Genomic DNA, 57,181 nt, shown 5'->3' on the forward strand with positions numbered 1-57,181 from the left:
CGTCCTGGGCAGCGCTGCCGACGAACACCTGACGGCCACTGATGAAGGTCAGCAGCAGACGTGGGCGGCTGCGGTCTTCGACCAAGCGTCCAGCCTTTTCCAGCGCCTTGCGCAGCGGGCCTTCGAAGCGCTTGCAGAAGGTCGACAGTTCCTTGCCGTCGTTGCTGTCGAGCACTTCCAGCCACAGGCTGCCGAACACCGGCAGCGCGCGCAGGTGCTCGAGCAGCACACTGATGCGGTCGGTTTCCGGCAGGTCGAGGAACTGACCGCGCGCCCATTGGCGCGGGAAGATCAGCTGATCGAAGCGCAGGCCGTGCATCAGCCGTTCGCTGCCGCCCTCCTCGGTGCAGACGAATTCCGCGCAGGCGCTCTGCGGCTTGGCCTTGGCGTAACCGGGGACGCCCAGGCGCGCAGCGTGCTCGCTGATTTCGGCGCAGACCTCGCCCTCGAAGCCGGGCCGACAATGCATGAACAGGGTACTCATCTCTCACTCCACGACGGTGGCGCGCGACGCGCCAGCCTTGATCCGGCGCCAGGCGGGCGGCGGCAAGGCGGCGAATGATAAAGGAAGATCGAACCAGCGACACGCCTCGCCGGTCCAGAAGAAGGTCAGGCCGGCGATCACCGGCCATACATTCGAGCCAGGCCCGTGCCGTGCGGGCCGTCATATCGAGGTGACATCGGCAACCTTCGCGATTGCCGGGCACCGGCGCAGAAGGAGTTGGCAATGCCCTCGCTTGATAGCCTGAACACCCTCAAGACCCTCGACATCGCAGGCAGGGTCTATCACTACCACAGTCTGCCCGAAGCGGCCAAAACCCTGGGCGACCTGCAGACGCTGCCCATGTCGCTGAAAGTGCTGCTGGAAAACCTGCTGCGCTGGGAAGATGGCGAGACCGTCACCCGCGACGACCTCGGCGCCCTGGCGCAGTGGCTCGAAGCGCGCCACTCCGACCGCGAGATCCAATACCGCCCCGCCCGCGTGCTGATGCAGGACTTCACCGGCGTACCCGCCGTGGTCGACCTGGCCGCCATGCGCGCCGCCGTGGCCAAGGCCGGGGGCGATCCGCAGCGGATCAATCCACTGTCGCCGGTGGACCTGGTCATCGACCACTCGGTGATGGTCGACCACTACGCTACGGACGAGGCCTTCAAAGAAAACGTCGACATCGAGATGGAACGCAACGGCGAGCGCTATGCCTTCCTGCGCTGGGGCCAGGACGCCTTCGCCAATTTCAGTGTGGTGCCGCCGGGCACCGGCATCTGCCACCAGGTCAACCTGGAATACCTCGGTCGCACCGTCTGGACCCGCGAAGAAGACGGGCGCACCTATGCCTTCCCCGACACTTTGGTGGGCACCGACTCGCACACCACCATGATCAACGGCCTGGGCGTACTGGGCTGGGGCGTGGGCGGCATCGAAGCCGAGGCGGCCATGCTCGGCCAGCCGGTGTCGATGCTGATTCCCGAGGTGGTCGGCTTCAAGCTGACCGGCAAACTGCGCGAGGGCATCACCGCCACCGACCTGGTGCTGACCGTGACGCAGATGCTGCGCAAGCACGGTGTGGTGGGCAAGTTCGTCGAATTCTACGGCGACGGCCTGGCGCAACTGCCTTTGGCCGACCGCGCCACCCTGGCCAACATGGCCCCCGAATACGGCGCCACCTGCGGCTTCTTCCCGGTCGACGATGTCACCCTCGACTACCTGCGCCTGTCCGGCCGCCCCAGCGATACCGTGGCGCTGGTGGAGCACTACTGCAAAGCGCAAGGCCTGTGGCGCGAACCGGGTCAGGAACCGGTGTTCACCGACAGCCTGGCGCTGGACATGCACGATGTCGGTGCCAGCCTCGCCGGCCCCAAGCGCCCGCAAGACCGTGTGCCGCTGGAAGAGGTGAGCAAGACCTTCGACGGCTTCCTCGACCTGCAACCCAAGACGCCAAGCAAGGAAGTCGGCCGCCTGGAAAGCGAAGGTGGCGGCGGCGTGGCGGTCGGCAACGCCGACCAGGCGGGCACTTACGACGACGGCACGAACGCCCCACGCCCCCTGCGCGACGGCGCCGTGGTGATCGCCGCCATCACTTCCTGCACCAACACCTCCAACCCCAGCGTGATGATGGCCGCCGGCCTGGTGGCGAAAAAAGCCGTCGAACACGGCCTGACGCGCAAGCCTTGGGTCAAGAGTTCGCTGGCGCCAGGTTCGAAAGTGGTCACCGAGTACTTCCAGGCGGCGGGCCTCACGCCCTACTTGGACGAACTGGGCTTCGACCTGGTCGGCTACGGTTGCACCACCTGCATCGGCAACTCCGGCCCGCTCAACGAAGACATCGAAACCGCCATCAGCGACAACGACCTCACCGTCGCCTCGGTGCTGTCGGGCAACCGCAACTTCGAAGGCCGCGTTCACCCCTTGGTGAAGACCAACTGGCTGGCCTCCCCGCCCTTGGTGGTGGCCTATGCCCTGGCCGGCAGCGTGCGCGTGGACCTGTCGCGCGATGCGCTGGGCACCGGCAAGGACGGCAAGCCCGTGTACCTCAAGGACATCTGGCCCAGCCAGCAGGAAATCGCCGACGCGGTGGCCAAGGTCAGCACCGAGATGTTCCACAAGGAATATGCCGACGTGTTCAAGGGCGACGCGCAGTGGCAGGCCATCGAAGTGCCCAAGGCCGCGACCTACGTCTGGGATGATGCCTCGACCTACATCCAGCACCCGCCTTTCTTCGAAGGCATCGACGGCCCGCTGCCGAAGATCGAGGACATCCACGGCGCCAACATCCTTGCGCTGCTGGGCGATTCGGTGACCACCGACCACATCTCCCCGGCCGGCAACATCAAGGCCGACAGCCCGGCCGGGCGCTACCTGCGCGATAAAGGCGTGGAGCCACGCGACTTCAACTCCTACGGCTCGCGCCGCGGCAACCACGAAGTGATGATGCGCGGCACCTTCGCCAACATCCGCATCCGCAACGAGATGCTCGGTGGCGAGGAAGGGGGCAACACCGTGCACGTGCCGAGCGGTGAAAAGTTGTCGATCTACGACGCGGCCATGCGCTACCAACAGGCAGGCACGCCGCTGGTGGTGATCGCCGGCAAGGAATACGGCACCGGCTCCAGCCGCGACTGGGCGGCCAAGGGCACCAACCTGCTGGGTGTGAAAGCCGTGCTGGCGCAGAGCTTCGAGCGCATCCACCGTTCCAACCTGGTGGGCATGGGCGTGTTGCCATTGCAGTTCAAGGACGGCGACGACCGCAAGAGCCTGGGCCTGACCGGGCGCGAGCGTATCGATGTGGTCGGCTTGACCGACGCGAAGATCCGCCCGGCGATGCCGCTGACGCTGCGCATCACCCGCGAAGACGGGCAGACGCAGGAGTTGGAGGTGCTATGCCGGATCGATACGCTCAATGAAGTGGAGTACTTCAAGGCTGGGGGGATTCTGCACTACGTGCTGCGGCAGTTGATCGCTTCGTAAAGTCGATTGTGAAGGCATGGTCGAGGGCGCTGTTCTACACGCTTCGACTCTTGGAAACGCTCGGTGTTGAATCCGAGCGTTTTTACCTTCCCTTCACTCGCTGATGTTGCGCAAATCCCCGACTTTATTGCAGATGTCTCAAGCGCCTGCGAGCACACGAAGCGCGGCCGATGCCAGAAAACCAGATCGGCTTTTCTGTTCTGGATGATTGGCGACGTAAGCATCGATTCGCTGTAGCAAATGCTCAGGTAGCGTCGCATTGAAGCGGACCGATTTACCTAAATAAGGGGTGACATCGAAATCCACCACCGCCCACACACCGCCTTGATAGTCCGGGTCGCTCAGGTAGTTGTCGATTGGCTGACCCTGTGGCAATGGATCGCCATCGGCCATCGACGCTTCGCAATATAGGGCGAGGGCTTCGAGCACATTGTCCAAAGCTTGCTCGACCGTTTCCCCGCCACTGGAACAGCCAGGAGCATCTGGCACGATCACGCCGTAATCGGAGTCTGGATCCTTGTGGATGACGACAGGGAATTTCATGGATTTCTCCTGGTAGAGAGAGCACTGGGGATGCAAAGGCCAACCAACCCCATGACGCATGTGATCGGACTCATCGGAGGCCGGCCGTTTTAAGAATGTTATTGAGTGTACCCCTGGGCAGTTGCACTTTTGGATGCGGCACGACGACCTTCCCTGGTTTTGTAGGGTGCTTGAAATAGTGGTGACTACCCCGTACGCCTGTTTCGACCCACCCGTCCTCGATTAACAGTGATATGACGTCTACTTCGCATTGGAGCCCCACAGGCTTTTCGTGTGTATGATACACACGAAAAGGACAGCCTACTACTCAGGCAGTCTATCTCCCCCCTGCACTCCCGGGGACTCAGCCAACAAATCCAGCTCCTCCTGAGTAAACGCCAATCCATCGAGCGCCCCGAGGTTCTCGATCAGTTGTTCGGATCGGCTCACCCCCACCAGCACCGACGTCACGTGCGGATTGCGCAGCGTCCAGGCCAGCGCCAGTTGCGAGAGGGTCTGGCCGCGTTGCGCGGCCACGCGGCGGAAAGCGCGGATGCGCTCGTGAAGGCGTTCGTTCAAGGCGTGTTCGGGCAGGTAGCGGCTGCCCTTGCCGATGCGCGAATCTTCGGGGATGGCCTGTTCGTACTTGCCCGAAAGCAGTCCTTGCGCCAGCGGTGAGAAGCCGACCACGCCACTGCCGCGTGCATGCGCCCCTTGCATCACGCCGTTGCTTTCGATACTGCGGTCCAGCAGGTTGTACAGCGGCTGCTGCAACACCAGCGGCACCTGGCGTGCGTCGAGCAGCGTCGCGATCTGGTCGGCGTGCTGCGCCGAATAGCCCGAAATGCCCACGTACAGTGCCTTGCCCTGGCGCACGGTGCTGGCCAGCGCGTCCGCGGTTTCTTCCAGCGGCGTGTCCGGGTCGTAACGGTGGGAATAGAACACGTCCACATGATCCAGGCCCAAACGCGCCAAGCTCTGGTCGAGGCTGGCCAGCAGGTATTTGCGCGAACTGCCGCCTTGTCCATAAGGGCCGGGCCACATGTCCCAGCCGGCCTTGGTGGACAGGATCAGTTCGTCGCGATGGGCCGCGAAATCCTGGCGCAGCAGTTGCCCCAGGTTGCGCTCGGCACTGCCGTAGGGCACGCCGTAGTTGTTGGCCAGGTCGAAGTGGGTCACGCCGTGGTCAAACGCCGTGCGCAGGATGGCGCGCTGCCGCGCCAGCGGCGTGTCGTCGCCGAAGTTGTGCCACAGACCCAGGGAAAGCGGCGGCAGCAGCAGCCCGCTGCGCCCTGCACGGCGGTAGTGGCGGCCCTCGTAGCGTTGCGGGTTGGCAGTGTAGGGCGTCAAGGGTTGGCTCATTGCGCAGTCTCCTCGGTGCTGGCCCAGCGGTAACCGTTGGCCGGTTTCCAGGCGTCGCTCAGTTGGGTCCGTTGCAAGGCGCGCTGCAACAGGGCGGGCTCGACCCACTGGTCGACATCGAAGGGTTTGCGGATCAAACGGGTAGCGGCCGCCAGCTTCACGTCTTTGCGCAACACGCCCAGGTAATAGGAGTCGAGCAACGGCGAATAGACGAAGCTCAGGTCGCCGCCTTGCAGGGCCTGGCTGAGTACGGCAGGTGGATAGCTGGACTGCGCGGCGCTCAGATCGATCTGCGCCTGGCGGTTGGCTTCCTGGGACAACCAATGCTGCGCCTGCAGCACCACTTCGACCAGGCGCTGCGCGGCCTGCGGATGGGCGTCGAGGAAGGCTTGGGTGACGATCAGCCCACCCTGCCCCGCCCCGCGCCCGTCGAGCTGCTGGCTGCCCAGCGGAATCTCGATCAGGCCTTTGTTCTTGAGCGCGAACAACCGCGCCGGCGCCCAACTGGCGTCGATCTGCCGCGCCGCCAGGGCGCTGTTGACGGCATTGAAGTCGAGGTTGATGACCTTGACGTCGCGCTCGGCCAGCCCTGCGCTGCTCAGCACATCGATCAGCGCCAAGTGGTCGGCAGTGCCGCGCAGAATGCCCACGCGCTTGCCCTTGAGGTCTTCGATACGGGCGATGCCCGACCCCGGGACCACGCCCAGGTAGCCATTGCTGGCACGGCCGGTGGCCATGAGCAGACGAGTGTTCAGGCCGCTGGCGCGGCCGATGATCGAGGCCAGATCGCCGAGAAAGGCCACGTCCAGCTGGTCGTTGGACATCGCCTCATTGATCAGCGGCCCGGCACCTTTGAAGAAATGCCATTGCACCTCAATGTCGTCGGCGGCGAAGGCGTCTTCGAGCAGGTGCCGGGTGTGCAGCACATCGGCCAGCGGCCCGCCGCTGACCTTGTCCCCGGCGCTGAGGTCGGGGGCGGCGATGCGGATCGTCAGGTTTTGGTCCTGGGCGTGGGCCAGCGCCATCAGGGCAGCCAGCGGCAGGGCCAGCCAGTATTTCGCGCCGAACCGCTTCATACCGGTCTGACCTCTTCCAGCACGGCGGCACGGCGCACGCGACGGCGGGCCGGGAAGTAGTCGGCCACGGCCAGGTGCTGGGTGCTGCGGTTGTCCCAGATCGCCACGGTGTGCGGCTTCCAGGCCCAGCGCATCTGGAACTCCGGCACCTGCAGGTGCTGCAGCAGCAAGGCCAGCAGATGCTCGGACTCCACCCACGACAGCTCGGCGATGTGCGAGGTGAACGCGCGGTTGACGTAGATCGACTTGTTCCCCGACACCGGATGGGTACGGATCACCGGGTGCAGGACGGGCGGTGGCAGCACGCGATCGAGCTGGGCTTGCGCATCGACCTGCGGCTGTGCGGTGGGGCTGCGTGCGTGGCGGATGTCGTGCACGGCGTTCAGCCCGTCGAACAGCGCCTTCACAGGTTCTGCCAGCGCACGGTAGGCGGCCTCGGTGTCGACCCACAGGGTGTCGCCGCCCACCTTGGGAATTTCCTCGGCATAAAGAATGCCGAGTTTCGACGGACGCTCGGCGAACGTGACATCGGCATGCCAGGTGTCGTTGGCACCGCGCTTGTTCTCGCCGTAGGCGAACACCACCAACTCACGCACCGACGGGTCGGCCTCGTACACCGGGTGCACGTGCAGCTCGCCGAAGCGCTCGGCGAAGGCTTTCTGTTGTTCGGCGCTCCAATGCTGGTCTTCGAAGAACAGCACCTTGTGCGCCACCAGGGCCGCTTCGATCTGGGCCAGGGTGGCGTCGTCCACCTCGCGCAGATCGATGCCGCTGACGCGGGCGCCGAGCAGCGGGTTCACGCGTTGTACGTTCAAGCTCATGGTCTCGCTCCTGAAAGGGTCAGAAATCTTTGCGCAGTTGCACGCCGAAATAGCGCTCGTCGTCGCGGGGCACCACGCGGGTGCTGCTGGCGCCCGAGGTCAGCACCGTAGAGTAGGATTTGTCGGCCAGGTTCTTGCCGATGAACGCCACGCGCCAGCCGGCGTCGTAGTCGGCCAGCGCCACGCTGGCGCCCCACAGGCCGAAGGCGCCCTGCACGGTGTTGGGGTTCTGGTCGAGGCTGTACTGCACCTCGCTCTGCCAGCTGTAGTCGGCGCCCAGCTCCAAGTCCCAGCCGTTGTCGAGCGGGATGGTGTAGTCGGCGCGCAGGTAGCTTTTCCAGTCCGGAGTGAAGGGCAATGGCTGGCCGTTGATGTTGCAACTGGCGGCGGCGCCGGCCGGGCAGCCGAAGTCATCGATGCGCGCGTGGGTGTAGGCCAGCGCACCGGAGATCTTCAGCTGCTGGGTGGCTTGCAGCGCGTAGTCCAGTTCCACCCCTTCGCTGGTCACCGAGCCGGCATTGATCAGGCGTGTCACCACCGAGGTGCCGACTACGTCGTAGAAGTTGGCCTGATAGTTGTCGTAGGTGGAATGGAACAGCGCAAGGTTGGCGGTCAGGCGGTTGTTCCAGGCGCTGCTTTTCAGGCCGATTTCGTAGGTGTCGGAGGTTTCCGGGTCGAGCGGCTCCAGGTCCAGCGCCTGCATGTTGAAGTAGACGTTGTAGGCCGGCCCTTTATAGCCGCGCGAGTAGGTCGCATAGGTGGTGAGCTGGTCGTTGATGTCGTATTGCAGACCCACCCGGCCCGACCCGCCGTTGTCGCGGTGCGACCCGCTGCTGCCGAACGAGGGTCGAATGGAATTGACCTCCACGGGCGATGAGGACACGCGGCGGTGGTCGTATTCGATTTCGTCCAGGGTCCAGCGCAAGCCGAAGATCGCGCGCAGATCGTCCCGGAAGTTCAATGTCGTCTCGCCGAACAGCGCGTAGCTGTCGTTGCTGGCGCTGTACTCGGCGCGGCCGGTGTTGGGCACTGCGGCGTTGACCGACAGGCGTCGGTAGGTTTCTTCGGATTTACCATGGAACAGGTAGGTGCCGAGCACGTATTCGGCGAACTGGCCTTTGGGCGAAGTCAGGCGAAACTCCTGGCTGAACTGGTCGTAATCGACATCGCCCTCGTCATGCACGGCGGTACGCGGCAGGGCTGCGGTGAAGTCGTTGTCCTGGTATTGCGTGTTGTCCCAGCCGCGCCAGGCGCTGACCGAGGTCAGGGTGAAGTCGGCCAGGGTCCAGTCGGCCTGCAGCGACAGGCCACGATTGGTGTCTTCGACGTAGGTGCGGTAGTCGCTGCTGATCTTGCGGTTGCCGCTGCCTGCCACCAGCGGCGCGATGGTCGCGGCGACGGCGGCACTGGGCCGCACCAGCACCGAAGGCGTGTCGTTCTCGCCATCGCTGTAGTCGCCGATCAGGGTCAGCTTGAGATCGTCCTGGGGCTGAAACTGCAGCTTGCCGCGTACGCCCTTGCGTTCGTAGCCGTTGGTGTCGTGGCCGTTGACCAGGTTCTCGACATTGCCGTCGTAGTCGCCGAACGAGGTGGTCAGCGAGCCCTTGAGGGTGTCGCTCAGGCGTCCGCCCAGGCCGAAGCGCACGCGGTTCTCGTTGCCGCCGCCGAAATGCGAATAGTCGACGAAACCGTGGGTCGCCTCTTCCGGGTCGCGGGTAACGACGTTGAGCACGCCGGCCGACGCGTTCTTGCCAAACAGCGTGCCTTGGGGGCCGCGCAACACTTCGATGCGGTCCACGTCGAGCAGGTCCAGGGTCGACTGGCCTGGGCGGGCATACACCACACCGTCGATCACCGTGGCCACGCTGGGCTCCACGCCCGGCGAGGTGGAAATGGTGCCGATGCCGCGCACGAACAGCGAGCTGTCCTTGTTCGAGGCGCTGCCGCGGTAGTTGAGCGTCGGCACTTGCTGGACGATGGTGGCGACGCTGTTGCGGTTCTCGCGCTCGAGCTGCTCGCCATCGACCACCGTCACCGCAACCGGCACCTGCTGCAGCGACGCTTCGCGGCGGGTGGCGGTGACGGTCACGGACTTGAGCGTAGGCGCCGCCTGCACAGCGGCCTCGGCGGGCGGCTCGGCGCTCTGGGCATAGGCGCTCGGCAGGCACAGCAGCCCGAGCAACGCGCCCCGAGGGAGCGTGCGGGTGATTGGCTTCATGGTTCTGATCCCCTGGTTCTGGCTAATGGCTGCCGCTGAAGCACTCGCCGAGCGTTCGAGGCGTTCGGTCGGTGATGGGGCTTCCCAGGGTTGGGTCAGGTCTTCAACGGGCGGGTGGTGAGTGGCGCGCTAGGTGTGGTGGTGGGGCGCAGTTTTAGCAGCCGGGTCAGCGAGGTGTACAAGGCGAAAAGCGCATGCCCTCCATGCATGCGGCGTCTGGACGCGTTGCGCCGTAAAGACCATGGGTTTTGCCAAACCCGCTTGGACGGCGCAGCGGCTCTGCGGCGCAGCGTTGCTGGCGACTCGCGACCGAAGACGATGGAGAACGGGTGACGCCGATTCGAACGATCGAGATATGGTTATAAAAAATCGATATTTAAAATCGAAAAGTTATCGATGTACCGTTCATCGACCTTTCGCCCGCGGGTATAGCGGCTTAAATCCGCCTTGTGAAACGCATTCGGTGCATCACCTTCATTCTTTTCGAGACTGGCCATGGACCTTCACCAGCTACGCCATTTTCTGGCCCTTGCCGACCACGGCAATTTCACCCGTGCCGCGCAGGCGAGCTTCATCACCCAGTCGGCCTTCAGCCGTAGCATCCAGGGCCTGGAGCACAACCTGGGCTGTCAGTTGGTCGAGCGCGGCGGGGGCGGTCGTGGCGTATCGCTGACCGCCAAAGGGTTGGTATTGCGCGCCCGCGCCCGCGACCTGCTCGATGGGGTCAAGCATTTGCGCAACGAGATCCTTGGCGCCGAACAGCCGCCCGCGCCGGTGCTCAGCCTGGGCTGCGGCCCGGCCCCGGCCGCCCGCCTGGTGCCGGCTGCGCTGGCCGAATTCATCGACCGCCACAGCGACACCTGCATCGACTTGCGGGTGGATGCGCCTGATGTGCTCAAAGGTTTGCTGGACAGCGGCGAGATCGAATTCCTGATCGCCGACCTGCGCCACATCCAGGCCGACCAAGGCTACGTCACCCAGGCCCTGCGCCCGAGACGCTTCGAACTGTTCTGCCGCCCGCAACACCCTTTGCACACCGCGTTGGACCGCTCGTTCAGCGCTCTTGCCGACTACCCGCTGGCCTGCTCGTCATTGCCTACCGAACTCAAGGCGTTGCTGCGCGAACATGCCGGTCGTAGCGCACTGCCGATCAACCTGCAGTGCAAGCACACCGACGTACTGGTGCAGATGGTGACCGGCTCGGACCTGGTGGGGATTGCGGCGGAGGATGTGGTGGCGCACCTGGTGGCGCAGGGGTTGGTCGAGCGCTTGCGTTTCGCTGACGCGCCGCAAGGGTTGTTGATCGGTGGGACGTGCTTTGGGGTGGTGTACCGGGTGGATAGACGCTTGTCGGCGCAGGCAGTGGAGGCCATCGACCACATTTCCCGGATCGATGCCGGTTATGTTGCGACGGACTTGGAGCGTACGCAGCACTTCGATCTGGCGATTTGAGACGCCTGCGGTGGGGTCATATCTTTTCCAGTGCCCCCAGCTTCACGGCTCGATATCGGTTAGTCAGCAGTCGGGGCCGCTTCGCGCCCCATCGCGGCTGAAGCCACTCCTACAGGTTCAAACATGGTCCTGTAGGAGCGGCTTCAGCCGCGATGGGGCGCGAAGCGGCCCCAATAGCACTATTTCATCCAACAGACCGACCTTGACCCCAAGGCCGGTGTGTCTTTTTCACACAACGATCAGGACGGCACCACCACCGCCTGCCCACTCAACGCCAGATCGACCAGCTCACGGTTGGCAACCGCATACATGGCATAGTCATGCCCCGATGCGTTGCGCAGGTCGTCGAGCATGGCGCGCCAGCGCTCGGCCATCGCGCGGTGTTGGTCGATCCACAAGGCCACGCGGGCGTCCATGTCCTGCGGGGCGTCGGCCATTTGCAGCACGGAGATGGTGATCGCGCGCTGTTGCAGGTCGATGTCGTCGCGGAAGGCTTCGCGGGCCAGGGCCTGCCAGTTGTTCTCCACCGGCAGGTTGCTGATCTCCTGCAAGTACCAGGTCAGGTCCAGGGCGCTGCCCACGGCGAAGAAGGCCTTGGCCACCTGGGCCGGGTCGTGGCCGGTGACGTCCGAGGCTTCGATGATCGGCAGCAGGGTGTACAGGTGCGTGGTGCCGGCCACCATGCGTGCCAGCAGTTCCGGCACGCCCGCGTCGACGAAGCTCTGATAGCGCACCATCCAGCGTTCGCGGGTCGGCCCTTCCAGCAGTTCGTCGAGCTTGAGCCCCAACTGCGCGATCTTCGGCCCGAAGTGCGCGGTGTCGCGGCCGGCGTCCTGTTCGTTGCGGCGGCTGCGCAGGAACCAGCGGGTGGCGCGGCGGCCCAGACGCATCAGCTCGTCCATCAGGGTCAGCTGGATGTCGGCGGGCACCTGATAGTCCAGCGCTTCGATCTGACGGAACCAGTGCGGCAGGTGGAAGATGTCGCGCACGATCACATAGGCACCGGCGACGTTCGCCGCGCTCATGCCGGTGGACTCCTTCAGGCGCTGCACGAAGGTGATGCCCATGTTGTTGACCAGATCGTTGGCGATCTGCGTGCTGACGATCTCGCGCTTCAAGCGGTGGCGGCGCATGGCCTCGGCGAACTTGTTCACCAGCGACGGCGGGAAGGCGGTCTCCATGTCGCGGGTCAGGTACTCGTCGTCCGGCACTTCGGACTTGAGCAACTGCTCCTTGAGGTCGATCTTGCTGTAGGAGATCAGCACCGACAGCTCGGCACGGGTCAGGCCCTGGCCTGCGGCCAGGCGTTCGGCCAACTGCTCTTCGGACGGCAGGAACTCGATGGCGCGGTCCAGCTTGCCGCGCGCCTCCAGGTCGGCCATCAGCCGCTTGTATTCGGCGATGCGCTCGCGCACGCGGCGTGCGGCCAGCGACAGGGCCTGGGTCTGCTTGTAGTTGTTGCCGAGCACCAGGTGCCCGACTTCTTCGGTCATGCTGCCCAGCAGCTGGTTGCGCTGCTTCTCGGTCATGTCGCCACCCTGCACCACTTCGTTGAGCAGGATCTTGATGTTGACCTCGTGGTCGGAGCAGTCCACGCCACCGGCGTTGTCGATGAAGTCGGTGTTGGTGGCGCCGCCGTGCAAGCCGAACTCGACGCGGCCCAACTGGGTCATGCCGAGGTTGCCGCCCTCGCCCACCACCTTGCAGCGCAGCTCGTCACCGTTGACGCGCAGCGCATCGTTGGCCTTGTCGCCGACATCGGCGTGGCTTTCGCTGCTGGCCTTGACGTAGGTGCCGATGCCGCCGTTCCACAGCAGGTCGACCGGCGCCTTGAGCAAGGCGTTGAGCAGCTCGGTCGGGGTCAGGCGGTCGGCCGTGATGGCGAAGCGCTCTTTCATCTGCGGGCTGATGGCGATGCTCTTGGCACTGCGCGGGAAGATACCGCCGCCTTCGGACATCAAGCTGGTGTCGTAGTCGGTCCAGGCCGAACGCGGCAGCTCGAACAGGCGCTTGCGCTCGGCGAAGCTGCTGGCGGTGTCGGGATTGGGATCGATGAAGATGTGCAGGTGGTTGAAGGCAGCGACCAGTTGCAGCTTGTCGGACATCAGCAGGCCATTGCCGAACACGTCGCCGGCCATGTCGCCCACGCCGATCACGGTGATCGGATCTTCCTGCACGTTGATGCCGCGCTCGCGGAAGTGGCGTTGCACGCCGACCCAGGCGCCACGGGCGGTGATGCCCATCTTCTTGTGGTCGTAACCGGCCGACCCGCCCGAGGCGAAAGCGTCGCCCAGCCAGAAGTCGTAATCGATGGCGATGCCGTTGGCGATGTCGGAGAAGGTCGCGGTGCCTTTGTCGGCCGCCACCACCAAGTACGGATCGTCATCGTCGTGGCGCACCACGTTGGCCGGTGGCACCACGCCGCCGTCCTTGAGATTGTCGGTGATGTCGAGCAGGCCGCTGATGAAGATGCGGTAGCACGCCACGCCCTCGGCGGCGATCTCGTCGCGGCTGCCGCCCAGCGGCAGACGCCGCGGCAGGAAGCCGCCCTTGGCGCCGACCGGCACGATCACCGAGTTCTTCACCTGCTGTGCCTTGACCAGGCCCAGCACTTCGGTGCGGTAGTCTTCCTCGCGATCCGACCAGCGCAGGCCGCCACGGGCGACGTTGCCGAAGCGCAGGTGCACGCCCTCGACGCGCGGCGAATAGACGAAGATCTCGAACTTGGGAACGGGCTTGGGCAGCTCGGGGATCAGCCGCGGGTTGAACTTGAAGCTGAAGTACGACTTGTTCTGGCCGCTGGCATCGGTCTGGTAGAAGTTGGTGCGCAGGGTGGCCTTGATCAGGTCCAGGTAGCGGCGCAGGATGCGGTCCTCATTGAGCACCTGAACATCGTCCAGGGCGGCGAGGATGGCTTGTTCCAGGCGTTGCTGCTTGTCTTCCAGATCGTCCTGGGTGAGCTTGCGCGCCAGGTAGAAGCGGGTCTTGAACAGACGCGTCAGTTCGCGGGCGATGTCGGTGTGGTTGTTCAGCGTGCTGGCGATGTAGCCCAGGTCGAAGCCCAGACGAATCTGTTTGAGGTAGCGGGCATAGGCACGCAGCAGCGCCACGTCGCGCCATGGAAGGCCGGCGGTCAGCACCAGGCGGTTGAACGCGTCGTTCTCGGCGTCGCCGCCGACGATGTGGATGAAGGCGTCCTGCAGCACGTCGTTGAGCTGCTGGATGTCCAGGTTCAGGCCTTCGCTGTAGGTGAAGGCGAAGTCGTGGATCCAGTACTCGCGGCCTTTGGCATGGCGCAAGCGGTACGGGAATTCGCCCAGCACGCGCAGACCGAGGTTCTCCAGGATCGGCAGCACGTCAGACAGGGCCAGCGGCGTGTCGGCGTGGTACAGCTTGCAATGCAGGATGCGCTCGCCGACCTGGGTCAGCGGCTGGTAGAAGCTCATGGCCAGCGGGCGTTGCTCGCTCAGCGCCACCACGTGCTGCAGGTCGACCACCGCCGAGTGCGGCGCGAAACGCTCGCGGTAACCGGCCGGGAAGCCTTTGGGGAAGTCGGCGAGGATGTTGGTGCCCTGGGCCTCGCCGAAATTCTCCACCACCAGCGAGGAGTAGTCGTCCTGCCACGAACGGCAGGCCTGGATCACTTCCTTTTCCAGTTGCTGTGGGTCGATGTCGAGGCGGTTCTTCGGGTCGACACGCAGGATCAGTTGCACACGCGCCAGCACCGACTCGGAGAAGAAGGTCCAGAACTCGCAGTCGCTGGCCTTCAGCCGTTCCATCAGGACCTGCTGGATCTTCTGCCGCACCTCGGTGGAGTAGATTTCGCGCGGGATGTAGGCCAGGCAGTAGCAGAAGCGGCCGTACGGGTCCTTGCGCAGGAACACGCGGATCTTGTTGCGCTCCTGGATCTGCACGATCGACATGACGGTGTTGAACAACTCGTCGATCGGGGTCTGGAACAGGTCGTCGCGCGGCAGCACTTCCAGCACCTGGGTCAGCTCTTTGCCCAGGTGCGCCTTGGCGTCGAAGCCGGAGCGGCGCTCGATCTCGGCCACCTTGACCCGCAGGTAGGGAATGGCGTGCACGTTCTCGCCATACACCGACGAGGTGTACAGGCCCATGAAGCGGCATTCCTTGATGACCTTGCCGTCGGCGTCGAGCTGGCGGATCGAGACGTAGTCCGGGTAGGCCGGACGGTGCACGCGGCTGGGCAGCGCGGCCTTGGCGAACGACAGCAGCAGCGGCTCGTTGAGGTAACCCACGGCGTAGTCTTCGATGCGCAGTTCTTCTTCGCTCAGGCCCACGCGCAGACGGCTCGGCAGGCCGAGGAAGGACTGCTGGTCGTAGTTGATGCGCCCGCCCTGGCTGTCGGCCGAGACGGTGAACTCTTCGTAGCCCAGGAAGGTGAAGTGGTTGTCCAACAGCCACTCGAGGAACGCGGCGACTTCGCCCTTGTCGTGCTGCACCGGGGCGTAGGGGCTCTGCTCGACCAACTGGATGACTTCGCGCAGGCGCGCCTTCATCGGTTCGAAATCGGCCACCGCCACCCGCACTTCGGCCAGCACCTGCTCGATTTCGCGGCTGAGCATGGTCAGCTCGCCGGCGTTGGCGCAGCGGTCGATCTCCAGGTACATCAGCGACTCATGCTGCACGCCCTCGCCTTGCGAGCCTTTGGGCAGCAGTTCGAGCAGTTCGCCTTTGGGCCCGCGGCGCACGCTGAGCACGGTGGTTTGCAGGGTGTGGATGCTGTAGCCGTGGCGGTTGAGCTCGGTGCGTACCGAATCGACCAGGAACGGCAGGTCGTGGTGCAGCACCTCGACCACGGTGTGGGTCGACTGCCAGCCGTTGCGCTCGTAGTCGGGGTTGTACACCCGCACTTGCGGAGTCTGGGGGTCGAAGCGCTCGACGATGCGCCAGGCAGACAGGGTGCAGCCGACCAGGTCGGAGAGCCGACGCTGGGTGAGTTCATCCAGGGAAATGATGCCGAAGAACTGCTCGGCGAACAGTGCCACCTGGGGCAGGTTCTGTTCGCTGGTGTGCTGCGCCAGGGCCGATCGCAGTTGCTGCTGGAAATCGGCCTTGCTGGCTGCGGTGAAAAACGCCATCTGTGGTACTCCGCTTTTGGCTCTTGATCGTAGGGAAGCGTTGCGTGCGCGCCCGGGTCGCACCGGCCATGGCCGGCGAGACGCCCGAGGCGCGATGAACCAGGCGTTGAGCGTGCATGGCACGCTCAGCGTGCGATGGGTATCTGCAAAAGCGACTGTGGCTGACACTGTGCCTTTACGGGTAACCATCGGCTGGGCAGCTTAACGACTGGTCGGTCAGGCCGCTTCCGAGGCTGCGACATATTCGGTCAAGGTGGGGCAATATGTCGCAGCGTTAGGCCATTTCCCCCTGGCAAAATTCCCTTTCATCCAATTCCCGAGTTCGCCATGCACCTGAAGACAGCGCAATTTCTCGCTACCCCCTGCGACGATGAAGAAGACGACATGGCGACCCTGTGCTGCTTCGCCGGCAACGGGCAGATGTTCCTGATGACCCGCTACCCCGACGAAGACACCCTCGACCTGACCCTCGACGACGCGCCCTCGACCCTCGACGGCTTGAGCGTGACCTTCAGCCCCACCCGCCTGACGCTCGAAGTGGCGCCAGGCGACCGTGATGCGCTCAAGGGCGACGAACGGCTGGAGATCGAGCACGCCACGCCGGCGGCGGACCTGCCCGAAGTCATCCAGACCCTGCGCATCCTGCTCGAAGGTACCGGCGAGCTGATCGTCGAAGCCTGAGCCCTTCGAACGCCGCGCAGGCTCAGCCGACCGGATTGGCATGCACCTTGCGTACCCCCTCCGCTGCGGGGCGGTTGACGAAGACCGGGTCCAGTACGCTGTCGCGCCATTGGGCGACGGCATTCCAGTGCGCCGATGCATGGATATAACGGCGCTGCAGCAAGGCCTGTTGCTCGGCATCGAGCGCGAGGGAGGTGCGACGCCCCAGGGCGTAGTCGTGCAAGCACGCGCTGATCGGCACCAGCTCCCCGGGCAGTGCTGTCAGCCGTAGCGCGTCCAGCGCAGCGAATGGCACACCGGCGGCACAGGCCCGTTCGCGCATCACGCTCAGATACACCCGCGACAACGCCCCGCTGACCTCCCGCTCGCGGCAAGGCGCGGCATAGACCCATTTGCTCGGCGCTTCACGGCGCGCGTTGTGTTCGGTGCCAGGCACCTCCCAGGTGCGCAGCAGCGCGCCGGTTCGCTGCTCCATGGGCAGAGCGCTCAAGGCCTGCGCGGCGTTGCGGTACGCCGCCGTAGCCTCGACAGCGGTCGACAGGGCGACTTGGCAGGAGAACGGTTGGCTCATCAACACCGCCTCCTGTATCAGCGGCAGGTAACCGCCGCCGATGTCGGCATGCACCCCCGGCAGAGCCAGGTCATTGCCGCTGGCCACCAACGGGAAGTTGTGCCGGTGCTCGTGCGCGGCGACCAACTGCCAGACCTGGCGAGCGATGCCTTCGGCAAGCCCCAGGCGCAACTTGCCCATCCCGCCTGCGACCGGGTTGCGGGTCGTCGGGTCGAGAATCGCCGCCACCGTATCGAACAGACCGATGAAATTGAGGGCCACGCCGCGCTCGAGCGTGGCGGCCCAGGCAGCATCGCGATCGGCTGGGTCGACCACTCGGTTGGCGAAGTGCCGCGCCGCGGCCGCGCCACGGCTGAAACCGAACAGATCGAATTCGACGCCTGCCAGGGGCCGCTGCGATTGGCGCTGCGGCCAGGCGCGCACGCGCTCGGCCACCCACTGCAACGCCTGCTGCACGCGGGCCTCGACACCTGTGGGGCCGACACCGCTGGCCTGGTCGAGAACGAGGTCGGGCGCGCCGGCCTGGGTGCCGACGCCTTCGACGTACAGCGGCATGCAGTGCATGGCCCCCTGCGCATCTTCGCCCTCGGGGTAGAGCCGGTGCAGCAGCGCGACATTGCTCAGCGCATTGGCGTAGCTGCCCGCAGCACCCTGCGCCGGGTTGTCCGCGTCCGAGACGGCGTTGGCCTGGTTGTTGCCGGTGCCGTCGAAGAACACGCCAATACGCAGAATGATGGGGGCCTGTGGGAAAGTTTTCGTAGCTTCGAGTGACATCGCGATACACCTGCTGATGAATGGGACGTCAGCAGATGCCAATTGGCTTGAACTCGGCATAAGCAAAGTCGGCTCAATGTGCAGGGCATTTCCCCATTGAATGCCAGACCTCGCCGATAAATATGCGCGCTGCCATTGGTCGGCATGCCTGTGGATGGATTAAAGTAGCAGCCCCTGCCGGTACGGATGTCCCACATCCGCCCGGCGCCTGCCCAGGAAGCCTCTCCGATGGAACACCGCGACGCGTTGAATGCGCTACGCACTTTCCTCTCCTCCCAGATCCTGGGCCAGGAACGGCTGATCGATCGCCTGCTGATCGTGCTGCTGGCCGACGGCCACATGCTCGTCGAGGGCGCCCCCGGGCTGGCCAAGACCCGCGCCATCAAAGAGCTGGCCGAAGGCGTCGAAGCGCAATTCCACCGCATCCAGTTCACCCCCGACCTGCTGCCGGCCGACATCACCGGCACGGAAATCTATCGCCCGGAAACCGGCAGCTTCGTGTTCCAGCAGGGGCCGATCTTCCACAACCTGGTGCTGGCCGACGAGATCAACCGCGCCCCGGCCAAGGTGCAGTCGGCGCTGCTCGAAGCGATGGCCGAGCGCCAGGTCAGCGTGGGGCGCAGCACCTACGACCTGTCGCCGCTGTTTCTGGTGATGGCCACGCAGAACCCGATCGAGCAGGAAGGCACCTATCCGCTGCCCGAAGCGCAGCTCGACCGCTTCCTGATGCACGTGAAGATCGGCTTCCCCGACGCCGCCGTGGAACGGCGCATCCTCCAGCAGGCCCGTGGCGAGGCGCTGGGCGGGGAAACCAAGCCGCAGCGCCAGGTCAGCCAGCAGGCGATCTTCGCCGCGCGCAAGGACATCCTCGGTCTGTACATGGCCGACGCCGTGGAGGAATACCTGGTGCAACTGGTGATGGCCACGCGCACGCCCGGCAAGTTCGACGCCGAACTCGCCGACTGGATCGCCTATGGCGCCAGCCCGCGCGGTTCCATCGCACTGGACCGCTGCGCGCGTGCGCATGCCTGGTTGGCGGGGCGCGAATTCGTCAGCCCAGAGGACATCCAGGCGGTGCTGTTCGATGTGCTGCGCCACCGCATCATCCTGTCGTTCGAGGCCGAGGCTGCGGGGGTCGACCAGGACCGCGTGGTGCAGCGCATCCTCGACGTCGTCGCCGTCGCCTGACCCCATGCCCACTGCCCAGTCGGCCGAACCCGGCATCCGCATCGGCCTGAGCGAGCTGATCGACATGCGCCACCGGGTGCGCGAGATCCAACTGTTCTCCCGACCGGGCCAAGGCAGCCCGCTGGTGGGCCTGCACCACTCCAAGCTGCGGGGGCGCGGCGTGGATTTCGACCAGGTGCGGGTGTACCAGGCCGGCGACGACGTGCGCAACATCGACTGGCGCGTCACCGCACGCACCCAGGAACCGCACACCAAGCTGTTCCACGAGGAGCGCGAGCGGCCGATCTTCATCCTCATCGAGCAGAGCCAGCGCCTGTTCTTCGGCACCGGGCTGATGTTCAAGTCGGTGCTCGCCGCCCAGGCCGCGGCACTGTTCGGCTGGGCCGCGCTGGACCACAACGACCGCATCGGCGGCCTGGTGTTCGGCGCCAGCGAGCCCCACGAAATCAAGCCGCGGCGCAGCAAACAAAGCCTGTTGCAACTGCTCAACCGCCTGGCCCGGGTCAACCAGGCGCTGCACACCGATAGCGCCCCCAGCGACAGCCTGGGCCTGGCCCTGCGCCGTGCCCGCGAAGTGCTGCGCCCCGGCAGCCTGGCGATCGTCGTGTGCGACGAACGCGCCTTGAGCGAGCAGGCCGAACAGCACCTGGCGATGCTGTCGCGGCACTGCGACCTGCTGCTACTGCCGGTCTCCGACCCGCTCGACCATGCCTTGCCTGCGGCAGGCCTGCTACGTTTCGCCCAAGGCGATGGGCAACTGGAACTCGATACCCTCGACGCCAACCTGCGCCAGGCCTACCACCGCCAGGCGCAGGCGCGTATCGAGCGCTGGGAGGTGCTGGCGCAAAAGCTGCGCGTGGTGTTGATTCCGCTGACGACCCGCATGGCGCTGATCGAGCAGTTGCGCGAACACACGAGCGCGCAACGCGCCGGGAGCGGCCGGTGAACGCCCTGGACGACCTGCAACCGCTGATCGCCCCACCCGCCATCGGCTGGTGGCCGCCCGCCCCCGGCTGGTGGCTGCTGCTGGTCGCTGTGCTGGCGCTGGGCTGGGGCATCTGGCGCCTGCGCGGTTGGCGGCCACGGCGCCGACCGTCGCCGGTGCTCGCCGAGTCGGCCATGGACCCGGTGCGCAGCGCGGCCCTGGCCGAACTGGCACGCCTGCCGCGCCCCTATGACGGCGCCCCGGCCGGTGCCTGGCTGCAGCAGATCAACGCCCTGCTCAAACGCCTGTGCCGCAACCATTACCCAGGCGCCAACAGCCATACCCTCAACGGCCGCCAGTGGCTGGCGTTTCTCGACAACCGCTGTCCTGCCGCCGGGCTCACGCGCTGGATGGTGTTGGTCGAAGGTGCCTACAAGCCCGAGTGCAAGCTCGACGACAAAGCCATCGCCGGCCTCAGCCAGGCGGTCGACACCTGGATTCGCAAACATGTTTGAACTGGCCTGGCCGTGGATGCTGCTGCTCGCGCCGCTGCCGTGGCTGCTGCGCCTGTTGTTGCCCGCCGCCGACAGCGGTGAGCCGGTGCTCAAGGTGGGCTTTCTGCCGGAGCTGGAAGCCCTGGCCGGCCGCCGCGCGCGCCTGAACCTGCCGACCTGGCGCCAGCAGGCGCCCTACGTGCTGATCTGGCTGCTGTTGCTGATCGCCGCCGCACGCCCGCAGTGGCTGGGCGAGCCGGTACCGGTGGCCGCCAGCGGCCGCGACCTGCTGGTGGCGGTGGATGTGTCCGGCTCGATGGACTACCCCGACATGCAATGGCACGGCGAAGACGTCAGCCGCCTGGACTTGGTCAAGGCACTGATGGGCGATTTCCTCAAGGACCGTAAAGGCGACCGCGTGGGGCTGATCCTGTTCGGCAGCGAGGCTTACCTGCAAGCCCCGCTGACCTTCGACCGGCGTACCGTGCGCAGCTTTCTCGACGACGCCTTGATCGGCATCGCCGGCAAGAACACCGCCATCGGCGACGCCATCGGCCTGGCCGTGAAGCGTCTGCGCGAGCGGCCGGCCAACAGCCGGGTATTGATCCTGATCACCGACGGCGCCAACAACGGCGGCCAGATCCATCCGCTGACCGCCGCACGCCTGGCGGCCCAGGAAGGCGTGCGCATCTACACCATCGGCATCGGCGCCGACCCCTCGGCCACCGGCACGCCAGGGTTGATCGGGCTCAATCCCAGCCTGGACCTGGACGAAGCCTCGCTGCGGGAGATCGCCGGCATCACCCAAGGCAGTTACTTCCGTGCCCATAGCGGCGCGGAACTGATGAACATCGGCGACACCCTCGACGAGCTGGAGCCGGTCACCCAGCAGCCGACCCAGGCCCGCGCCGCCACGGCCCTGTACGCCTGGCCGCTGGCCCTGGCCCTGCTGCTCAGCGTGCTGCTGGTGTGTGCGGCGCTGTGGCCCGACAACCGCCTGCAACGCCAATGGCGCAAGCCGCGTTTCCTGCAATCCCCGCCGCAGTGGCGCCAGCAGCTCAAGCGGCTGCGCTTGGGGAGCCGGCGATGAGCGAGGTCTGGCCGCACTGGCTGCGCCCGCTATGGCTCTTGGCCCTGCCGTTGCTGGCCTGGTTGTTGTTCAAACTGTGGCATCGCCGCCAGCGCGCCGGGCGCTGGCAGTTGATCGTGCCCGCCCAGTTCCACGCCACACTGTTGGGCGGCGGCAGTGGCGGCAAGCGCAAACTGGCCTGGATCGCCCTAGGCCTGGCCTGGCTGTTGATCGTCCTGGCCTTGCTCGGGCCGAGCTGGCAACGGATCGAGCAAAGCCATCAGCGGCCTGCCGACCCGTTGGTGATCCTGCTGGAAATGACCCCGGCGATGATGGCCGAGGATGCCGCGCCCAACCGTCTGGAGCAGGCCCGGCGCAAGATCCTCGACCTGCTCGAGCAACGCCGCGACAGCCAGACCGCGCTGATCGTCTATGCCGGCAGTGCCCATACCCTGGTGCCACTGTCGGACGACTTGGCCACTACGCGCAACCTGCTCGAAGCCCTCGACCCATCGATCATGCCCCAGCCCGGGCAACGCGCGGACCTGGCCGTACGCAAAGCGCTCGCGCTGCTGGCGCAGAGCGACCTGGGCCAGGGCCGCCTGCTGCTGCTCGGCTCGTCCTTGAGCGAGCATGAGCGCAGCGGCATCCGCCGCGCCTTGGGCAGCCACGGGCCGAGCCTGCTGATGCTGGGCATCGGCAGCGCCGAGGGCGCGCCCATCCGTCAGGCCAACGGCGAATACCTCAAGGACGAACAAGGCGGCATCCTCGTGCCGCGCCTGGACGGCGCCAGCCTCAAGCGCTTCGTCAACGACACCGGCGGGCGCTATCGCCACGTGCGCGTGGACGACCTCGACCTGCGCGGCCTGGGGCTGTTCGACGCCCCGCGCGACGTGCGCAGCGACGGCCAGACCGTACAGCTCGACAGCTGGTTCGACCAGGGCTATTGGCTGCTGCTGCCGCTGCTGCTGTTGGCCGCCTGCGCCGGTCGCCGCGGCTGGCTGTTCTGCCTGCCGCTGCTGCTGGCCCTGCCGCAACCGGGCCAAGCGTTCGAGCTGCGCGACCTGTGGCTGCGCCCCGACCAACAAGGCATGCGTCTGCTGGAGCGTCAGCAACCGGCGCAGGCGGCGCAGCGTTTCGACGATGCGCAGTGGCGTGGCATGGCGCTGTACCAGGCCGGCGACTTCGCCGGCGCCGCCCAGGCCTTCGCCGAAAGCGACAGCGCCCAAGCCCATTACAACCGTGGCAACGCCCTGGCCCGCAGTGGCGAGTTGGAGGCGGCGCTGGACGCTTATGACCAGGCGCTGGACCGGCAGAGCGACCTGCAACCGGCCCTGGCCAACCAGGCGCTGGTCCAGCAAGTGCTCGACCAACGCACCGCCAGCGCACAGGCGCAGCCCAACGCTGGCGCCGACGCCCAGGGCATGCCCGGTAGCGACAGCGATAGCGACAGCCGCTCGGCCGGCACCCCACTGCCCGACAATCCCGGCGACGAACCGCGCGCCGGCGAGGTCCAGCAAGGTGAAGCCAACCGCGCCAGCCAGGCCCCCGGCAGCGAAGCCGGGGGGCAGGACGACGACCGCGTGAGCGCTCCCGCCCGCCCCACCGCCGGCAGCCTCGACGTCGAACAGCGCCAGGCCCTGGAGCAGTGGCTGCGCGAAATCCCCGACCACCCCGCGCAGTTGCTACGGCGCAAATTCTGGTATGAACAGCAATTGCATCAGGAAGAGTCTCAATGAGCCGCTTTGGCGCCTTCGTACTGGGCCTGTGCTGGACGCTCCTGGCCCAGGCCGAGCCGACCCTGCAGGCCAGCGTCGACCGCACCCGCGTGCAGGCCGGCGAAACCCTCGAGCTGATTCTCGAGAGCCAGGACGTCACCCAGTTCGGCAAACCCGACCTGTCGAGCCTGGAGGCCGATTTCGAGGTGCGCGGCACGCGCCAGCTCAACAGCCTGCACACCCTGGACGGGGAAACCCGCGCCAGCACGCGCTGGATCGTCTCGCTGCTGCCGCGGCGCAGTGGCACCTTGACGATTCCGGCGCTGCAACTCGGCCAGTCGCACAGCCAGCCCATCGAGCTGCAAGTCATGCAGGCCGACGCCTCGCGCGCCGGCGCCACCGCGCAGGTGTTCATCGAAACCAGCCTGGATGCGCCCGAGGTGTACGTGCAGGCGCAAGCGGTGCTGACGGTGCGCATCTACCATTCGGTGGCGCTGTACGACGACAGCAGCTTGAGCCCGGTGCAAGGCGAAGGCCTCAAGGTCGAGACCCTGGGCGAATCGCGCACCTACGAAAAAGACATCGAAGGCGTACGCCATGGCGTGATCGAAACCCGTTACGCGCTCTACCCGCAACAAAGCGGTCCGTTGCAGATACCGGGCCTGACCTTCACCGCCACGGCCGCCGCCGACGGCGGCAATGGCGCAGGGAGCGCTGGCGGGCGGCAGGTGCAGGCCACTTCCAACGCTCTGACCTTGACGGCCAAGGCGATTCCCGCCAGCTACCCGAAGAACCTGCCCTGGCTGCCCGCGCGCAGCTTGAGCCTGGAAGAAGGCTGGAGCCCCGACCCGACGCAGCAACCCACCCGCATCGGCGACTCGCTGACGCGCAGCATCACCTTGCGCGCTCAGGGCCTGTCCAGCACCCAACTGCCCCCCCTGCCGGCCACCGAACTCGACGGCCTGCGCCGCTATCCCGACCAGGCGCTGCTGCGCAACGACACCGACGAGCGCGGCATGATCGGCAACCGTGAAGAGCGCGAGGCCCTGGTGCCGGTGCACAGCGGCCTGCTGATGCTGCCCAGTGTGGAGGTGACCTGGTGGAACACCCGCGAGGACCACCTGGAGCACAGCAGCCTGCCGGCGCGCAGCGTGCTGGTGCAAGACAACCCCGCATTGGCCGGTGAGACCCAAGGCGGCGATCCGCGTACCGGCATCGGCTTGCTCTGGCCCTGGCAACTGGCGTCCGCGCTGCTGGCCGCCACCAGTGTCCTGGGCCTCACCCTGTGGTGGCGCGCCCGCTCGCGGCCGGCGGTATTGCGCGTGGCGCCCAGCGGGCCGAGCCCACGTACGCTGCTGGACGACCTCAAGCGCGCCTGCCAGGCCAACGACCCGCACGCCACGCGCCAAGCCCTCGATGCCTGGGCGCGGCAGCAGCCGGAAACGCTGGCGGAAATGGCGGCACGTTTCGTGCCGCTGTCCGAGGCGTTGGATGGGTTGAACGGGGCGCTGTACAGCGAGAGTGGGCAGCATTGGCAGGGCGGCGATTTGTGGCGAGCGATCGGCGATATTCCGCAGGCTGAAGCAGGTGAAGTGCCCAAGGCCGAGGCGAGTGGGCTACCGCCCTTGTATCCCAAGTGAACGGGCCCGACAGCGTCGGACCCGTGGGCCATCAAAGAGCAGCTTCCCATGGATGCTCCATGAGCAGACTCAACGTCAGCCCCAGCGTCAGTTGACGCTCGGCGGCACTGCGTTCGTCGGTCAACGTGCCGACAGACTCGATGATCTGCTGCTCGCTTGCGCCTTCCTCGTTCTGCAGGAGCGTTTCGAGACGTTCGTGATAAGGCTGGTTCAACGCCTCGTACTCGCCTGCGTAGGTAGTGCGCAGGAAGTCGACCCAAAACGTGCGCTGCAACATCGAGTCCGCGATCCGGGCGCTGGTTTCGGCCAGCAGAATGCTGCGGGCGGCGTTGCGCAGGTGCGTATTGTTCACATCGGAAAACAAGCGGTGATACATGTGGCGCGCCTGGGCCGGCAGCCCCAGAGTCCGCACCAGTCCGGCTCGGTAGGTCAGGTGGATCTCCACCTCGTCGATCAGCCCATAAGGGTCGCTGGCCCTTTGCTGCGCGATGTGTTCGGCTGCGACCCGATCCACCTCGTCCAGGCGGTACAGCTCGCGCCCGAGCCGTACCAGCGCAGGCGCCAGGTCTTCGCTGCCCAGCCCTGCGGTGCGCGTGACGACCAGGGCGCGTACCTCGAACAGGCTAAGCATCAACAGCATCTGATCGGCACAGGTTCGAGGGCCGGCAGCCTGTTGGAAGATCGCCTCACGCACGTGCGCCTGTTCCACGCAGACTTCGATAAGCGTCCAGATGCGCCGGCGCAGGTCGATGCCCTGGAAGTCATAGTCGTTCGACCGACCCAGGTCGTCGAGGAAACGCATCAGGTCGGCACTGCCCGGCTCCTGGGTCAGGGCAGCCCACCATTCGGAACGCAGGACACGCTCTTGGGTGCTGGAGTCGGCCAACCATCGTTCGAGCGACTCCTGTCCGCCGGGGCCGTGCCGACGAGCCGGCAACGCCGCTGCGCCCGCATCGCCCAACGTGGTGCGCAACTCGGCCTGGGTCGGCTCGGGCAAGGGATTGTCGTGCAGGCTCAACCCGGCCAGATGCCGCTGGGATTGGGCCAGTGTCGGGCTCATGCCCTCGATGCGATTGTCGCGCAGGTCGATCTCCTCAAGCGTAGGGTGCATGTAGGCCTGGATCGGCACCTCGCGCAACCCAGTGTCGCGCATGAGCAAGCGCTGCAGGTCGAGCAGCCGACCCAGGGGTGGCAATTGCCCGATCGGGTTGTGCGACACGTCCAGCACACGCAGTTTGGTCAAGGCCGCAAGCCTGGCCAAGCCTGCGTCGTCGAGCACGATCTGGTTGCGCGTCAGGCGCAGTTCGGTGAGCTGCGTCAGTGCCTGCAGACCCTCGGGGATATGGCTCAACAGGTTGTCGCTCAAGTCCAGGGTGCGTACGTTGGCGAAGCGTTGGAGGAACCCCTCGGTGATGTTCGAGAGATGCGCGCGGCGTAGCACCAAGTGGGTCACGTGGTCGAAGCACGCCTGCTCGGGTAGCTGCGGAAGGCTGTCGATACGTTCGCTGTCGATGGTCAAGCGGTATTCGCCGTCGGCGTCGGGCCGTTTGCGCCTCCAGCATTGGCGTATGCGCCGGGCGATCTGCCGCCGACGCTCGGGTAAAGGCGCAACCGTTCTCTCCTGGCACCAAGCGGTCAGGCTTTCGCCCAAATCGACCAAGCACCGTTGCAAACCGTGCAAGTGGTCCCACGGTCGCTCCCCCCGCAGGCGCACACGTTCCAAATAGAGCTCGATCTCGATGTCGCTCAGGGTGGGGAAAATTTGTTGATACCCGTGCAGCATGGCGCGTCGCGACCCTTCGGGACGGCCGCTAAGCACGTAGCCGATACGCCCGTCCCCCAGGCGCGTGAGCGGCCGGAACTCGTTGATCGGGGCCATACCCAGCAGCCTGGCCGCCTGCGCTCGGTCTGCGAACGCACGGGCCGCAAGGTCGTTGGCCAACCCGGCAGGCGATGCCCACGCCTCACCCATCGCTGCGCGTTGCCCGGCGTCCAGCACATGCAACAGCGCGGCGAACAGACCGTCGCCCGCCACGGCGCCGGGCTGCGGACCGCCTGCGCTGTCGATAGCCAGATAGCCCTGTCGGGTACGCAGCAGGCAATAGGTCTGCGTCGGCTCGTGCGCACCAACACCGGCCAGCACATCGCCGCTGAGCTGGCCGTCGCGTATTTCCACCCTCACGGTCGATTTCCATGGGCAGACGCTGTGAAGCAAGTGCAGGGCCAGGCGCTCGGTGTCCTGGATCACCGCGCTGGGCTGTTCGAAACCGGCGCATGCGCGATCCAGGCGGGCGTCGTGCAAGGTCCAGCGAGCACGCTCGGCCAGCGCAAGCGGCACCTTGCGCCGTTCCAGCAACTGGGTGAGTTCGCTGTCGCGAGCAGTGGCGAGCAACTCACGGCCCGCACGCGTGGTCAGCGTTGGGAAGTCGCGGTGCAGGGGTTGTGCCGCTGGGCTAGGCACGCCCTGCGTTTCCCGCCAGTGAGCTTCGAATGCCTGCCCGCGAAGACGGGGAAACGTCTCATGCAGCTCATGGCGGTGCAGAGCGTCGCACAGCCGCGCAGGTGCGGGCGCATTTTCGAGGTGGAGACGCCGTAAGGCGGCTTCGTCCATACCGACACTGCGCAGCACCGCACTGGCCGACTCAGGCGTGACCGAGCCAAGGTTCGAACCCAGACGCGCCATCAACGCCTGAGCGCCGCGCCATTCCTGCGGGCGTTCCAATGCATGGTGTACGCCGCCGGCCTCGTTATCCTCCAACGCAATCACCGCCGCCTGGGCGCGACGTGGATGCTCCACGCTCGGCCGTCGTGCATCAGGCCCGAGACGGTAGGTCTTCTGCGCGATGGAAACCTGTGGACGTCCCTGGAGGACGACCCGCTGCCCCGACACCAAGCTCGTGTCCGTCGACCCGTACCCCGGTAGGTCGACACGTGCCAAGCGCGGTTCACCCGTTGCCATGAGCACGGGAGCCAGCTCATCGACCACCGCTGCGCGTACCAGAAACTCGCCCGTCGCCGCCCCTGCCGCACCTACCCCAATCATGGCAACGTTCTGCGCCACCGCTATCAGATGACCGAGGGCGGCCTCGCGATCGCCAAGCTCCCAGTCGTGGTAGCCATCGATTACCTCGTCGGTTATTTGCGCCGCCGCCAGCGCAAGCAAAGGCAAACCGAGCTCAGGTACGAAAAAACTGGCTAGCCCCAGCAGGTCCAGCCCCAAGCCTTGAAGAAAATGCGTGCGTCGGTCTCGGGCTTGCGCATCGACGACACTGTTAGGCACCGCCAAGTGTTTGGCATCCTCAAGCAGGGTATCGACCTGCACTCGACGCAGGTGCGCGACCAGCGCACCGCCGACGGCCTGATGGCGGCCGTCCAGCTCCATCGCATCCTCACTTCTCCTGCGGCCCAGCAGACGTTGAAACTGCTGGGCGAAGTGGACACGGTCGCGTTCTTTGACGAACCGCTGGAAAAACTGGCGATAGGCTGGATCACGCAGACGGATTCCCAGGGTTTGAAACAATTGCGGCCAGGATGGATGAGCGCTAATGGCGCCGTGTGGGTCGTCGGGTATCCATAGGATCAGGCCTTGCGCAGCGCTATCGGCCGAACCCGGGCGCGGTTCGAATACGATGACGCCTGTCACCACGCGGCCCAGCAGGCGAACCTCGCTGAACCTGCCCGGAGCCGTTTCGCCCGTACCCGCCATGGCGTCCACCAGCCGATCAAGCGATTGCGGGTCCACAGCGCCTTGCAGACGCGCCAGTTCGACAGCGGCCACCATGCTCGTGCGCCACCCTTGCTCGAGCACTGCCTCGACGTGGCGACGACGGCTGTCGTCTGCGAAAAGCACTTGTCTGAGGTGCTGCTGGTAGGACGCGCCCAGATCCAGTGAGCGACAGGCACCCGCAAAGGCACGAGGGGGCAAAGGGATCACGGTCCCGTCCGCCTCCACCAGGTTCGAGCGAGACAACCACGCCGCTTTGGTGGTTTCCCGAAGCTCGAAGTTGTGCAGGGCACAGGTCAGCAGGGCTTGCTCCAGTGTGGTAGAGACCACGTGATCGGGAATCGTGCTCAGCCCCGAAGGGTAACGCACGTGCACCACACGACGTAGCTTGGCCGTACGCACATCCACCGGGCGCGGCAACAGCGCTTGCAGCGCTGCGTCCAGCGAGGTGCTGGCGAACTGGTCCAAGGGCTCTATTTCAGCGAGCAGGCCCTGCACCTGCTCGCGCGCCCGTTGCTGGGCAACCAGTGCCTCGTGCAGGCCGGCGAGTTGTTTGACGGTGGCTTTGCCCAGCCAGGCGGGTAGACGCTCCGCGATGAATGTATCGACGGAGGTATCGGGAAAGGACGTGGTCTTCATGGTGCACCTGTGAGTACGAAACGCTTACTCAGCCAGCGTCGCCACTGGTCTTGGCGGTACTTATTCGTAACCCCGGCACGTGGGCCAATGCCGGTCCGTCGGTTCTCACTCCGCGCGTGGCCGCTACCCAAACCCGTGAGAAGGTTGGTCACACCACCCCACGGATGCACACAAAAACCAGCGCGCGCGCCAAGCATCCCTACCGTCAGACCGCCGAGCTTCCGCCGTCACCCGGGTCGAGAACGGCTTCCCCATGAGTTACCATAACGCCCATCAAATCAACCCCGCTTCCCCGCCGCGCCAAGCCCCCGGCCTGGCCTGACTCGACAGGTCCCACATGCGTCTGTTCCACACCTCCGACTGGCACCTGGGCCAAAGCCTGCACGGCCAGGAACGCGACTTCGAACACGCCTGCTTCCTCGACTGGCTGCTCGGCCAACTGCAACTGCGCCAACCCGACGCCCTGCTGATCGCCGGCGACCTGTTCGACACCGTCAACCCCCCGGTCAAAGCCCAGGAACGCCTGTACGACTTCATCGTCCACGCCCACGAACGGCTGCCCAAACTCGACATCGTGATGATCGCCGGCAACCACGACTCCGGTTCGCGCATCGAGCTGCCCGCCGCGCTCATGCGCCGCCTGCGCACCCACGCCCTGGGCCGGGTGCACTGGCTCGACGACGGCGAGCTGGACGCCGAACGCCTGCTGATCCCCCTGACCAACGCCCGCGGCAAGGTGTGCGCCTGGTGCCTGGCCCTGCCGTTCCTGCGTCCGGCCGAAGTCACCGGCCCGCAACTGGGCGATGACTACCTGCAAGGCATCGCCAACGTCCACGAACAACTGATCGCCGCCGCCCAGGCCAAGCGCAAGAAAGACCAGGCTCTGGTCGCCATCAGCCACGCGCACATGGCCGGCGGCTCGGTCTCGGAAGACTCCGAGCGCAGCCTGATCATCGGCAACGCCGAAGCCCTGCCGGCGCGACTGTTCGACCCATGCATCGCCTACGTCGCCCTGGGCCACCTGCACAAACCGCAGCAGGTCAACCGCGAGTCGCGCATCCGCTACAGCGGCTCGCCCTTGCCGCTGTCGTTCGCCGAGATCAACTACCCGCACCAGGTGCTGGAAATCGAACTCGAAGGCGACAAGCTGGTCAGCATCGAGCCGCGCCTGGTGCCGCGGGCGGTGGCCTTGCAGCGGGTCGGCCCGGCACCGCTGGCCGACGTGCTGACGCAACTGGCCGAACTGCCCGCGCCCGACCTGCTGCAAGACCCCAACCGCCAACCCTGGCTGGAAGTGCGCGTGCGTCTGGACGAGCCGCAGCCCGACCTGCGCCAGCAGATCGACACTGCCCTGACCGGCAAAGCGGTGCGCCTGGTGCGCATCGGCGCCGAATACGCCGGCAAGGCCGATGCCGGCGACGAGGGCCAAACCTTCGTCGAACTCAGCCAGCTCACCCCGCAAGACCTCTTCAGCCGCGCCTGGACCCAGGCCTATGGCAGCGAGGTGGACGAACAGACCCTGGCCGACTTCGCCCAATTGCTGCAAGACGTGCAACTGGAGGAGCAGCAGCCATGAAGATCCTTGCCATCCGCCTGAAGAACCTGGCCTCGCTGGCCGGCCCCATCGAAGTCGATTTCACCGCCGAACCCCTGGCCAGCGCCGGCCTGTTCGCCATCACCGGCCCTACCGGCGCCGGCAAGAGCACCCTGCTCGACGCCCTGTGCCTGGCGTTGTTCGGCACCGTGCCGCGGCTCAACGACCTGGGCCGCGAAGCCAAGCTGCCCGACGCCGAGGGCGACATCCTCACCAGTGACCCGCGCAACCTGTTGCGCCGTGGCACCGGCAGCGGTTTTGCCGAAGTCGATTTCGTCGGCGTCGACAACTACCGCTACCGCGCCCGCTGGGAAGCCAACCGTGCTCGCGACAAAGCCAACGGCAAATTGCAGAACAGCCGCCAGAGCCTGTACGACCTGGACGGCGAGCAGCTGCTGGGCAGCGGCAAGCAGGAGTTCAGGGATCTGGTCGAAACCCGCCTGGGCCTGAACTTCGAACAGTTCACCCGCGCCGTGATGCTGGCCCAGAGCGAATTCAGCGCCTTCCTCAAAGCCAACGACAAAGACCGCAGCGAGCTGCTGGAAAAGCTCACCAACACCTCGATCTACACGCGTCTGGGCCAGCGTGCGTTCAGCAAGAGCAAGGAGGCCGAGAAACAGCACCAGGTCCTGCTCGACCGCGCCGGCCATGTGCAGCCCATGGCCGACGAAGCCCGCGCCGAACTCGACCAGGCCCTGCACGATGCCCAGCAGCAGCTCAAGGCCGAGCAGGGCCAGCAGCGCCAACTGGAACGGCAGCAAGCCTGGGCGCAGGAACAGCAGCAGTTGCAGCAACAGCTGGACGCAGCCCAACAGGCGCTGGGGGCTGCCGAGCAGCAGGTTCGAGCCCTGGCGAGCCAACGTGCCGATCTCCATCACCTGGAGCAGCTCGCACCGCAGCGCCATCAGTTCCAGCGCCAGCAGCAGGTCACGGGCCAGTTGCAGCCGCTGGCCGCAGCGATCGCCGAGCGCCGGCAGCGGCAAGCCACCTTGCAGGCGCATCGCGAAACGCTGGAGCAGACCCTGGCCAGTGCCGCGCAGCGCTTGTCCGAGCGCCAGCAGCAGCACGATGACGCTGCCCCGCGCCTGCGCCAGGCTTTCGCCGCGCAGGATACCCTCACCCGCTTGCAGGCCGAGCGCACCAAGGCCAGCAGCGCGGTGGACCACGCCGAGCAGGCACACGTGGCGCTGGCGCAACAGCGCGAGCAGCTGGAGGCGGCGCAACTGCGCGACCAGCAACAACTGGCCCAACTCGACCAGGCGCTGACCCAGAGCGCGAGCCTGGACAAGCTGGGCGAGGCCTGGCAGGCCTATCGCGGGCAGTTGCAACAGCTCTTGCAGACGGCCAACCGGCTCAACCAGGGCCGCGACGAACTGCCGGCCTTGCAGGCGCAGATCAGCCAAGCCAATGCGCAGGTCCAGGAACAGCGGCAAAGCCTGGAGCTGCTCTACCACGAAGCCGGCGCCGAGCCGCAGGCGGTCGACGAACAGCTCGACCTGCTGGCCGCCATGCTGCAAGACAATCGCAAGCAGCAGCGCGGCATCGACGAAGCTGCGCGCCTGCACGCCCAGGTCGAGGACTTGCAGCAACGTTCACGCGCGCTCGACGAACGTCAGCACGCCGCGCTCCAGCAACGCCAGCAGTTGATCCAGGACGGCACCGCAGCCAAGACCGAACACGCCGCCGCCGAACAGGCCCTGGCCCTCACCCGCCAACTGCTGGAACGCCAGCGTCTGGCCCGCCACGACAGCGTCGAAGCCCTGCGTGGGCAACTGCGCGACGGCGAGCCGTGCACCGTGTGCGGCAGCCTCGAACACCCCTTCCACCGCCCCGAAGCGCTGCTCGAAAGCCTCGGGCAGCACGACCAGGCCGAGGAAGCCAGCGCTGTCGCTCGCGTCACCCAACTCGGCGAACGTCTCAATGCCCTGCGCAGCGAGCTGGGTGGCGTCAACGGCCAGCTCAAGGCCTACCAGCAGGATCAGGTGCAACTCGACGCGCAACTGCAGCCCGTGCAGCAACAGCTCAGCGCACTGACGCTCTGGCCCGCTCTGGAGGCGCAGGACGCGGCCAAGCGCGGCGCCTGGCTGGCCAGCCAGGCCAAGCGCCTGGAGCAGGAGATCGAGCGCGACGACCGCCGCCAGCAGGCCCTCACCCGCCTGCAACGCGACGCCGTGCGCCTGAACGAGCAGGTGCTGGCCGCGCAACAGGCCCAGCAGCAGGCCGAACAGCGCCTGGCCCAGCAGCGCAACGCACTCGCAACCGACGAGCAGCGCCTGGAGCAAGCCTACGCCGACTTCGCCGAGGTGTTGCCCAGCGAACGTATCCAGGCCTTGCGCGAACACCCCGCCGAAGCCTTCATGGCCTTGGACCGCGAGCTGAGCGAGCGCTTGCAGCAACTGGAGCGACGTCAGGAACAGCAGCAGGAGCACCAACAGCGCCAGCAGCAACTCGAACGCCTGCTCGACCAACAACGGGCCCGCCACGAGCAGCACGCCCAGTTGCGCGCACAGCTCGACGCCCTCACCACCGAGCACGCGGCGGCGCAGACTGCGCTGACCGAATTGATCGGCGAGCACGCCAGCGCCGAGGCTTGGCAAACTGACCTCCAGCAGCAGTTGCAGCAGGCCCGCGCCGCCCACGCCGACACCGAACGCCAACTGCAAGCCAGCCACACCGAAACCGTGCAGTTGGCCAGCGAACTCAAAGCCCAACAGGCGCGGCAACAAGAGCTGGAGCAGGAGCACCAGCAACTCGAGCAGGCCATCGTCCAGTGGCGCACTGCCCACGCCGAGCTCGACGATGCCGGCCTCGCGCGCCTGCTGGCCATCGACGATGCGCAGTACGGCGTCCTGCGCAAATCCATGCAGGAAGCGGATTCGGCCCTGGAGCACGCCCGTGTGCGCCTGCAAGAACGCGAACAGCGCTTGCAACAGCACCAGCAACTCGACACCCCGTCCCTGGCACCTGAGGCCTTGCAGCAGGCCCTGCTCGAGACCCAGGAACGCCTCGCCCAACACGACCAGCGTTGCGCCGAGTTGCGCGCGCAGCAGGCCGAAGACCAACGCCGTCAACTCGCCAGCGCCGAGCTGCGCGCCGACATCGACCACACCGGGCGCTCCTGGCAACGCTGGGCGCGGCTCAACGCGCTGATCGGCTCGGCCTCGGGCGATGTGTTCCGCAAGATCGCCCAGGGCTACAACCTCGACCTGCTGTTGCACCATGCCAACGCGCAACTGCGCCAACTGGCGCGGCGCTACCGCCTCAAACGCGGCGGCAGCGCGTTGGGCTTGTTGGTGATGGACACCGAGATGGGCGACGAACTGCGCTCGGTGCACTCGCTGTCGGGCGGCGAGACCTTCCTGGTGTCGCTGGCGTTGGCGCTGGGTTTGGCGTCGATGGCGTCCAGCACATTACGCATCGAGTCGCTGTTCATCGACGAAGGCTTCGGCAGCCTCGACCCCGAGTCGCTGCAGCTGGCCATGGACGCGTTGGACGGCCTGCAGGCACAAGGCCGCAAGGTGGCGGTGATCTCGCACGTGCAGGAAATGCATGAGCGGATCCCTGTGCAGATCCAGGTATGGCGCCAGGGCAATGGCTTGAGTGACGTGAAGGTGGTGGGCTGAGGCGTCACGGGCGCCCATCGGTTCGATGGGCAGCGTGTTTCGGTCAGCGGGCCGATGCTATGAAGGCTCCGCTCCCGGTCAGGCCTTACCGCGCTCCATCGTTGCGGAGCCATCGCGGCTGCTCGGAACACCCAGCCGCCCGCCTCCACTGTGGGAGCGGCGGGTTAGACGCTCCGATTAGCTGCGATGGCCGGCCCAGGGCCCCAAACCAAACCATTCAGGATCGATACAGAACCTGGTCGAGGCCGGGCTGCGGCCCCGATTACTTAATCGACTGGCATTGGAGGATCGGCACTTGGCAAGCTGGTCCGAACGACGATCCCCTTCTGCTTCAGTGGCATCAGGCTTTGACTGGCCTAGGCCACACCACCCGTACAGTGCCCATCGATTGCATCAGTTCTGCACGCTCTGCACCGAGCCGCCGTCCACGCGCAGGTTGCTGCCGTTGATGAACGACGCACGTTCGGACACCAGCAGGGCGATGGCCGACGCCACTTCTTCCGGTTGTCCGCGACGCTTCTGGACGATGCCGGGGCGTTCCTCTTCCAGAAAGCTCTCTACCGCCTCGTCGAAGCTGACGCCCAATTCCTTGGCGCGCTGCTCCATCATGCCGTTGGTCATGCCGGTCTCGATGAAAGCAGGCGCGACGGTGTTGCACAGTACCCCGTGGGCCGCCTCCTTGTACGACAGGTTCTTGATGAAGGCCGCCAACGCAGCTTTAGCCACGTTGTACACGGCCTCTTCCCAGTAAGGTTGCACGGCGTTTTCCGAGGTGATGCACACCAGGCGGCCCCAGCCACGCTTGCGCATGGCCGGCACGGTGGCGCGGGCGATGCGCACGGCGCTGAAGAAGTCGGTGGCCCAGGCCTCTTGGTAATCGTCGTCCGATACCTCCAGCGGGTCGCCCTTGGCACCGGTCACGCCGGCGGTGTGCACCACGATGTCGACCTGGCCGAAACGGGCTTCGGCCTGTTTCACCAGGTCGTCGACCGCAGCCTGGTCGGTCATGTCCGCTGCTACCAGCAAAGGCTCGCCGGCGACGCCTGCCGTGGCCTCTTTGAGCTTGTCTCGGTCCAGATCGGTCAACACCAGCTTCACGCCTTCTTCGGCCAGCAGGCGCGCGGTCGCCAGACCGATGCCTCCGCCCGCGCCACTGATCAATGCCACACGGTTCTTCAAGCCTAAGTCCATCAACGATCTCCTTCAGGGATACGAGCAGCGATACGGTGAGCGAATTCGAGCATTGGCCGGGCCAATGCGAGGGGCGTTTGCAGGGGCATCAGGTGGCCGGCGCCCGGGAGGGTCAGCGAGGTGCTGTCGGAGAAATGCGACAGTGTCGTGCGCTGCTGTTGCGCAGCGCCCGGCACTTGCCCGTCGTCGGCGCCGCAGACCAGCAGCGCCGGGTACGGCAGGCTGCCGATACGCGGCTGCCAGTCCTCGCGGCTGCCGTGGTCGACCCAGGCACGCCAGGCATCGAGGTTCACCGCTTGCGCGTCGGCGATGGCCACTTCGCGCAGCGGTTCCGGCAGGCGGTGGTAGCTGGAGTCGTCGACGAAGGCTTCGGCCTCCTGGCGCGACGCGGTATAGGCGCGCTGCTGGGCGCGGTCTTCGTCGCTCATCGGCTGCGGGCCGGGCGGCGACGGCGCCACCAGCACCAGGCCTTGCAGGTAGTCGGGGCGGCGCGCGGCCAGGACAACGGCCACTTTGCCGGTCATCGAGTGGCCGACGAGAATGCAGCGCTCAAGGCCCAGCTGGCGGATGGTGGCGTCGACTTGATCGGCCATCGCTTCGACCGAATAGCCGCCGATGCCGTTGGCGTCGCCGAAGCCGGGGGTGTTGAGCGCGACGCAGGTGTGCTCGCGGTCGAGAAAGGGAATCGTAGGGCCCCAGGTGCGGTGGGAACCGCCGAGGAAGTGCATCAGAACGAAGGTGATCGGGCCGTGGCCTTGTTGGCTGTGTGGAAGCATCGCACGCCTGTCTCGTGGGGTTTCTCAATGGAGAGAGGCGCGCGAAAAGGAGTTCATTTATTTGTGGGCAGCGTCCAGCGCACCGTACTGCAGGATCGGGTCAGGCAAGGGGCGCTCGATGAAGCGAGCGTGGCGCGCCTGTACTGACAGCCCCGCCGCAGCAGCCGATGCGCGCAGGCTCGCTGCCTCAAGGGCAACCTAACGCATCGTCCGGATCGCAGGGCACTTGATCGAGCACCTCGCTGAGCTGGTCCACGGTGACGCGCGCGCACTGCTTGTCGGCCACGGTGCGGTCGGCCGAATCCAGCACCGCCACGCCGGCGGTGTTCGTCTCGGCCTGGCCGCCATCGCCCTCGTAACGGCTGTAGACGTTATAGCTGTAGGTGCCCGAGGTGAACCTGATCTGCTGGTGGTCGACCTGATAGCGGCTGTAGTGGTTGGCCTTGAAATCCCTGAGCGAGTAGCTGTCGCGAGGGTATTGCAGTTCAGTGCGCCCGTGCCGGGCGAAGCGGTATTGCAGGCCGGTGAGCGGCCCTTGCAGGGGCTGGGCGCACAACGCCAGGGTGCCGCCGCCCTTGAGCTCGCAGGCGAACACCGGGCGCGCATCGCCACAGCTCGCGTCGGGCGCGGCCACTACGAGGGTTGGGCTGGACACCAGGTAGAGCAAGGTGCCGAAGGCGAAGCATCTGCTGCTCAGCGAGCGCATGTCGGAAACGTTCCTTTGTGGCGATTGGGGTCGATGCAACGTTGGATGATCGCTCGGCCGGCACTGCTCATACAGGTCGATTAGCTGTGCGTGTGGGCTTTTATATTGTGCACAGCGCCCACGACTGGAGTTTGCCACCTCCATCCGTGCGCTAATCCACACTCCCCTTTCACATTCGGTCATCTGCCTGCCATGCGCCGTCTCCTCACCTTGTTGCCCTGCCTGATCGCCTGCGCCAGCCATGCCGCCGACACCCTGCCTCTGTCACGCGACATCAAGGACTGGAACGTCACCTGTGACAACCTGCGCACCTGCACCGCTATCTCCACCCGGCCCGCCAGCGCAGGGGCCGATGCGCTGTCCTTTCCGTTGCGCATCGTCCGCGAAGCCGGCCCGGATGGCGGGCTACGGGTCAGCGTGTTCAGCTACAACGCGATCCATGGCGATCCGCTGATCGACGCCAAGCCCGTGTCCATCCCTCTGCGGGCATACCAAGGCTCAGCTGACGACATATCGGAAGTGCCCGAACTGCGCAGCGCCACCGATGGCGACGCGCGGGCTTTCATTGAGGCCCTGCGCAACGCGAATGCGCTGGCGTTCGACACTCCGGACGGCACGACGTCTGCGTCACTGAACGGCATGCGCGCAGCCCTGTTGCTGATCGACGACGTCCAAGGCCGAGTGGGCACCGTCACCGCCCTTGCCAAGCCGGGCGACGCGCCGGCCAAGCGCGTGCCTGCGGCGCCTTCAGCCCCTGTGATACCGGCCTGGAGCGCCCCCGCAGCACTGGACGAGGCGCAGGCCGAGCGGGTGCTGAAGGCCGCGATGGCCGCCACGCGCGCGGACTGGCGACAGGAGGTGGTGGACGGCGACGAGCCTAAGGGCGAAGTGCATGCGTTGAACGCGCGTGAGGCGCTGCTCATCGTGCGCACCGGGTGCGGCGCCTACAACTGCGCCTACAGCCTGTACCTGACGCCGCTGGCGCACCCCGAGCAGGCACGTGCCATGCCGTTCGAGCATGCCAACAACCTGCCCGACATCGCGCCCAACGGCAGCGTGGCGTTCGACCCGGCGACCGGCGAGCTGACCAGCCTGACGCTGGCCACGGGCATGGGCGGCTGCGGGGTCGCGGCGCGCTGGCGCTACGACGGCTCGCGCTTCGTGCTGAGCCGTGCGGCGCAGATGTCCGCCTGCATGGGGCTGAACGAGCGCGACTGGCCAGTACTGTGGCAGACCGCAACGAAACGGTGAAACGCTCGACCCGGAGGCGACCGGCACGCCCGCAAGCCTGCCAGGCCGCAACCATCCGTCACGACTGGAAAAGGCATCGCAAGCACGCTGCCGTCAGCCAAGCAATCGAGGTCGCCAAGCGGCCCATAGCGGCTGAGCTGAACACCGAATCGGCCGCTCCTCGAAACAGGCGTAATTCCGTGGGAGCGGCTTTAGCCGCGATGGGCGGCAAAGCCGCCCCAACCAACTTATTCCGGCTCAACAAACTGAAACCGTCCGCAACCCTTTCACGTCCGCTGGCGCGCCCAGGCAGCAACTGTTGCACCAATAACACAGCAATCCGCTATTTATTCTAAATACGCATATAAATAGGATTTTTAATTATTTTTTAAATAGTTTCCATGCCTCTATAAAGTCCCAACACCCACTGCGTCGCGGTTCGCCGATGTACCAAGCCCCGAACTCATTCCGTGTGCCCTGTCCTGTGTCGGTTGAACAGCAGCCCAAAAACACCCAGTCGCCCACTGTCCGCTCACCAACACCTGCGCCGTCGTAGCTGCAGCACCCCGGATCCCACACCTCAGCCAGCCCGACGACGTCGCCTTCGATACGCGCTCAATCAAGCGATACCCCACGCACTTCGCACCTCAGCCCGCCGCAGGGACACCCGCATGACTATCTCGACCCAGCATCTCACCGCTCACCCTTCGCCCACCCTGGCGCCACCCCCGCGCAGCGCAGGCCGCGAAGCGAACATGAGCACCACTGGCCATGGCCTGGACGCCCACCCTGCGAAGGACATCGCATGAAGAACCACACCCCGCCCAGCGAACTCGACCCGATGCAGACCGCGCGCCGCCTGGCCGCAACCTTCGCCGAAACCGCCGTGGAGCGCGACGAAGCGGGCGGTACGCCCAAGGCGCAACGCGATGCCCTCCGTCACAGCGGCCTGCTGGCACTGAGCATCCCCACCCGCTTCGGTGGATTGGGCGCCACGTGGAGCGAAACCCTGGGCGTGGTGCGCGAGTTCGCCAAGGTGGACAGCTCGGTCGCCCACGTCTTCGGCTTCCACCACCTGATGCTAGCCACCGTGCGCCTGTTCTCGCGCCCCGACCAATGGCAGCCGTGGTTCGAACAGTCGGCCCGCCAGCACTGGTTCTGGGGCAACGCCCTCAACCCGCTGGACACCCGCACAGTGCTCAAGCGTTTCGACGGCTGGTACGAATTCTCCGGCAAGAAAAGCTTCTGTTCCGGGGCCAGCGACTCGCAGATGCTGATCGCTTCGGCAGTGGACGAGCGCGCCGGCGGCAAGCTGCTGATCGCCGCCATTCCTACGGGTCGCACCGGCATCACCCTGCACGACGACTGGAACAACATCGGCCAGCGTCAGACCGACAGCGGTAGCGCCACCTTCGAGCGGGTGCGCGTGGAAGAAAACGAAATGCTCCTCGACCCAGGCCCTTTGAGCACGCCCTTCGCTGGCCTGCGTCCATTGATCGCGCAACTGCACTTCGCGCACATCTTCCTCGGCATTACCGAAGGCGCCCTGGAAGACGCGCGGCAGTACACCCTCAAGGAAGGCCGCCCGTGGTTCCGCTCCAATGCCCGGCACGCCAGCGAAGACCCCTACATCCTGCGCCACTACGGCGAATTCTGGGTGGCCCTGGAAAGTGCGCGTCTGCTGGTGGAGCGCGCCGCCGCCCTGCTCGACCAGGCCTGGCGCAAGGAGCAAGCCCTGGGCGCCGAAGAGCGCGCGCAACTGGCGCTGGCCATCGCCACGGCCAAGGTCGCGGCGGCGCGCACCGGCCTGGACATCTGCAACCGCCTGTTCGAGGTCACCGGCGCCCGTGCCACCCACGCCGCGCTGCGCCTGGACCGCTACTGGCGCAATTTGCGCACCCAGAGCCTGCACGACCCGCTGGACTACAAGCTCCACGAGCTGGGCGACTGGGCGCTGAACCAGACGCGGCCCACCCCTTCTTTCTATTCATAGGGATTCCCATGCAACTGCTGACCCTGCCCCCGTCACCCTCCCTGGCCACCTCGATCCGGGCCACCGCACAGGTGTTCGAAGACCCGCGCTCGCAGGCGCTGCTCGCCCATCTGCAACAGGTCGCTCCCAGCGAGGCCAGTGTCCTGATCATCGGCGAGACCGGCACGGGCAAGGAACTGGTCGCACGCCACATCCACAACCTGAGCGCGCGGCGCAACGGGCCGTTCGTGGCGGTCAACTGCGGTGCGTTCTCCGAGTCGCTGGTCGAGGCCGAGCTGTTCGGCCATGAGAAAGGCGCCTTCACCGGCGCGCTGGGGGCCAAGGCCGGCTGGTTCGAAGAGGCCAACGGCGGCACGCTGTTCCTTGACGAGATCGGCGACCTGCCCATGGCCATCCAGGTCAAGCTGTTGCGGGTGCTCCAGGAACGCGAAGTGGTGCGCCTGGGTTCGCGCAAGAGCCTGCCCATCGACGTGCGCGTGGTCGCCGCCACCAACGTGCAACTGGACAAGGCCATCGGCGCGGGCAACTTCCGCGAAGACCTGTACTACCGCCTCAACGTGGTCAGCCTGCAGCTCTACCCACTGCGCGAACGGCCGGGCGACATCCTGCCGCTGACCCGGCACTTCATCGACACCTACTGCAACCGCCTGGGTTACGGCGAAGTGCGCCTGAGCGGCGAGGCCGAGCGCAAGCTGTTGGGCTACGACTGGCCCGGCAACATCCGCGAACTGGAAAACGTCATCCACCACACCCTGCTGGTGTGCCGCAACGGTTTGGTCCAGGACGACGACCTGCGCCTGTCGCACCTGCGCATCGAGCGTCAGGCCCAGACGTCGGCGGCCCCTGCGGAAAACGCCGAAGAACAGTTGCTGCGCGCCTTCCAACGGCTGTTCGAGGAACAGGCCGGCGGCCTGCACGAGAAGGTCGAAGACAACCTGTTGCGCAGCGCCTACCGCTTCTGCCACTGCAATCAGGTGCACACCGCCAGCTTGCTGGGCCTGAGCCGCAACATCACCCGCGCGCGGTTGATCGCCATCGGTGAGTTGGTGGTCAACCGCCGTCGGGTGCAGGGCCAGGCGCATTCGGAGCGGGCGTTGCAACTGTCGATATGAACGTGGCGATATGAACGTCTCAAGATGAGCCTGTCGACATGAGCACAGCCCGCGGCCGCTGAGCAGGTCCGCACCGCTGGGCACCGAGCTGGAGCGGCAAGCGAACGCACCACCGCGCCCTAGGCCAGCCCGACGGGGCGGCCCTGCCCCAATGCGGGCCCGTTTGCATCACGCCGCCCGAGTGGCGGTGCGCTCTTGCTCCAGCTTGCGCACCAGCGGCAACACGTGCTCGCCGAAGTACGCCACTTCCTCCTGGAAATGCAGGAAGCCCGACAGGATCAGGTCCACGCCCACGGCCTTGAGCGCGACGATGCGCTCGGCGATCTGCCGTGGCGTGCCGATCAGGTTGGTCTTGAAGCCGTCGTTGTATTGCACCAGGTCTTCGAACGTCGATTTGGCCCAGTTGCCTTCACCCTCGGGGCTGGAGGCCCCGGCATTTTTCGCTTCGCTGCCAAAGCCGTTGACCGCCTCGGGGTCGGCCTTGGCGATGATCTCGGCCAGCACTGCCCGTGCCTCTTCTTCGCTGTCACGGGCGATGATGAAGGCGTTCACCCCCACCTTCACCGAATGGCCGTTGGCGGCGGCCTTGGCCCGCAGGTCGTCGACCTGGGCCTTGATCCCTTCGACGCTGTTGCCGTTGGTGAAGTACCAGTCCGACACCCGCGCGGCCATGTCGCGCGCGGCCATGTCGCGCGCGGCGCGCGAGCTGCCGCCCTGGAAGATCTCCGGGTGCGGGCGCTGCACCGGCTTGGGTTTGAGCGTGTAGTCGTGGAAGCGGTAGAAGTCGCCGTGGAAGCTGAAGTTGTCCTGGGTCCAGATGCCCTTGAGGGCGCGGATGAACTCCTCTGAGCGGCGGTAGCGCTCGTCGTGGTCCAGCCAAGGCTCGCCGATGGCGCGGAACTCGCCCTTGAACCAGCCGGACACTACGTTGACGGCCACGCGCCCGGCGGTGAACTGGTCGATGGTCGCCAACTGCTTGGCCGCCAGGGCCGGGCTCCACGGACCGGGCAGGATCGCCGCGATGACCTTGAGTTTCTCGGTAGCGGCCAGCAGGGCATGTGATGGTCACCGATTCGTGCTGGTTGTCGGCGCCGTAACCTGCGGTGAAGCGGATCTGCGACAGCGCGTAGTCGAAGCCCGACCGTTCGGCGATTTGCGCCAGCTTGCGGTTGTAGTCGATGTCCCAACTGGTGCGTTGCTCGATCTTGCTGACCACCAGGCCGCCACTGACGTTGGGCACCCAGTAGGCGAATTTGATCGCTTGGCTCATGAGGAATTCTCCTGTCACTCGGTAGGATCAGGCCGCGCTGGCGACCGGAAGGGGAAAGAACGCCTCGACGGTGTCGAGCACCCGATCGAGGCGTTCGAACTGTGCGGAGTCGACCAGGCGGTGCCGGTCGTCGAAGGCCTCGACGCTGGCATACAGGCCGTAGGGCAAGGTGTGGGCCTGGAAGAAAGCGAACAGCGGGCGCAGCTGGTGGTCGATCATCAGCGCATGGCGCTCGCTGCCGCCGGTGGCGGCCAGTACCACTGGCACGCCTTTCAGCGACTGGTGGTCGACCAGGTCGAACAGGTGCTTGAACAGGCCGGTGTACGAAGCGCGGTAGACCGGCGAGCCGACCAGCAACAGGTCGGCCTGCTCGATGGCTTGCAGGTGCGGCTGCAACGCCGGGGCGGCGCTGTCGCGCTCCAGGGAGCCGGCCAGGGCGGCAGACAGTTCGGCGATGCGTACCCAGTGCACGGTGAGGTGCGTGCGCCTGCCGTGCAGCCGCTGCACCAGGGCTTCGAGCAGCCCGTGGGTGCGCGACGGGGTGCGCAGACTACCCGACACCACTACGACCTTGATTGCATTCGTGCTCATTGTGCGTCCCTCCTGCCCTTCGGGCGTTGTGCAAGGGGCAAGAGCAGCAACCGTGCCAACGGCTGCAAGCCTTACGAATCAGCGGCTTACGAAGAGGAGGCAGAAATCGGCTGCTGCGCGGGCCGCAGACTGTCGAAATGCTGACCGCCCAGAAACAGCAGCGCGACGCCTCGCGACTGTACAGCCAGCAACAGCCGTTCAACATGTTGCTGGGTGCGCCACAGCAGAGGCCTGCCAAAAAATTCCAAAGCGTTGATTCATATGGTTTTTTGGGGTGGGCATGGAGTTTGCGAAGCAGTTGCCGTCTGCACGCGCATCCATTCGAGGAACATTGCGATGACCGCTCAAGCCCGCGTCCCCCATTTGTCCACCGGCACCGACTACCACGCCCTCGCCGCACGTTTTCGACCGCTGTTCGCACGCATCGCCGAGGGCAGCCTCGAGCGCGAGCGCACGCGCAGCCTGCCCTTCGAACCGATCCGCTGGCTCAAGGAGGCCGGCTTCGGCGCTGTGCGCGTGCCCGTGGAGCATGGCGGTGCCGGCGCTTCGCTAGGGCAGCTGTTCCAGTTGCTGATCGAGCTGGCCGAAGCCGATTCCAACCTGCCACAGGCCCTGCGCGGGCATTTCGCCTTTGTCGAAGACCGCCTCAATGCCCATGCCAGCACCGCCCAGGATGTATGGTTCGAACGCTTCGTCGCGGGCGACCTGGTGGGCTGCGCCTGGACCGAAATCGGCGCGGTGAAGATCGGCGACGTCATCACCCGGGTATCGCGCCAGGGCGAGCGATGGGTGGTCAACGGCACCAAGTACTACAGCACCGGCAGTATCTTCTCGGACTGGATCGACCTCTTCGCCCGCCGCGACGACACCGGCGCCGACGTGATCGCCGCAGTCCGCACGCGGCAGCCGGGCATCACCTTGAGCGACGATTGGGACGGCTTCGGCCAGCGCACCACCGGCAGCGGCACTTCGGTATTGACCGACGCGGTGGTGGAGGCCGAAAACATCATCGACTTCTCCACCCGCTTCAAATACCAGACCGCCTTCTACCAACTGGTGCTGCTGGCGGTCATCGTCGGCTCAGGGCGTGCGGCGGTGCGCGACTTCGCTACCGAGACCCGCACCCGCACCCGCGTGTTCAGCCACGGCAATGCCCAGGCGGTCAGCCAGGATGCCCAGGTCCTGCAGGTGATCGGCAAGGCCAGCGGGCTGGTGTATGCCGCCGAAGCCGCCACGCTGCGCGCCGCCGACGCCTTGCAACAGGCGTACCTGGCGCGCCTTGGCCATGACGAAACGGTCGAGCGCCAGGCCAACGTCACTGCCGAGCTGGAATCGGCGCAGGCCCAGGTGGCGACCGTGGACCTGGTGCTGCGCGCCACCAGCGACCTGTTCAATGCGCTGGGCGCCTCGACCACCAACACCGGCAAGCAGCTCGACCGCCACTGGCGCAATGCGCGCACCGCCGCCTCGCACAACCCGGTGATCTACAAGGAGCGCATCGTTGGCGACTGGCACGTCAATGGTGCCGAGCCGCCGTACGTGTGGCAGATCGGGGGCGGGAGCAAGCAGGGTTGAGAAGGCGCGCTTCGATGGGGGTCCAGACAGTCCGGAACACTGCCGTGAACGCGGAGGTTGGCATTGCCACTGAGGCGGTAACGGCGCTGTGGTAGCGTTCGATCGCATGCTGCGCGGAGCCTGGATGAGGGCGGCTCTGCCGCCCATCGCGGCTGAAGCCGCTCCCACAAGGTCTGTGTCGTCCGAAAGACTGGTTTGCAACCGTGGAATCTCCAACAGCGTGTTGGGCATCCTCCAGGATTCGTGTTGGAGCGGCTTCAGCAGCGATGGGCGGCAAGGTGAACTGGTCAAGTAATTTTGGACACCGGTTAAGGTTCATGCCGCTATCTTGAGCTTTTCCTCCATGGCTACCGGTGTTTCATAGCCGTTGTAGCTGTGGAGGCGCTTGAGGTTGTAGCGCATGAGATAGGCTTGGATATCCACTCGTGCCTGAGATTCGGTCTCGTAACCACCTGCTGGCATCCATTCTGATTTCAATGCGCCGAAGAATCGTTCCATAGCGGCGTTATCCCAGCATTGGCCCCGATGGCTCATGCTCTGGTTCAAGTTGTACTCATCGAGTGCGGCTCTGAATTTATGGCTGGTGTACTGACAGCCCTGATCTGAGTGAAACATCACACCCGCCGGCCTACCGCGCGATTCGGCAGCCATGCGCAGAGCATTACAAGCCAAATTGGCATCGGCGATCATCGAGAACGCCCAACCCACCACTCGACGGGCATAGAGGTCAATCACAGCGGCCAGGTACAACCAGCGCCTGCCAACCTGGATGTAGGTCACATCGCCACACCAAACCTCATTGATCGTCGAAACCTTGAAATTGCGCTTCAGCTGATTCTGCGCGATCAATGCTTCTGCCCCGGATGACCGATACCGGTGCGGCCTGCGTTGTTTACACTTCAGGCCAGCTTCGCGCATTAGTGTGCGCACCTTGTATCGCCCCACCTCGTGTCCTTCACGGCGTAATTCCTGCACCAGCGTTCGTGAACCAGAGGCACCTCGCGACGCGTTGAAATGCTTGACTGCAAGCAGGCGCAGAGCATCTCTGGCCGGATTTTCACGCCCTTGCCGTTTGCGCCACGCGTAGAAGCTGCTGCGCTTGACCCCAAGCACGCGGCAGCAGTCGATAACAGGATATTGCTCACTCAGCTCGTTGATCAGCGAAAACGATCTTTGGAGTCCCGAAGCAGAAGAGCACTGGCCTTTTTTAGGATTTCGATATCCCGATCTTTTTGCCGAACCAACGCTTCGAGTTCTTCAATTCGTTGCTGCTCGGGGGTGATCGCTTTGGCTCCAACTGGAACCTTGCCGGCTCGCTCTTCGCGCACCTGCTCAACCCAACGACGCAACGCCGTGGGCCCAAGCCCAAGGGCCGCGCAGACTTCGGGGACTGACTGACCACCGTCCAGCACCATTTCGGCAGCTTGGACTTTGTATTCTCTTGAATAAGATTTACGCACTGATTTTGCCTCCAGTTGGGCGCCATCATAGCGCCCGATGAAGGTGTCCAAAATCATTAGGCCAGTTCAAGGCCGCCCTTATCCAGGCTCCGCGCAGCACCTGATCGAACCCCATGGCAGCGTCACGACCGCCCTGAAGGCTCCCCCCTTCCGACAGAAAGTAAGCAACGCCTGCATCCAGAACGGCGTTGCCGATCATCCTCACAGCTGAACGTGAGCACCGCACCGGCCGCTTGTACGGTCGCGGGTGCGCTCCGATTCAGGCCGGCTCGGCCTGGCTGGAGCTAGTGGCAGCGCGGTGCCGGCTGAGGTCGCGATAGCCGGCCGCCGGGTGGCTATCGGGCAGGCGCGGGCCATCGCCGAACAGCTTTTCGCGCAAAGTGCCGGTACGGTATTCGGTCTTGTACACCCCGCGCTTTTGCAATTCAGGCACCAGCAGTTCGACTACGTCGCGGAAGGTTTCATGAGCCAGGGCGTAGGCGAAGTTGAAGCCGTCCACGTCGGTGTCCTCGACCCAGGCCTGCAACTCGTCGGCCACGGTCTGCGGACTGCCGACGATGAGCGGGCCGAAGCCGCCGATACCGACCCAGTCGGCCAGCTCCTGCACCGTCCACTGCTTGTCCGGATCGGCCGTGGAAAAGGTTTCCACCGCCGACTGGATGGCGTTGGTGTGGATGTGCTTGAGCACTTGGTCGGGCCGGTATTGCGCGAAGTCGATGCCGGTCCAGCCGGAAATCAGCGCCAGCGCGCCTTCGTAACTGCTGTAAGCCTTCAATTCCTGCCACTTGGCCTGAGCCTTGGCATCGGTTTCGTCGACGATCACCGTTTGCAGGTTGAAGATCAGTACCTTGCGCGGATCGCGCCCGGCCTCGGCGGCGCGGCGGCGGATGTCGGCCACGGTCTTCTTCAGCGTCACCTTCGAGGGCGCGGCGACGAACACGCATTCGGCGTGGCCGGCGGCGAAGTCCTTGCCGCGGCTGGAGGCACCGGCCTGGTACAGCACGGGGGTGCGTTGCGGCGACGGCTCGCACAGGTGGATGCCGGGTACCTGGAAGTGCTTGCCGTGATGGCGGATCTCGTGGACCTTGCTCGGATCGCTGAAAATACCGCGTTCGCGGTCGCGCTGCACCGCACCCTCCTCCCAGCTGCCCTCGAACAGCTTGTACAGGACTTCAAGGTATTCGTCGGCGTAATCGTAGCGCGCGTCGTGGTCGCTCAGGGCCTTCTGCCCGAGGTTGCGCGCGCCGCTGTCGAGGTAGGAGGTGACGATGTTCCAACCGATGCGGCCTTTGGTCAGGTGGTCCAGGGTCGACAGGCGGCGGGCGAAGGGGTACGGGTGCTCGAAGGTCAGCGAAGCGGTGAGGCCGAAGCCCAGGTGCTCGGTCACCAGCGCCATGGGCGTGATCAATGCCAGCGGGTCGTTGACCGGCACCTGGGTGGCCTGGCGGATGGCGGCATCGCCGTTGCCGCCGAGCACGTCGTAGATGCCGAGCACGTCGGCGATGAACAGGCCGTCGAACTTGCCGCGCTCCAGGAGCTTGGCCAGGTCGGTCCAGTAGTCGAGGTCCTTGTATTGCCAGGCGCGGTCCTTGGGGTGGCGCCACAGGCCAGGCGACTGGTGGCCTACGCAGTTCATCTCGAAGGCGTTCAAACGGATTTCGCGAGGCATGGCAGCTCCTGATCGGTAAGCCGGGCACCGTCGGTGGTGCGGGTGCAAGGCTTGCAACAGGATTCGTGCCAGGTGGAATAGCGCTGTAAATCAGTGACTTGAATTTTTTTAGAACAATATGAGTGCCGTTTCAGGCACAACGTTGTTGATCCATTGTTTGGCAGGCAACAGTGACTCGGTTGCAATACGTGTCTACAGCAGGGGTTTCGAACGCGCGCCGGGGCGGCCGAAGGCCGGACCGCTTGCTGACCACGCTGGTGAACACCGCTCGCCAGGGCACCCCACGGGCGGCCGGTACGCAAGCGGTGGGCGGCATCAACCCAGCACTTCAAGCGCGCGCCGGTACAGCGCCTGGCGGTCCGCCAAGCCATGGGTGCCGCCGTTGATCTTGCGGGTGATCTTCTCGAACACGGCATCTTCGGCGCAGGTCACCTGGTCGGCCAGGTCGTTGAGCCCGGCGCGTTGCCAGAACCAGCCGGCCGACAGCGCGGCGTACAGAGGTTGCTCGAGCATTTCGGGACTTTGCAGCAGACGCGTGTCGCCGAACAGCGCCTGGCTGCAAGCCCGGTAGTTGCTGCGGCCGGTGACCTGGATCAGCCCACGGCCGCGGTACAGTTGCCCGTCGCCGTCGGCCTCGGGCGTATTGCCCAGGCGCTCGGCCAGACGCCCGGTGTCGTACTTGGCGCAATAGGCGTCGCTGCCCAACTCGCGCACGTAGCGCAGCTGGCCCGACTCATGCCCGACCTGGGCGAGAAAGGCGGCGATGCGCAAGGGTGTGGTGATGGAATAGGTGCCTAGCGTGGTGTCGATGCCAGACACGAAAATGCCGGCGCGAGGGCCGGCGTTGGGGAAGATGCGTTGCAACTGCCGTTCGGTGATGTGCATGGGTTGTGCTCCAGTCGAGAGACGATGGGTGCTCGGCATGGACGGCGGTTCTGCCGTCTGCCGCACTCGACTGTAAGGACGCGGACATTTACGCAGTGGCTAGATATGTACGCTCCTCGACCCCCAGATGCGCCAGCACCTGTGCCTCGGCACGTGAGCACTTCGCCCTTACGCAAGGCCTGCCTCGAGCCCACGCGCACTGGCCAGCACCTGCTCGAGCAACTGCCGCTGTAGCCCGGCATCGGGCCGTTCGCCGCCGAACAACGTCCTGAAGATCAGCGGCGCCACCAGCCCGTCCATCAACGTGTCGATCGACGGCGTAGGCTCCTGCCGCGCCCGAGCGCGTTCGCGCAGCATCTCCAGCCGCTCGCGCGTGGGCTCGGTGCAACGCACGGTGCAGCCCACCTCGGTGGCCATGAGCGCATCGCGGAGCATGGTCTGGCCCGGCACCGACACCAGGTCGTCGACATAGCGCTCCAGCCAGCAGGCCAGGTCGCCTTCCAGGCTGCCGGTGTCTTCGGGCGGCTCGTCGGGCAGGAGGCGTTGCAGGTCGACGTCGGCCAGCAGGTTGGACAGCTTGCCCCAGCGTCGGTAGAGGGTCGAAGGGGTGACACCGGCGCGCGCCGCGATCAGGGGAACAGTCAGCGAGTCGCGCGGTTGTTCGTCGAGCAGCGCTTGGACGGCGTCGTGGATGGCCTGCTGCACCCGGGCGCTACGGCCACCGGGTCGGGAGTGTTTGATGGTCATGGCGGGCATCATAACCGAATACAAAAGCTAAGAAATTGCTTTTACAGAAAGTCCACTATAAGCTCTAACGCAATTTATTAGCTTTAGCGAGTCGTTACCTTGAAGCTTTCTACATTCGGCACCCAGGCCCGCCTGGGCGTGTTCGGTGCGCTGCTCTTCACCTTCATGGCCGCCTCCAGCGCGCCGACGCCGCTGTACGCCAGCTACCAGCAGGCCTGGGGGTTCTCCACCTTCTGGCTGACCTGGGTCTTTGCCGTCTATGCCTTCGGCCTGCTCGCCTCGCTATTGGTCGGTGGTCGTCTGTCCGATCACCTGGGGCGGCGCTCGGTGGTGCTGGGGGCCGTGCTGATGGAGATCGGTTCGCTGTGGTTGTTCCACCAGGCCCACGGGCTCAATGACTTGATCGCAGCCAGGGCCGTGCAAGGGGTGGCGACCGGTCTTGCCACCAGCGCCTTGGGCGCGGCGCTGCTCGACAGCGATCAGCAGCGCGGCCCCTGGCTCAACAGCCTGGCCCCTTTGCTCGGCATGGCCGCTGGCGCGGTCGGTTGCGGCCTGTTGGTCACCTATGCGCCGCTGCCGCTGCAACTGACTTACCAAGTGTTTCTCGGGTCGTTCGTAGTCCTTGCCCTGTGCCTGCTAGGCGTGCCGGACCTGCTACCGCGCCGGCCCGGCACCCTGGCAGCACTGCGACCGCGGCTGTCGGTGCCGCCTCAGGCCCGCGCCATGCTCTGGCGGGTGTTGCCGCTGGAATTGGCGGTGTGGGCCACCGGTGGGTTCTATCTGTCGCTGATGCCCGGGCTGGCCAAGGCCGTGACCGGCACGACCTCGGTGCTGCTGGGCGCCACTGCGGTGGCCGGCCTGACCCTCAGCGGTGCCGCCTGCCTGCACGGGTTGCGGCATTGGCCCGCCGAGCGCTTGCTGCGGCTGGGCAGCCTGGCCTTGGCGGCGGGGCCGATCCTGCTGTGGCTGGCGGTGCTGGGCGGGCAACTCACGCTGTTGCTGGTGGGTACGGTGGCGACCGGCATCGGTTTTGGCAGCGGCTTTCTGGGCGCCACGCGCAGCCTGCTGCCGCTGGCCGAGCCCGGCCAGCGCGCGGGCTTGCTGGCGGCGTTCTATGTGCTCAGCTATCTGGCGTTCTGCGTGCCGGCGCTGCTGGTCAGCGTGCTGGTGCCGCGGTTGGGGCTGGTGGGCGCTGCACAGCTGTACCTTGCCGGGGTGCTCGGGCTGGCACTGCTCAGTGGCTGGAAACTGAGGGCACGGTTTTGCGCGCAGGCATGCTGAGGGGCTCTGCAAACGGATGTCGGTTGGCTGCCGGTGCACCAAGACATCACGTGGAGGCACACCGATGGGCGGCTCTGGCCATACGCCTGGCGAATGCCTATAAGGTCGCTGCGCCATGACCCGGCACTGGCAGAGGTCGCGACCCGCTGCCCGTTACCGCGTCCAACCGACGCACCCACGTCCCCCTTTTCACAGGACCGCACCATGTTCAAAACGCTCATGCCCGCTACCCTGCTCGCCCTCTGCTGCCTGGCCCTGCCGGCCTGCACGCAAGACAAGCTGCAGAGCGACAGCGACTACCTGCAAGACCGGGCCGCGTCGCTCAACCTGTGGATCGACAAGCAGGCACGGGCCAACGCACTCACGCAGCAACAGGCCGAGGAACTGCGTCTCTCGGTAGGCCAGGTACAGACCCGCGCAGGCAACCTGCAAGCGCGCAACGGCACCATCACACGGGCCCAAGCCGATGCCTTGAACCAGACGCTGACGGACGTCGAACGGGCGTTGCGTGGCGAAGACTGAGCTCGTCTGGAACGGCTCACGCGAGGCGCGGTTCGGTAATGCCGTTCAGACAAGACGAAACAGTGTTATTTGGGGCTGTAAAGCGGTCCCAGTCGCTTGAGTGAACAGCATTATGGGTCGAGGGGGTCTCTATACCGTTGGCCCATCGTCCTGTGCTTTGGCCTGCGCCTCGTAGGCCGCCCGCGACGCCTCGATCGTCTGCCGGTGGCGCTCGGCCCACAACCACACCCCGCAAAACGCTTCCCCCAGGCTCATGCCCATTTCCGTCAGGCGGTACTCCACTTTCGGCGGCACCACCGGGTAGACGGTACGCACCAGCAGCCCATCGGCCTCCATCTGCCGCACGGTCTTGGTCAGCATCTTCTGGCTGACGTTGCCGACCTGCGCCGCCAGTTGGGTGAAGCGCAGGCAGCCCTGCTCGGCGAGCGCTTCGATCACCAGCATCGTCCACTTGTCGGCCACCCGGCCGATGATCTCGCGCACCAGGCGGTCCAGTTCCGGGTCGACCTTGTCGTCGCCGTGGGGCCAGGTGGGGCTGCGTCGGGCGGGCTGGGTGGGGTCGTCGATGCTCATGGTTTCCTCGGGGTAAGTACGGCACTTTCCGGCGCCTACTTCCTCACGCCGCGCCAGCAGCCTAGGGTAATGCATGTCGCTTGACGACGAGCGACCTACTCCACATCGCGAGGCTCGACATGCAAACCACAGGCAATACCCTTCTGGTCACAGGCGGCGGCAGCGGCATCGGTCTGGCACTGGCCAAGGCCTTTCTGGCGCTGGGCAATGAGGTGATCATCGCCGGGCGCCGCGAAGCGCTGCTGCAGCGCGAGGTCGCGGCCAACCCCGGCTTGCGCTACCAAGTGCTCGACGTCAGCGACGCGCACGACACCCAGCGCGTGGCCAAGCGCCTGATCGCCGACTACCCCGGGCTCAACGGCGTGATCCACGCCGCCGGCATCATGCGCGGCGAATCGCTGACCGCAGGCGGCGCCAGCGAACTGGAGGCCACGGTGGCCACCAACTTGCTGGGCCCGATCCGCCTGGATGGCTGGCTGCTGCCACACTTTCTCAAGCAGCCCCACGCAGCCATCGTCACGGTGTCGTCGGGGCTGGCCTTCCTGCCATTGGCGCTGACGCCGAGCTACTGCGCGACCAAAGCGGCCGTGCATTCCTACAGCCAGTCGCTGCGCTACCAGCTCAAGGACACCGCCGTGCGCGTGCACGAACTGGCCCCGCCCTACGTGCAGACCGAGCTGATGGGCGAGCGCCAGGCCAACGACCCACAGGCGATGCCGCTGCGCGAGTTCATCGAGGAGGTGATGGGCATCTTCCAGCATGCGCCCGAGGCGGACGAAATTCTGGTGGAACGGGTCAAGCCCCTGCGCTACGCCGAGCGCGGGGAAGATTACGGGGCCTTCTTCAACACCTTCAACGACCAGATGACCGCAGCGCGCCAGGGCGAGTGACCTGGCAGGCCGAGCGTAAGCACCCGAGGCAGAAGAAATCCTGGTGGAGCAGGTCAAGCCGTTGCGCTTCGCCGAGCGTGGTAGCGATTACCCGACCATCTCCGAACGCTTCAACGACCCAATGGCCGCAGCATGTCAGGTTGAGCGCAATAGGGGCAAAAACGGCGCGAGGCGGCGTTGACCTGGAAAAGATCACCCATCGCCCCCACCTCTCCTGGCATCGGTCGATGCGAACCCCACTCGACATCGACACCTTGCGCCGTCCTGGCCTACCCAATGCCACGGCGAATCTGCCACCACTTGCTGGAAAGGACGCCCATGATCGATCTACGCAGCTCTCAAGACACCTTGAACATTTACGCTTCACGCTACCAGCACCTGCTCCCCAGCAATGCGCATCACAGCCTTGCCACCCGCGCCTGCACGCTGACCGACGCCCAAGCGCTGGACCGCGCCCAGGGCGCCCTGCTGGGCCTGGCCATCGCCGACGCGGTGGGCACCACGCTGGAGTTCCAGCCCCGCGACCGCAGCCACGTGCAGGACATGGTCGGCGGCGGCCCCTTCCAGCTCAAGCCGGGCGAGTGGACCGACGACACCAGCATGGCCTTGGCCCTGGCCGACACCTACCTCAGCCAGGGCCGCTTCGATTACGCCACCTACGCCGAAGGTTTGCTGCGCTGGTACCAACGCGGCGAGAACAGCGCCAACGGCCGCTGCTTCGACATCGGCAACGCCACCCGCGAAGCGCTGCATGGCTGGCAGGCGCAGGGCCGCGACTGGCCCGGCAACCGCGAGGCTTCCAGCGCCGGCAACGGTTCCTTGATCCGCCTGGCGCCCAGCGCGATCTTCCACCGCCATTCGCTGCCGGCCACCTGGCAGGGCTGCGCAGCGCAGAGCGAGGTCACCCACCGCGCCGAAGAAGCGGTGCAGTGCTGCCAGTTGTTCGGTGCGCAGTTGCATCTGGCCTTGAACGGCGCGGACAAGCACGAAGCCTTGGCGCCCCTGGTCTGTGCGCTGTCGGCACGCCCGCTGTTGATCAACGCCGGGGAGTACAAGGACAAAACCCGTGACCAGATCCGCTCGTCCGGGTACGTGATCGATACGCTGGAAGCGGCCCTGTGGGCGGTCTGGCACACGGACAGCTTCCGCGACGCGGTGCTGCTGGCCGCCAACCTGGCCGACGATGCCGACAGCGTCGCGGCTACCGCCGGGCAATTGGCCGGGGCGCTGTATGGGGTGTCGGGTATGCCGCCCGAGTGGGTGGCGAAGGTGGCCTGGTCGCAGCGGATTCGGGATTTGGCGACGCGGTTGTTCGAGCGGGCGCCGTTGGGCTGAGGGCTTGGCGTTTCGAACGATGGGGGTGGCGTGGGGGCATACTTTGCGCTGAGCCATGACTGCCTCCGGGCCAGTGTCGATCGTTGAGCAATAGGGCGTTTGGCAGCCGGATGGCCTCAATCTACCCCACACCGGCTGAACGCGGTGCCTGGACTAGGGCCGCGCTGCGGCCCCAATAATCACTGCTTCAACTCAACTGACCGGCATTGGCCCGTAAGCCGCGTTTCAAGCCTCGCCGCGCAGCAGGCGCGCCACCCTGCCCCACCCGGCATCCTGCGCCAACTGCGCTGCCGTTTGCCCGCCGTCGGTACGTGCCGAGGCGTCGGCGCCGTGCTGCAACAGGCTGCGTACCACCGGGTAATTGCCCGCCAGTGCCTGGTGATGCAGCAACAGCCAGCCGGCTTCGTCGGCTTCGGTGATCATACTGGGGTACTGGCGCAGGCCTTCTTCGACCTTCTCCTGCATGTTCACCGCCATGGGATGGTCACCTGCGTCCAGCGCTTCGAGCACCTGACGGTCGTAGGGCGTGTCCAGCCCGCGAGACAGCACGGCCTCCGCCTGCCCCTCGGCGGCCGGCACCAAGCGGACCGTGCCAGGCTCGCCGAAATCCAGCCCCCAGGCCGCATCGTGCTCGGCGCGTTCCTGGTCGGACATCTCGCTGCGCAGCACATCGATGGTGAAGCCGCCGCAGACCTCGCCCTGGCTGACGTACATCCAGTCGTTGAGGCTCGAGAACGGCAGCGTCACCCACTCCGACTCGGCGTACTCGGTGACCCATTCCGAGGCGTTGAGCAGCACCCCGCTGATGGACGCGCCGTCGAAATCGACCTCGCTCAGCCACATGTTCTCGACGCTGGGCGCCTCCGGATCGTCGCTGTCGACCGGGAAAGACATCTTCACAGCCGCCACTTCCAGCGCCGGGACGATACGCCGTGCCTCCCACGACAATTCGCGCCAGAAGAACCTGAATGTGGCTTGGGCGTTGCTGACGGCGGTCTGGAACGCGGCGCTCTGGCCGTCGGCGGAATAGATGGGGCGGTCGCTCATGGGGGACATCCTTGAAAAGGTTTCGGGTAGCGGACATGGCTCGAAACGGCCACCGCTGGCGTGCCGGTCTGACCCATTTTTGGAGCTTACCCGAGCGTAAAGTTCAAAGCGGCTGCAGCGCGCCTTTTCCTTGCCTTCGCGCAGGCCCAACCCCGATGCCGGCCACTTGAGTGATCAGGCCCGCCTAGCAGCCCCGAACAAGGCGGTTACGGCTGAACTGACTGACGCCAGGCTTTACCCGTTCTTTACCTCCTGCTGCCGATACCTTGCGCAAAGCCATGGTCATAATTGCCGAGCCTGCGCTGCGCCTAACCTGCCAGCCGGCGACGAGGCGCAGCCATGCGGCGCATTTGAATTCTGCAAGGAACATTCGATGAAAAAGAACCTGACTGCGCTGTGCACGATGTTGATGCTGGGCATGCCGCTGGCCAGCTTCGCCCAACCGGGCGGCGGGCCGGACAACGGCCCAGGCGGTCATCAAGAGGGACCACAACAGGGCCAGCAAGGCCGCGGGCCGCAGCAGGGCCAACAGCCTGGGCACGCGCAAGGCCAGCAGCCACGCTCGCCGCAACAGCCAGGCCACGCTGGTCGCAACGACCATGGCGGCCACCCCGCCTACCGCGACGCCAACTTCAGGCCGCAGGCCGGCATGCCAGTGCCCCACCAGCAGTGGCAGCGTGGCCGCATCGTCGAGCCGCAATACCGCGACGACCGCTATTGGGTCACCGACTGGCGCGCACGCCAGCTGTCCGCACCGCCGCCCGACCACCGCTGGTTGCACATCAACGGCGACTACGTGCTGGTGGCGATTGCCACTGGGGTGATCACCAGCATTCTGACGGGCTACTGAACCGTTTCCAGCCAGGTGCCGGCACGCTGCAAGCAAGCAGCGCGGCACGCTGCAAGCAAGCAGCGCGGCACCTGATCCACAGCAGCGCTGCCATCATGGCCCGGCGCTCCTCCCTAAGCCGCTCCTGCACCGGTAACAAGCTCTGTTGAAGCGAACGGTTCGGCGCTCCGGTCAGTCGCGATGGTCGGCGTAGCCGGCCAAGCGGCCTTGACACCATTGACTTGGCATCAGCGCCCCCGCTGAATCAGGCTCGCCGGTCGGTCGTAGGTGAAAGACAGTCGGCGTCTACCTCCACATCATCCCCGCATAGCCGCGCAGGCCACACCCGCAACCGCTCCGTCGGCGCCTCCACGCACACCCCGTCGTGCAATCCGAAATGCTGTTTGTACAAGGGCGCCGCCACCACCAGCTTGCCGGCTATGCTGCCGATCAGCCCACGGCCGATGACGTTGGCGCCCGAGCGTGGGTCGCGGTTGTCGAGGGCGAAAACCTGGCCCTCGCCCTGCTCGCCCGGCAGGTAGAACAAGGCGATCTGACGGCCGCCCAGCAGCGCGACCACGCCGGAATGGGCGACCAGGTCGCGGCGACCGCACACCCTGCTCCAACCGTTATCCGTTTCGACCCGCAGTGCATTCATGCCAGGCATCAGACCACCTCCGTCGCATCGATCAGGTTCATTTCTTCCGCCCGTGCCGGCCGGCGCTGGCCACGCTCCTTGACGAACTGCACGTCCGGGTCGGCACCGCTGGCGTTGACGAAGGTGCGGAAGCGCTTGAGTTTCTCCGGATCGTTCAGGGCGTTGGCCCACTCGCATTC

46 protein-coding genes and 1 pseudogene (2 of these 47 running past the window's edge) are annotated in these 57,181 nt (G+C 65.8%); 21 read left to right on the top strand and 26 right to left on the bottom strand.

Annotated features, from left to right (window positions below; translation table 11 throughout):
* Both rlmM and AA0Z93_RS21690 read right to left on the bottom strand, forming a co-directional pair.
* Positions 1-484, bottom strand: the 5' end (the start) of a protein-coding gene (gene rlmM / locus AA0Z93_RS21685; protein ID WP_413046956.1) for a 23S rRNA (cytidine(2498)-2'-O)-methyltransferase RlmM. The gene continues 581 nt to the left of window position 1, outside the view; the window shows 484 of its 1,065 coding nt (coding positions 1-484); it begins with the start codon at positions 482-484; the stop codon falls past the left edge of the window.
* A gap of 3 nt (positions 485-487) precedes the next feature.
* Entirely contained in the window at positions 488-625 is a 138-nt protein-coding gene (locus AA0Z93_RS21690) for a hypothetical protein (protein ID WP_413046955.1), read from the bottom strand.
* Between the two features lie 102 nt (positions 626-727).
* Here AA0Z93_RS21690 and acnA point away from each other — a divergent pair, with 102 nt between their 5' ends.
* Positions 728-3,466 carry an aconitate hydratase AcnA gene (gene acnA, locus AA0Z93_RS21695; RefSeq protein ID WP_413046954.1) on the top strand — a complete coding sequence of 913 codons (2,739 nt, stop codon included), beginning with the start codon at positions 728-730 and terminating at the stop codon, positions 3,464-3,466.
* A 138-nt stretch (positions 3,467-3,604) separates the two neighbouring features.
* On the opposite strand, the gene AA0Z93_RS21700 is transcribed toward acnA, so the two are convergent.
* The 7 genes from AA0Z93_RS21700 to AA0Z93_RS21730 form a co-directional block, all read right to left on the bottom strand.
* The gene (locus AA0Z93_RS21700; RefSeq protein WP_413046953.1) at positions 3,605-4,009 is read right to left on the bottom strand and encodes a type II toxin-antitoxin system HicB family antitoxin; all 405 of its coding nucleotides are present in this window, start codon (positions 4,007-4,009) and stop codon (positions 3,605-3,607) included.
* A 70-nt stretch (positions 4,010-4,079) separates the two neighbouring features.
* Complete coding sequence (locus AA0Z93_RS21705; protein ID WP_413398546.1) at positions 4,080-4,295, bottom strand: type II toxin-antitoxin system HicA family toxin; 216 nt, start codon at positions 4,293-4,295, stop codon at positions 4,080-4,082.
* 17 nt (positions 4,296-4,312) lie between these two features.
* Entirely contained in the window at positions 4,313-5,350 is a 1,038-nt protein-coding gene (locus AA0Z93_RS21710) for an aldo/keto reductase (RefSeq protein WP_413046952.1), read from the bottom strand.
* Complete coding sequence (locus tag AA0Z93_RS21715) at positions 5,347-6,426, bottom strand: ABC transporter substrate-binding protein (protein WP_413046951.1); 1,080 nt, start codon at positions 6,424-6,426, stop codon at positions 5,347-5,349. The genes AA0Z93_RS21710 and AA0Z93_RS21715 overlap by 4 nt, the downstream gene beginning before the upstream one ends.
* Positions 6,423-7,247 carry a TauD/TfdA family dioxygenase gene (locus tag AA0Z93_RS21720; protein WP_413046950.1) on the bottom strand — a complete coding sequence of 275 codons (825 nt, stop codon included), beginning with the start codon at positions 7,245-7,247 and terminating at the stop codon, positions 6,423-6,425. The genes AA0Z93_RS21715 and AA0Z93_RS21720 overlap by 4 nt, the downstream gene beginning before the upstream one ends.
* A 19-nt stretch (positions 7,248-7,266) precedes the next feature.
* The gene (locus AA0Z93_RS21725; RefSeq protein WP_413046949.1) at positions 7,267-9,465 is read right to left on the bottom strand and encodes a TonB-dependent receptor; all 2,199 of its coding nucleotides are present in this window, start codon (positions 9,463-9,465) and stop codon (positions 7,267-7,269) included.
* A gap of 359 nt (positions 9,466-9,824) precedes the next feature.
* On the bottom strand, positions 9,825-9,962 hold the full coding sequence (locus AA0Z93_RS21730; protein WP_413046948.1) for a hypothetical protein: 138 nt from the start codon (positions 9,960-9,962) through the stop codon (positions 9,825-9,827).
* On the opposite strand from AA0Z93_RS21730, the gene AA0Z93_RS21735 reads away from it, so the two are divergent.
* Positions 9,961-10,917, top strand: a complete 957-nt coding sequence (locus AA0Z93_RS21735) for a LysR family transcriptional regulator (RefSeq protein ID WP_413046947.1) — start codon at positions 9,961-9,963, stop codon at positions 10,915-10,917. The genes AA0Z93_RS21730 and AA0Z93_RS21735 overlap by 2 nt on opposite strands.
* 239 nt (positions 10,918-11,156) lie before the next feature.
* On the opposite strand, the gene AA0Z93_RS21740 is transcribed toward AA0Z93_RS21735, so the two are convergent.
* Positions 11,157-16,022, bottom strand: coding sequence for an NAD-glutamate dehydrogenase (locus tag AA0Z93_RS21740; protein WP_413046946.1), 4,866 nt, complete (start codon positions 16,020-16,022; stop codon positions 11,157-11,159).
* 327 nt (positions 16,023-16,349) lie between these two features.
* Between AA0Z93_RS21740 and AA0Z93_RS21745 the strand changes: the two genes are divergently transcribed.
* Positions 16,350-16,703 carry a hypothetical protein gene (locus AA0Z93_RS21745; RefSeq protein WP_413046945.1) on the top strand — a complete coding sequence of 118 codons (354 nt, stop codon included), beginning with the start codon at positions 16,350-16,352 and terminating at the stop codon, positions 16,701-16,703.
* Between the two features lie 22 nt (positions 16,704-16,725).
* Here AA0Z93_RS21745 and AA0Z93_RS21750 read toward each other — a convergent pair whose 3' ends face one another.
* A complete protein-coding gene (locus tag AA0Z93_RS21750; protein WP_413046944.1) occupies positions 16,726-18,048 on the bottom strand; it encodes a T6SS phospholipase effector Tle1-like catalytic domain-containing protein in 1,323 nt (440 codons plus the stop codon).
* A gap of 228 nt (positions 18,049-18,276) precedes the next feature.
* On the opposite strand from AA0Z93_RS21750, the gene AA0Z93_RS21755 reads away from it, so the two are divergent.
* The 6 genes from AA0Z93_RS21755 to AA0Z93_RS21780 are packed head-to-tail and all read left to right on the top strand — an operon-like array spanning position 18,277 to position 25,082.
* A complete protein-coding gene (locus AA0Z93_RS21755; RefSeq protein WP_296268688.1) occupies positions 18,277-19,236 on the top strand; it encodes an AAA family ATPase in 960 nt (319 codons plus the stop codon).
* 4 nt (positions 19,237-19,240) lie between these two features.
* Positions 19,241-20,182 carry a DUF58 domain-containing protein gene (locus tag AA0Z93_RS21760; protein WP_413046943.1) on the top strand — a complete coding sequence of 314 codons (942 nt, stop codon included), beginning with the start codon at positions 19,241-19,243 and terminating at the stop codon, positions 20,180-20,182.
* On the top strand, positions 20,179-20,676 hold the full coding sequence (locus tag AA0Z93_RS21765) for a DUF4381 domain-containing protein (RefSeq protein ID WP_413046942.1): 498 nt from the start codon (positions 20,179-20,181) through the stop codon (positions 20,674-20,676). The genes AA0Z93_RS21760 and AA0Z93_RS21765 overlap by 4 nt, the downstream gene beginning before the upstream one ends.
* On the top strand, positions 20,669-21,745 hold the full coding sequence (locus AA0Z93_RS21770; protein WP_413046941.1) for a vWA domain-containing protein: 1,077 nt from the start codon (positions 20,669-20,671) through the stop codon (positions 21,743-21,745). Before AA0Z93_RS21765 ends, AA0Z93_RS21770 begins: the two co-directional genes overlap by 8 nt.
* A complete protein-coding gene (locus AA0Z93_RS21775; RefSeq protein ID WP_413046940.1) occupies positions 21,742-23,463 on the top strand; it encodes a VWA domain-containing protein in 1,722 nt (573 codons plus the stop codon). The genes AA0Z93_RS21770 and AA0Z93_RS21775 overlap by 4 nt, the downstream gene beginning before the upstream one ends.
* On the top strand, positions 23,460-25,082 hold the full coding sequence (locus AA0Z93_RS21780; RefSeq protein ID WP_413046939.1) for a BatD family protein: 1,623 nt from the start codon (positions 23,460-23,462) through the stop codon (positions 25,080-25,082). Before AA0Z93_RS21775 ends, AA0Z93_RS21780 begins: the two co-directional genes overlap by 4 nt.
* A 31-nt stretch (positions 25,083-25,113) precedes the next feature.
* On the opposite strand, the gene AA0Z93_RS21785 is transcribed toward AA0Z93_RS21780, so the two are convergent.
* Positions 25,114-29,445, bottom strand: coding sequence for an NEL-type E3 ubiquitin ligase domain-containing protein (locus AA0Z93_RS21785; protein WP_413046938.1), 4,332 nt, complete (start codon positions 29,443-29,445; stop codon positions 25,114-25,116).
* A 337-nt stretch (positions 29,446-29,782) separates the two neighbouring features.
* Here AA0Z93_RS21785 and AA0Z93_RS21790 point away from each other — a divergent pair, with 337 nt between their 5' ends.
* A complete protein-coding gene (locus AA0Z93_RS21790) occupies positions 29,783-31,021 on the top strand; it encodes an exonuclease SbcCD subunit D C-terminal domain-containing protein (RefSeq protein WP_413046937.1) in 1,239 nt (412 codons plus the stop codon).
* On the top strand, positions 31,018-34,662 hold the full coding sequence (locus AA0Z93_RS21795; RefSeq protein ID WP_413046936.1) for an AAA family ATPase: 3,645 nt from the start codon (positions 31,018-31,020) through the stop codon (positions 34,660-34,662). The genes AA0Z93_RS21790 and AA0Z93_RS21795 overlap by 4 nt, the downstream gene beginning before the upstream one ends.
* 393 nt (positions 34,663-35,055) lie before the next feature.
* Here AA0Z93_RS21795 and AA0Z93_RS21800 read toward each other — a convergent pair whose 3' ends face one another.
* The 3 genes from AA0Z93_RS21800 to AA0Z93_RS21810 form a co-directional block, all read right to left on the bottom strand.
* Positions 35,056-35,853 carry an SDR family NAD(P)-dependent oxidoreductase gene (locus tag AA0Z93_RS21800; protein WP_413046935.1) on the bottom strand — a complete coding sequence of 266 codons (798 nt, stop codon included), beginning with the start codon at positions 35,851-35,853 and terminating at the stop codon, positions 35,056-35,058.
* Entirely contained in the window at positions 35,853-36,629 is a 777-nt protein-coding gene (locus tag AA0Z93_RS21805) for an alpha/beta fold hydrolase (protein WP_413046934.1), read from the bottom strand. Before AA0Z93_RS21805 ends, AA0Z93_RS21800 begins: the two co-directional genes overlap by 1 nt.
* Positions 36,630-36,816: 187 nt before the next feature.
* A complete protein-coding gene (locus AA0Z93_RS21810; protein WP_413046933.1) occupies positions 36,817-37,335 on the bottom strand; it encodes a hypothetical protein in 519 nt (172 codons plus the stop codon).
* Between the two features lie 192 nt (positions 37,336-37,527).
* On the opposite strand from AA0Z93_RS21810, the gene AA0Z93_RS21815 reads away from it, so the two are divergent.
* The 4 genes from AA0Z93_RS21815 (at position 37,528) to AA0Z93_RS21830 (ending at position 41,670) form a co-directional block, all read left to right on the top strand.
* Positions 37,528-38,586: a DUF1176 domain-containing protein gene (locus tag AA0Z93_RS21815; protein ID WP_413046932.1), complete on the top strand. Its 1,059-nt coding sequence runs from the start codon at positions 37,528-37,530 to the stop codon at positions 38,584-38,586.
* Positions 38,587-39,236: 650 nt separating this feature from the next.
* Positions 39,237-39,374, top strand: a complete 138-nt coding sequence (locus AA0Z93_RS21820) for a hypothetical protein (protein WP_413046931.1) — start codon at positions 39,237-39,239, stop codon at positions 39,372-39,374.
* The gene (locus tag AA0Z93_RS21825) at positions 39,371-40,558 is read left to right on the top strand and encodes an acyl-CoA dehydrogenase family protein (protein WP_413046930.1); all 1,188 of its coding nucleotides are present in this window, start codon (positions 39,371-39,373) and stop codon (positions 40,556-40,558) included. Before AA0Z93_RS21820 ends, AA0Z93_RS21825 begins: the two co-directional genes overlap by 4 nt.
* Before the next feature lie 8 nt (positions 40,559-40,566).
* Positions 40,567-41,670: a sigma-54 interaction domain-containing protein gene (locus tag AA0Z93_RS21830; protein WP_413046929.1), complete on the top strand. Its 1,104-nt coding sequence runs from the start codon at positions 40,567-40,569 to the stop codon at positions 41,668-41,670.
* A 168-nt stretch (positions 41,671-41,838) separates the two neighbouring features.
* On the opposite strand, the pseudogene sfnG reads toward AA0Z93_RS21830, so the two are convergent.
* Both sfnG and msuE read right to left on the bottom strand, forming a co-directional pair.
* Positions 41,839-42,940, bottom strand: a pseudogene (gene sfnG, locus AA0Z93_RS21835) (dimethylsulfone monooxygenase SfnG).
* A gap of 27 nt (positions 42,941-42,967) precedes the next feature.
* Entirely contained in the window at positions 42,968-43,531 is a 564-nt protein-coding gene (msuE, locus tag AA0Z93_RS21840) for an FMN reductase (protein WP_413046928.1), read from the bottom strand.
* Positions 43,532-43,867: 336 nt separating this feature from the next.
* On the opposite strand from msuE, the gene AA0Z93_RS21845 reads away from it, so the two are divergent.
* Positions 43,868-45,106: an acyl-CoA dehydrogenase family protein gene (locus AA0Z93_RS21845; RefSeq protein ID WP_413046927.1), complete on the top strand. Its 1,239-nt coding sequence runs from the start codon at positions 43,868-43,870 to the stop codon at positions 45,104-45,106.
* 315 nt (positions 45,107-45,421) lie between these two features.
* On the opposite strand, the gene AA0Z93_RS21850 is transcribed toward AA0Z93_RS21845, so the two are convergent.
* From AA0Z93_RS21850 to AA0Z93_RS21870, 5 genes are all read right to left on the bottom strand, one after another.
* Positions 45,422-46,267, bottom strand: coding sequence for an IS3 family transposase (locus AA0Z93_RS21850; RefSeq protein WP_413048345.1), 846 nt, complete (start codon positions 46,265-46,267; stop codon positions 45,422-45,424).
* On the bottom strand, positions 46,264-46,623 hold the full coding sequence (locus AA0Z93_RS21855; protein WP_413046095.1) for a transposase: 360 nt from the start codon (positions 46,621-46,623) through the stop codon (positions 46,264-46,266). Before AA0Z93_RS21855 ends, AA0Z93_RS21850 begins: the two co-directional genes overlap by 4 nt.
* 202 nt (positions 46,624-46,825) lie before the next feature.
* A complete protein-coding gene (locus AA0Z93_RS21860) occupies positions 46,826-48,235 on the bottom strand; it encodes an LLM class flavin-dependent oxidoreductase (RefSeq protein WP_413046926.1) in 1,410 nt (469 codons plus the stop codon).
* Positions 48,236-48,550: 315 nt separating this feature from the next.
* The gene (locus AA0Z93_RS21865; RefSeq protein ID WP_413046925.1) at positions 48,551-49,120 is read right to left on the bottom strand and encodes a glycoside hydrolase family 19 protein; all 570 of its coding nucleotides are present in this window, start codon (positions 49,118-49,120) and stop codon (positions 48,551-48,553) included.
* A 168-nt stretch (positions 49,121-49,288) separates the two neighbouring features.
* A complete protein-coding gene (locus AA0Z93_RS21870) occupies positions 49,289-49,867 on the bottom strand; it encodes a TetR/AcrR family transcriptional regulator (protein ID WP_413046924.1) in 579 nt (192 codons plus the stop codon).
* Between the two features lie 99 nt (positions 49,868-49,966).
* On the opposite strand from AA0Z93_RS21870, the gene AA0Z93_RS21875 reads away from it, so the two are divergent.
* Both AA0Z93_RS21875 and AA0Z93_RS21880 read left to right on the top strand, forming a co-directional pair.
* Positions 49,967-51,148, top strand: coding sequence for an MFS transporter (locus tag AA0Z93_RS21875; protein WP_413046923.1), 1,182 nt, complete (start codon positions 49,967-49,969; stop codon positions 51,146-51,148).
* Positions 51,149-51,352: 204 nt separating this feature from the next.
* Positions 51,353-51,670, top strand: a complete 318-nt coding sequence (locus AA0Z93_RS21880) for a hypothetical protein (RefSeq protein WP_413046922.1) — start codon at positions 51,353-51,355, stop codon at positions 51,668-51,670.
* 129 nt (positions 51,671-51,799) lie between these two features.
* Here AA0Z93_RS21880 and AA0Z93_RS21885 read toward each other — a convergent pair whose 3' ends face one another.
* Positions 51,800-52,243 (bottom strand): winged helix-turn-helix transcriptional regulator, encoded by a 444-nt coding sequence (locus AA0Z93_RS21885; protein ID WP_413046921.1) that lies wholly within the window; start codon positions 52,241-52,243, stop codon positions 51,800-51,802.
* Positions 52,244-52,362: 119 nt separating this feature from the next.
* Here AA0Z93_RS21885 and AA0Z93_RS21890 point away from each other — a divergent pair, with 119 nt between their 5' ends.
* Together AA0Z93_RS21890 and tri1 are read left to right on the top strand one after the other, a co-directional pair.
* On the top strand, positions 52,363-53,133 hold the full coding sequence (locus AA0Z93_RS21890) for an SDR family oxidoreductase (protein ID WP_413046920.1): 771 nt from the start codon (positions 52,363-52,365) through the stop codon (positions 53,131-53,133).
* A gap of 318 nt (positions 53,134-53,451) precedes the next feature.
* Positions 53,452-54,468 (top strand): ADP-ribosylarginine hydrolase Tri1, encoded by a 1,017-nt coding sequence (gene tri1, locus AA0Z93_RS21895; RefSeq protein ID WP_413046919.1) that lies wholly within the window; start codon positions 53,452-53,454, stop codon positions 54,466-54,468.
* Between the two features lie 225 nt (positions 54,469-54,693).
* Here the strand turns inward: tri1 and AA0Z93_RS21900 are convergent, their stop codons facing one another.
* Complete coding sequence (locus AA0Z93_RS21900) at positions 54,694-55,515, bottom strand: DUF2314 domain-containing protein (protein WP_413046918.1); 822 nt, start codon at positions 55,513-55,515, stop codon at positions 54,694-54,696.
* A 373-nt stretch (positions 55,516-55,888) separates the two neighbouring features.
* Between AA0Z93_RS21900 and AA0Z93_RS21905 the strand changes: the two genes are divergently transcribed.
* A complete protein-coding gene (locus AA0Z93_RS21905; protein WP_413046917.1) occupies positions 55,889-56,365 on the top strand; it encodes an RcnB family protein in 477 nt (158 codons plus the stop codon).
* 244 nt (positions 56,366-56,609) lie between these two features.
* Here AA0Z93_RS21905 and nirD read toward each other — a convergent pair whose 3' ends face one another.
* Together nirD and nirB are read right to left on the bottom strand one after the other, a co-directional pair.
* A complete protein-coding gene (nirD, locus tag AA0Z93_RS21910) occupies positions 56,610-57,011 on the bottom strand; it encodes a nitrite reductase small subunit NirD (RefSeq protein WP_413046916.1) in 402 nt (133 codons plus the stop codon).
* Positions 57,011-57,181, bottom strand: partial view of a nitrite reductase large subunit NirB gene (gene nirB, locus AA0Z93_RS21915; protein WP_413046915.1) — the end only. 2,382 nt of this gene lie beyond the right edge of the window; 171 of the gene's 2,553 nt are visible here — the last part of the coding sequence; its start codon lies beyond the right edge, outside the window; its stop codon occupies positions 57,011-57,013. The genes nirD and nirB overlap by 1 nt, the downstream gene beginning before the upstream one ends.

It is taken from the genome of Pseudomonas phoenicis, from assembly GCF_047302395.1.
Taxonomy (GTDB): Bacteria; Pseudomonadota; Gammaproteobacteria; order Pseudomonadales; family Pseudomonadaceae; genus Aquipseudomonas.

What these genes read in the sequence shown, in the direction of transcription:
- AA0Z93_RS21890 (WP_413046920.1), top strand. Translation starts at nt 52,363, where the DNA reads ATGCAAACCACAGGCAATACCCTTCTGGTCACAGGCGGCGGCAGCGGC.
- msuE (WP_413046928.1), bottom strand. Translation starts at nt 43,531, where the DNA reads ATGAGCACGAATGCAATCAAGGTCGTAGTGGTGTCGGGTAGTCTGCGC.
- AA0Z93_RS21795 (WP_413046936.1), top strand. Translation starts at nt 31,018, where the DNA reads ATGAAGATCCTTGCCATCCGCCTGAAGAACCTGGCCTCGCTGGCCGGC.
- AA0Z93_RS21745 (WP_413046945.1), top strand. Translation starts at nt 16,350, where the DNA reads ATGCACCTGAAGACAGCGCAATTTCTCGCTACCCCCTGCGACGATGAA.
- AA0Z93_RS21790 (WP_413046937.1), top strand. Translation starts at nt 29,783, where the DNA reads ATGCGTCTGTTCCACACCTCCGACTGGCACCTGGGCCAAAGCCTGCAC.
- AA0Z93_RS21820 (WP_413046931.1), top strand. Translation starts at nt 39,237, where the DNA reads ATGACTATCTCGACCCAGCATCTCACCGCTCACCCTTCGCCCACCCTG.
- AA0Z93_RS21780 (WP_413046939.1), top strand. Translation starts at nt 23,460, where the DNA reads ATGAGCCGCTTTGGCGCCTTCGTACTGGGCCTGTGCTGGACGCTCCTG.
- AA0Z93_RS21710 (WP_413046952.1), bottom strand. Translation starts at nt 5,350, where the DNA reads ATGAGCCAACCCTTGACGCCCTACACTGCCAACCCGCAACGCTACGAG.
- AA0Z93_RS21800 (WP_413046935.1), bottom strand. Translation starts at nt 35,853, where the DNA reads ATGGACTTAGGCTTGAAGAACCGTGTGGCATTGATCAGTGGCGCGGGC.
- AA0Z93_RS21735 (WP_413046947.1), top strand. Translation starts at nt 9,961, where the DNA reads ATGGACCTTCACCAGCTACGCCATTTTCTGGCCCTTGCCGACCACGGC.
- AA0Z93_RS21865 (WP_413046925.1), bottom strand. Translation starts at nt 49,120, where the DNA reads ATGCACATCACCGAACGGCAGTTGCAACGCATCTTCCCCAACGCCGGC.
- AA0Z93_RS21730 (WP_413046948.1), bottom strand. Translation starts at nt 9,962, where the DNA reads ATGGCCAGTCTCGAAAAGAATGAAGGTGATGCACCGAATGCGTTTCAC.
- AA0Z93_RS21885 (WP_413046921.1), bottom strand. Translation starts at nt 52,243, where the DNA reads ATGAGCATCGACGACCCCACCCAGCCCGCCCGACGCAGCCCCACCTGG.
- AA0Z93_RS21700 (WP_413046953.1), bottom strand. Translation starts at nt 4,009, where the DNA reads ATGAAATTCCCTGTCGTCATCCACAAGGATCCAGACTCCGATTACGGC.
- AA0Z93_RS21845 (WP_413046927.1), top strand. Translation starts at nt 43,868, where the DNA reads ATGACCGCTCAAGCCCGCGTCCCCCATTTGTCCACCGGCACCGACTAC.
- AA0Z93_RS21870 (WP_413046924.1), bottom strand. Translation starts at nt 49,867, where the DNA reads ATGACCATCAAACACTCCCGACCCGGTGGCCGTAGCGCCCGGGTGCAG.
- AA0Z93_RS21750 (WP_413046944.1), bottom strand. Translation starts at nt 18,048, where the DNA reads ATGTCACTCGAAGCTACGAAAACTTTCCCACAGGCCCCCATCATTCTG.
- AA0Z93_RS21715 (WP_413046951.1), bottom strand. Translation starts at nt 6,426, where the DNA reads ATGAAGCGGTTCGGCGCGAAATACTGGCTGGCCCTGCCGCTGGCTGCC.
- AA0Z93_RS21770 (WP_413046941.1), top strand. Translation starts at nt 20,669, where the DNA reads ATGTTTGAACTGGCCTGGCCGTGGATGCTGCTGCTCGCGCCGCTGCCG.
- AA0Z93_RS21860 (WP_413046926.1), bottom strand. Translation starts at nt 48,235, where the DNA reads ATGCCTCGCGAAATCCGTTTGAACGCCTTCGAGATGAACTGCGTAGGC.
- AA0Z93_RS21805 (WP_413046934.1), bottom strand. Translation starts at nt 36,629, where the DNA reads ATGCTTCCACACAGCCAACAAGGCCACGGCCCGATCACCTTCGTTCTG.
- AA0Z93_RS21725 (WP_413046949.1), bottom strand. Translation starts at nt 9,465, where the DNA reads ATGAAGCCAATCACCCGCACGCTCCCTCGGGGCGCGTTGCTCGGGCTG.
- AA0Z93_RS21905 (WP_413046917.1), top strand. Translation starts at nt 55,889, where the DNA reads ATGAAAAAGAACCTGACTGCGCTGTGCACGATGTTGATGCTGGGCATG.
- acnA (WP_413046954.1), top strand. Translation starts at nt 728, where the DNA reads ATGCCCTCGCTTGATAGCCTGAACACCCTCAAGACCCTCGACATCGCA.
- AA0Z93_RS21825 (WP_413046930.1), top strand. Translation starts at nt 39,371, where the DNA reads ATGAAGAACCACACCCCGCCCAGCGAACTCGACCCGATGCAGACCGCG.
- AA0Z93_RS21855 (WP_413046095.1), bottom strand. Translation starts at nt 46,623, where the DNA reads ATGATTTTGGACACCTTCATCGGGCGCTATGATGGCGCCCAACTGGAG.
- AA0Z93_RS21755 (WP_296268688.1), top strand. Translation starts at nt 18,277, where the DNA reads ATGGAACACCGCGACGCGTTGAATGCGCTACGCACTTTCCTCTCCTCC.
- AA0Z93_RS21720 (WP_413046950.1), bottom strand. Translation starts at nt 7,247, where the DNA reads ATGAGCTTGAACGTACAACGCGTGAACCCGCTGCTCGGCGCCCGCGTC.
- AA0Z93_RS21830 (WP_413046929.1), top strand. Translation starts at nt 40,567, where the DNA reads ATGCAACTGCTGACCCTGCCCCCGTCACCCTCCCTGGCCACCTCGATC.
- AA0Z93_RS21760 (WP_413046943.1), top strand. Translation starts at nt 19,241, where the DNA reads ATGCCCACTGCCCAGTCGGCCGAACCCGGCATCCGCATCGGCCTGAGC.
- AA0Z93_RS21815 (WP_413046932.1), top strand. Translation starts at nt 37,528, where the DNA reads ATGCGCCGTCTCCTCACCTTGTTGCCCTGCCTGATCGCCTGCGCCAGC.
- AA0Z93_RS21775 (WP_413046940.1), top strand. Translation starts at nt 21,742, where the DNA reads ATGAGCGAGGTCTGGCCGCACTGGCTGCGCCCGCTATGGCTCTTGGCC.
- AA0Z93_RS21810 (WP_413046933.1), bottom strand. Translation starts at nt 37,335, where the DNA reads ATGCGCTCGCTGAGCAGCAGATGCTTCGCCTTCGGCACCTTGCTCTAC.
- nirD (WP_413046916.1), bottom strand. Translation starts at nt 57,011, where the DNA reads ATGCCTGGCATGAATGCACTGCGGGTCGAAACGGATAACGGTTGGAGC.
- tri1 (WP_413046919.1), top strand. Translation starts at nt 53,452, where the DNA reads ATGATCGATCTACGCAGCTCTCAAGACACCTTGAACATTTACGCTTCA.
- AA0Z93_RS21900 (WP_413046918.1), bottom strand. Translation starts at nt 55,515, where the DNA reads ATGAGCGACCGCCCCATCTATTCCGCCGACGGCCAGAGCGCCGCGTTC.
- AA0Z93_RS21740 (WP_413046946.1), bottom strand. Translation starts at nt 16,022, where the DNA reads ATGGCGTTTTTCACCGCAGCCAGCAAGGCCGATTTCCAGCAGCAACTG.
- AA0Z93_RS21880 (WP_413046922.1), top strand. Translation starts at nt 51,353, where the DNA reads ATGTTCAAAACGCTCATGCCCGCTACCCTGCTCGCCCTCTGCTGCCTG.
- AA0Z93_RS21785 (WP_413046938.1), bottom strand. Translation starts at nt 29,445, where the DNA reads ATGAAGACCACGTCCTTTCCCGATACCTCCGTCGATACATTCATCGCG.